Source organism: Nocardioides sp. SRI_004 (assembly GCF_057586415.1).
Map to the genome: position 1 here is coordinate 1 of NZ_JBYCZV010000011.1, position 55891 is coordinate 55891.

The following is a 55891-nucleotide window of genomic DNA, read 5'->3' on the forward strand; positions in this document are numbered from 1 at the left end:
CGCCTTGAAGCAGGATGGTCGGATGGACAGCGAGACCCGCACCTACCGCACCGGCGACCGCGAGGCCGTCCTCGACCTGACCCGCGACTGTGCGTCGTACGCCGCCGGCCGCGGGGACGGACTGCTCCACGTCTTCGTCCCGCACGCCACCGCCGGCATCGCGATCCTCGAGACCGGCGCGGGCAGCGACGACGACCTGCTCGCGGCCCTCGCCGACCTGCTGCCCGCCGACGACCGGTGGCAGCACCGCCACGGCTCCCCCGGCCACGGCCGCTCGCACGTGATGCCGGCGCTCATCCCGCCCTACGCCACCGTCCCGGTCCTCGACGGCCGGCTCGCGCTCGGCACCTGGCAGAGCATCTGCCTGGTCGACCTCAACGTCGACAACGAGGTGCGCGAGGTGCGGTTCACCTTCCTCGCGGGCTAGGAGACCAGCGCTGCGAGGGCGTCGGCCACCGCGACCTGGTGCGCCGCGTAGGGGTGGAGCGGGGCACCCGGACCGACGGGCCTGAGCCCGGCCACCCACGGCTGCGGCGCGCAGGCGTCGTGGCCCTCGCTGGCGCTCCACATGTCGACATAGGCGACGCGCGCGGTCCGCGCCCCGTCCTCCACGGCGGCGGCGACCCGGCTGTTGACCTCGTGCACGAAGGGCACCTCGTCGGGATCGAGCGGCAGAGCCTCGCACGTCCCCCGCGCCGGGACGAGCTGCGGGTACCCGATCACCACCAGCTCGGCGCGCGGCGCCCGCTTCCGGATCGCGCGGACCGAGCGCACCGTCTCCCGCGACAGCTCCGCCAGCTCGGCCCTCAGGCGGTCCTCCGCGAAGCGCTCGTCACCGACGCACGAGCGGGCCCGCTGCTCCTGCCCGAGCTGGCCGAGACCGACGCACTGGCTCGCGAGGGCCGCGAAGAGCCCGCCGTCGTTGGCGCCGATGCTCAGGGTGACCAGCTCCGTGCGGGAGGTGACGGCGGCGAGCTGGGCAGGCACGCCGACCAGGGGCTGCGGCGCGTGCAGGTCGCGGCTGGTCGCGCCGGCACAGCTGACGTCGGCGAGGTCCAGCCCGAGGCGCTCGGCGAGGAGGTGCGGGTAGTTCGCGTCGGTGCGGAAGCAAGCGCCCGGCCCGGTCGGCTCGCCCACGCCCGGTGCTGCAGTGAAGGAGTCACCGAGGGCGACATACGACAGGCCCAGCGACTGCTCCGGCGTGGTCGTCACTGACGGGCGCACGGTCGCCGGGGCCGGGGAGCCGCCGCCCTCGCCCGACGCGGAGGAGGAGCAACCCCCGAGCGTGAGGGCGCAGAGCAGTGCGCCGGCCGCCCGCAGCCGCGCGCTCACCTACGGTCCCGACACGGTGGACTCGAGCAGGTCGGCCACGGCCGCCTGCTCCTCCGCGTACGGGTGGTACGCCGTCCCGGCCTCCGCCGGGCGGAAGCCGGCCACCCACGGCTCCTGCCCGCAGATGTCGTGGCCCTCGGAGGCGGCCCACACGTCGACGTACTCGGCCCCGGCCTTCTCGGCGGCCTCGGCCTGCGCCTCGACGAACTCCTGCAGCACGCCGCGCCCGAACGCGTAGTCGCCCTCGGCGAGGGGCAGCAGGGCGCAAGTGCCCTGCGCGGGGATGATCTGGGGATAGCCGACGATCACGACGCGGGCGTGGGGTGCCCGGTCGAGGATCGCGCCGACGGTCTCGACGATGCCGGCCTCGACGCCGTCGAAGACCTGGGGCAGCACGTCGGGGTTCTTCTGAGCGAGGTCGGAGCACGGGGCGCCGGTCGGGTTCGTCGTGGCGAGGCGGGCGCAGCTGACGACGAGGTTGCCGTAGACCGAGCCGTTGTTGGCGCCGATGCTGAGGGTCACCAGGTCGGTGTCCTCGGTGACCGCGTCGACCTGCGCCGGAACGGTCTCGGAGCCGACGACCTGCGGCTTGGTCATGTCGTCGGTCTTCGCGCCTCCGCAGCTGACGTCGGTGAGCTCGAGGTCGAGGGCGCCCGCGAGCAGCGTCGGGTAGTTGCCGTCGGTGCGCAGGCAGCCCGCCGGGCCCGTCGTCGTACCCACGCCGGGCGCGGAGGTGTAGGAGTCGCCGAGGGCCACGTAGCGGTCACCGGCCTCGATCGGCTGGCGGTTGGCGCTGGCGTCCGGGGAGTCGTCGCCATCCTTCTCGGCCGTCGTGCAGCCGGCGGCCAGCAGGACCGGCACCACCGCCGCCGCCATCAGCCCCCGAGTGGCCCACGACCTCATCCGGATTCCTCCTCCACACCGAGCGCAAGGGTCAGCGCGAGGACCGTAGCGGGATCCTCCAAACGATCGCCGTAGAGCTCGCGGAGCTGGGTCATGCGGTAGCGGATCGTCTGCGGGTGCACGAACAGCGCGGCCGCCACGTCGTCACGCCGGCCCTGGTGCAGCAGCCACGCCCGCAGCGTCTCGCGCAGCTTGGCGGCGGCGGCGGGGCGCAGCTCCGCCAGAGGTGCGAGTACGACGGCCCGCAGGTCCTCGAGCGCCCGCGGGTCGGCGGTCAGCACCAGCCGCGGCAGGTGCAGCTCAGTGTCGCCGGTGAGGCCGAGGGAGCGGGCACGGACCGCCCGGTCGAAGGACTCGCGGACCTGCATCCACGGCCGCGGCGGCCCGACGAGCGCGTCGCGGCCGCGCACGGCGCGCAGCAGCACGGCCCGGGCCCGGTCGTGCGCGTCGGGGACCATCAGCAGCGCGTCGCCGTCGAGGTCGGGCAGGTCGGCGGTCAGCAGGGTCCCGCGCTTGAAGGTCTGCAGCAGGGAGCCCGCCTGCGACTCGTGGACGAGCACGGCCGTGAGCGTGGTCGGCGGCGTCCACTCGGCCCGCTCCGCCGACGCCAGCACGGTCGCCTCGGGGGCGCCGACGAGCAGGTGGCGCGCCAGCCGTTCCGCCATCCGCTGCCGGATCCGGCCCTCGGTGGCCGACTCGTCCTGGTGGCCGGCGACGCTCGCCGCCGAGAGCTCGTCGATGTAGGCGAAGACGAGCTCGGCGAAGGACGCCATCTGGGCCGGGTCGATGCCCTGCTGCACCGCCTTCGCCGACAGGTGCTGCCAGGAGACCCGCGCACCGATCCGGTACGCCGACAGGAGCGCGTCCGTCGTACGCCCGCTCCTGACCTCGCCGCGCCCCAGCTGGTAGGCGCCGTCGACGGCGGAGGCCCGCGGCGCGAGGGCGTCCGGGCCGCGCCGGTCGCTGATGAGGGAGAGGAAGCCGCCGAGCGCGACCTGCACGGCGCCGCGGATGGTCTCGCCCATGGGCCCGCTGAAGGCGTCCTCGTAGGGCGGCACCTCGCGGATGATCTGGTCGACCACGTCGTCGGCGACCGTCGCCAGGTCGGCGCGGATCGCGGCGACGGTCTCCGGCGGGAGCAGGACGCTCTCGCCGGCCCGTGGCCTGCGCAACACTCGACGCGGCATCTCGCCCTCTTTCACTCCCTGCGAACAAAAGGAGCCGGAAGATTCACCGACTGTGGTCATGAGTTTAGCGGCCCGAGTTGGGAGTCTGGTGGTGTGAGTACGACGACCGCCGGCCCCCTCGCGGCCGCCCGCACCGGGCGGCTCTCGTCCGGGCTGCGCAACCTCCTGGACGCGGCAGTGACCCCGCTGTCCGTCGACGACCTGCTCGACCACTTCGCGCCGCTCCGCCCCGGCGCCGCCTCCGGCCTGCAGGGCCGGATCGTGGCCGTCGAGTCGGAGACCGCCGACGCCGCCACCATCGTCATCAAGCCCGGCCGGGACTGGGCCGGGCACATCCCGGGCCAGTACGTCCGGGTCGGCGTGGACGTCGACGGCGTGCGCCTGTGGCGCACCTACTCGCTGACCCACGGCCCCCGCCGTGACGGCCGGATCTCGATCACCGTCAAGGCGATCCCCGGCGGCGCGGTCTCGCAGCACCTCGTGCGCACCGCCCGTCCGGGCCAGATGCTCCAGCTCGCGCAGGCCGAGGGCGACTTCGTGCTGCCGCAGCCGAAGGCCGGCCAGCGGCAGAAGCTGCTCCTCGTCACCGCCGGCTCCGGCATCACCCCGGTGATCGGCATGCTGCGCAACCTCTACTCGCGCAACGAGGGCGAGGCCCGCGCCGCCTACGACATCGTCCTGGTGCACTCCGCGATGGCGAAGGACGAGGTCATCTTCGGCGCCGAGCTGCGTGCGCACGCCGAGGCCGGGCGCCTGCGCCTCATCGAGCGGCACACCGACACCGACGGCCTGCTGACGACGGCCGACCTCGAGGCCGAGGTCCCCGACCTGACCACGCGCACGGCGTACGCCTGCGGGCCGGCCGGGCTGCTCGACACCCTCGAGGCCTTCTACGACGAGCGCCGGCTCACGCTCCACACCGAGCGCTTCCGCCCGGCCGTCATCGCGGCCGACGCCGACAGCACCGGCGGCACGGTGACCTTCACCGGCTCGTCGGGCGTGAGCGTCGAGGCCGACGGCTCGACCCCGATCCTCGACGCGGCCGAGTCGGCCGGCGTGCTGATGCCGAGCGGGTGCCGGATGGGCATCTGCATGGGCTGCGTGCTGCCGATGAAGTCCGGCGTCGTCCGCGACCTGCGCAACGGCGAGCTCACCGTCGCCGTCCCCGGTGAGACCCACCCGGACGGCGTGAAGATCCAGACCTGCATCAGCGCCGCCGCCGGCGACTGCCACATCGACCACTGACTCCCCCCACCCACGAAGGAGCCACACCCCATGACGACTGTGACCAACAAGGCCGACAACCCGATCGCCCACCTCTCCCCCGAGGACATCGAGGCGCTCGGTGCCGAGCTCGACGCCATCCGCCAGGAGGTGCTCGACGCGCGCGGCGAGGAGGACGCGGCGTACATCCGCAAGATGGTCGACGTGCAGCGCAAGCTGGAGCTGGCCTCGCGCGCCGCGCTGCTCGTGAGCATCTTCCCGCCCGCCTGGGTCGCCGGCACCGTCGGCCTCTCGGTGGCCAAGATCCTCGAGAACATGGAGATCGGCCACAACGTCATGCACGGCCAGTGGGACTGGATGCGTGACCCGAAGATCCACTCGACCACGTGGGAGTGGGACAACGCCTCGACCGCCGAGGGCTGGAAGCACTCGCACAACGAGATCCACCACACGTACACGAACATCGTCGGCAAGGACAACGACCTCGGCTACGGCATCATGCGCGTCGACGAGGAGCAGCGCTGGTACCCGCTCTACCTCGCGCAGCCGCTGTGGAACTTCATCAACGCGTGCTTCTTCGAGTACGGCATCGCGGCGTACGACCTCGAGCTGGGCCGCAACCTGCGCACGCCGAAGGAGAAGCGCAGCGAGGAGTTCAAGCGCAACCTCGGCAACACGCTGAGGAAGATCCGCAAGCAGGCGACGAAGGACTACGTCGTCAACCCGGTCCTCGCCGCGCCGACCGGCTCGTTCCTGCCGGCCCTCGCCGCGAACTTCACCGCCAACGTCGTGCGCAACCTCTGGTCGCACTCGGTCATCATGTGCGGCCACTTCCCCGAGGGCGTCGAGACCTTCGAGCTGAAGTCGATCCCGGAGAAGGAGACGCGGGGCCAGTGGTACCTGCGCCAGATGCTCGGCTCCGCCAACATCTCCGGCTCGAAGCTGATGCACATCATGACCGGCAACCTGTCGCACCAGATCGAGCACCACCTCTTCCCCGACCTGCCCAGCAGCCGGTACGCCGAGGTCGCCCCGAAGGTGAAGGCGGTCTTCGACAAGTACGGCCTGAACTACCACGAGGCGCCGCTCCCGCAGCAGGTCTACAGCGCTTGGCACCGCGTCGTGCGCCTGTCCTTCCCGAACGGCTGGCTCGCCACCACGAACACCAAGAACCTCCCCAGCCAGCTCAAGCTGCTCTACGCGATGGCGACCGCCGACAAGCGCAAGCGCCGCGTCATGCAGCGCCTCCTCGAGAGCGCCGCCGCGAAGCAGGAGCTGGCCAAGGCGGCCTGACCCTCCACGCCCCGGACGTCATGCGATCCGGTCGCCTCGGCGGCCGCTTCGCATGACGTTCGTGGTTACTGGCGGGTAGCATGGCGCCATGAGCACCGTGACCTGCACGATCACCGACGGCATCGCCCACGTCCGGCTGGACCGTCCGGACAAGCTCAACGCGCTGACCCTCGAGACGCTCGAGGAGCTCGTCGCCACCGCCCACCGGCTGCGCAAGGACAAGACCCTGCGCGCCGTCGTCATCAGCGGCGAGGGCGACGCCTTCTGCGCCGGCCTCGACTTCGCCTCGGTCATGCGCAGCCCCGCCGGCATCGCCAAGGCGTTCATCCCGCGGCCGCTGCGCGGCACCAACCTCTTCCAGGAGGCCCCGTGGGCCTTCCGCCGGATCCCCGTCCCGGTGATCGCGGCCGTGCACGGGCACTGCCTCGGCGGCGGCCTCCAGATCGCCCTCGCCGCCGACTTCCGCGTCGCCACCCCCGACTCGCGGTGGTCCGTCCTCGAGGGCAAGTGGGGCCTGATCCCCGACATGTCCGGCATCCAGGCGCTCAAGGAGCTCGTCGGCATCGACCAGGCCAAGCTGCTCACCATGACCGCCGAGGTCTTCGACGGCACCCGCGCCCACGAGCTCGGCCTGGTGACCCGCCTCGACAACGACCCGCTTACCGGGGCGCTCGCGATCGCCAACGAGATCTCCCGCAAGTCGCCCGACGCCGTCGCGGCCGCCAAGCGCCTCTTCAACGACACCTGGACCGCCTCGGCCCGTCGTACCTTCTCCCGCGAGCGGATCGAGCAGGCCTACCTGCTGGCCGCCCGCAACACCAAGGCGGCCCGCGAGGCGGCGTTCAAGAAGGCCGAGGCGGTGTACGGCCCCCGCGGCCGCTGAGAGGACGTCCGCGGAAAAGTCTCCACATCTGTCGTATCTGGCCGATCTCGTTCGTGGTCCTTATGAAGACACACCACGACGCCAGGACGAGGAGACAGGGCCATGTGGACCACCGAGCAGACCACCCAGCAGTACCTCAGCCACGACCTGCCGTGCCCGGCCTGCGGGCACGCGGTGCACACCTACCTGGCGTGCAGCGACACCTGCGACTGCGCGCCGACGGTGATGCCGGGCACCGTGCCGCTCGCGGCCTGAGTGCCCTCCCCGTCAGAACAGCAGCGCCGAGCCGACGACGGCGGCGAGCAGCACGAGGGCGAACAGGCCCGCCCAGATCCGGGCCCGGACGCGTTCCGGCAGCGCGGCCGGCGCCGGCGGCGTCGATGGCAGGGCCTGGTGGTCGAAGATGAACGACATCGCACATCCCTTTCGTCCCGAGATCTGCCCAGCGTAGGGCCTCCTCCGGACCGGCTGTCGGAGGGTCGGCCTCCCGGGCTCGGCGGCCGGCAGGAGCGGGACGGGGTCAGGGCCGGCGCACCCTCCGCGGCCGGAGCAGGACGGCGTACAACGCCGCCCAGGCCGCGAAGGAGTAGAGCAGCCAGAGCACCGGCAGGGCGAGTGCGTCGACGCCGGCGCGCCACCCGCGGCGGCGCGCGAGGAAGGCCGCCGCCACGATCGTGACCGCGCCGACCACCAGGACCACCTCCCCGATCGCGACCGAGGCGGCGTTGCCGGCGAGCGATCCGACCATCCCGCTGCTGCGCAGGGCCGCTGCCACGCCGCCACCGAGGACGACGGGGTAGCTGAGGAGCAGCAGGATGGCGCCCAGCCGTGCCGCGACCGCCGAGGCCTCCTCGGCCGGCCGCTCGGCCCCGCGGCGCAGCAGGGCGACGGTGCGGGTCGCGACGTCGAGCACGTCCTGGCTGAACGCATCGGCCTGCTGGTCCCACCACGCGAGGGCGTCCGGGGCCGAGGCACGCACCGAGCTCGAGTCGAGGGCCTCGATCCGCGGGGTGGCATCGCCGTTCCCCCGCGGCCCGCCGCGCGACAGGAGCAGGCCGAACCCACCCAGCCGGCGCAGGAGCCGCATGTTGAAGTGCACGGCGGTCACCTCCGGCGAGCGGGCGGGGCCCCGCCCGCTCGGGCCGCCGAAGCCGAGCGCCTCGTCCGCCTCGGCCATGCGGTCGAGCGCGAACGGCTGGGACCCGCTCCGCCGCGCCACCCGCAGCCCGACGAGGGGCGGCGCCGGCGAGGCGCCCGCGAGTCGGGCGGCGAGGTCGCTCTCGAAGACCTCGACGGCCCGGCGCAGCTGGTCCGGGGCCGGCCGCTCGTCCTGGTCGTAGGCGACGACGTAGCGCCCGCGGGCCAGGGCCAGCCCGTGGTCGCACGCCTGTACGACGTCGACGAAGTCCGCCATCGGCACGCGAGCCACCCGCACCCAGCCGCGCGGGCTGGTCGCCCGGAGCGCCCTGAGGGTCTCGACGTCCTCCTGCGCCACGACGATGATCGCGTCGGTCCGGTCGCGGGGGTAGTCGAGGGCGCGGAAGTTGTCGAAGAGCTCCTCCAGGCCCTCCCGGCCGCCGCAGACCCGCACGATCACCGTGTAGAGCGGCAGCTCGCTGTCGTCCACGACCGCCGCCAGCCCGGTGCCCGTGGAGGAGCCCGGCCCGTCGAGCCCCGCCAGGAGCGCGTAGCCGGTGAGCACCTGGATCACCCCACCGACCAGGAAGGCGGCGGCAGCGGCGAGCAGGAGCACGGCGAGGACGTCGAGCGGCACCAGCACCGCAGCGGCCATGGCGACCGGGGCGCCGACGGCCGCGAGGGCGATGTGGATCGGGTGGACCAGCCGGGCCGGCGGCGTACGACGGGCGCCGGCGAGCCGCTCCACCCGCGCCGCGATGGCGACGCTGTCGAGGTCGTCGCCCCGGCACGACGCGAACTCGGGCTGGCGTCCCGGGAAGTGGTCGAGCACCTCGGCCACCAGGTCCTCGGTGGGCGGGACGGACGAGGCGACCACGACGGATCCGTCGTCGCCCAGCTCGCAGGCGATCCACCCGAGCTCGACCGTGCGCTCCAGGTCGAGCTCGACCAGGAGCGCTCCGTCGGGCGGGTCCGCGACCAGGTCCCGGCGCTCCTGCCGCCACGACCGCTCCAGCGCGTCGTAGAACTCCTCCGCCGTGAGGTGGCCGGCCTCGACCAGGTGGTCGCCGAGGTAACCGCCCTGACGGCGCTGTCGATCGGTCGCCGAGGCGAGCTGGGAGGCATCCAGCAGGCCCTCGGCGACGAGCCATTGCGCGATCGACACCATCGCAAGCCCCCCAGCCACGGATTCACCGTCCGGCGCGCCGGTGATTCCGTCACCTCAGGGTAATTGCGGGCGGCGCGACGCACGGGCAGTCGCGCGATCCTTTACCTGCGGCTCATTGCCGCCCGGTCAGGGGTAGCGGAGGTCGACGGTCTCCTCGCTGATCTCCCACAGCACGCGGGCCGCCTCCTCGTCCCTCGCCAGCCGGCTCCGGCCCACCTTGCGCGGCGCGCCACCGAGCTGGCCGGGGCCGGCCGGGCCGACGAAGGTGTTGCCGGGCAGGTCGGCGGTCGCGGCCATCAGCGACGGCCAGGCACCGGCCGCGGCCGACTGGGCGACGGCCCGCACCCCGGCGTCGAGGATCGTGGCGACACCGCCCGACGAGCGGCCGTACTGCCCGTTGGCGGCGAGGTGGGTGCCGGAGAAGCCCGGGTGCGCGGCGAGCGCCCGGACCGGCAGGCCGGCCTCGCGCAGGCGCCGGTCCAGCTCCGCCGTGGCGTAGAGGTTGGCGAGCTTCGACTGGGCGTAGACCCGCCACTTGCTGTAGCGACCGATCTGGTCGCGCGGGTTCCCCAGCGGCGGCTTGAGCGCGTAGTTGTGGAACAGCGACGACACGTTGACCACGCGCCCGTCGCCGCTGTCGGCGATCTGGGGCAGCAGCAGGCCCGTCAGCAGGAAGGGACCGAAGTGGTTGGTCGCCATCTGCAGCTCGAGCCCGTCCGCCGTGCGGGAGTACGGCGTCGCCATCACGCCCGCGTTGTTGACGAGGACGTCGATCGCGCCGATCTGCTCGACGGCAGCGGCCGCGGCACGCACCGACGCGAGGCTCGCGAGGTCCAGGTGCAGCGCCTCGAGCAGGGCGTCGGGCACCTCCCCGCGGATCGCACCGGCGGTCTCCTCGACCTTGGCCGGGTTGCGGCCGGCGAGCACCACCCGGGCCCCGCGGCGGGCCAGCTCCAGCGCGGTGTGGTGGCCCAGGCCGCCCAGCGTCGGCCCGGTGACGACGACGGTCCGCCCGGTCTGGTCGGGCAGGTCGGCGACCTTCCACTTCTCGGACATCGGCCGTCCTCTCAGGGGGTCGTGGCGAAGTGGTCGACGATGCGCTGCCCGAGCTCGCTGTCGCCGGTGATCCGGACGCCTCCCGGCGCCGCGGCACGACGGCCACCGGCGAGCACGATGAAGGACTCCCGGTCCATGTCCAGGCGCACCGTGGGCTGCTCCGGTACGACGGCCAGCGTCCGGCCGCGGCCGTCCTCGCCGATCTCGACCGCGACGGGCGCGCTGCCCTCGACCGCCAGCACCGCCGTCGTACCGACGGGAGGGGCGACGCGCTTGCCGACGACGAAGCCGAAGGCCTCGACGAGGTAGTCGGCGGTGTGCTGCGCGCCGGCCGTGTCCATGCCGCCGGGGCGTCCGACCGCGCGTCGGATGTCCTGCTCGTGCATCCACACGTCCAGCGGTCGGTTGCGCAGCAGCGTGCGGGTGCTCCAGCCGATCATCCCGAAGATGCCCGGGGCCGGCGCCGCGGCGTCCGTCGGAGGCTCGGCCACCAGCGTCGCGTGGCGCGCCGCCGTGCGGTTGCGCAGCTCCTCGACGATCGCCGTGGGGTCGGCGTCGCGCCGGGTCACCACGCCGATCTCGGTGAACTGCCCCATGGGTCCGGTGACGTGCGGCAGGTCGCCGATCTCGGCCTGCTCGTCGGGCCCACCCGCGAGCAGCGACTCGAGGTGCGCCGTGTGCGAGGCGACGGCCTTCACGTCCCAGCCGGCGAGGTCGGTGGGTGTCGTCCAGTCCTCCGGGCCCAGCTCCTCCAGCAGGGCGACGAAGTCCTGCACGGAGCTCCACCACGCGTCGACGTACCCGGCCAGCAGCTCGGAATCGCTCACGGCGCCGACACTAGCGACTCGGCGTGCGCCGGGGAGGGTTCCTACGACGCGGACACGTCGAGCAGCCGGGCGAGGGACGTCAGCGTCTCTTCCCAGCCCAGCCGTACGCCGCCCGCCACCGCCGCGCCCTCAGGCCCGACCCCCGACAGCCGGATCGTCAGGTCCACCCGCGTGCCACCGGCATCCTCGGCCAGGGCGACGACCTGGACCAGCCTGAAGAGAGGCACGCCGTCGGCGCCGAGCGGCGACAGCTCGAGCTCCAGGCGTCGGACGGGATCGACGGCCAGCACCTCGCCGGCCGCACGGTGGAGCGTCCCGTCGCCCTCGCGCAGCACGATCGCGACCCGCCCGCCGACCCACGGCTCGACGATGGCCTCGGCGACCTCGAAGTGCTCAGGCGCCCACCACCGTCGTACGACGTCCGGATCGGTCCACGCCCGCCAGACGTCCGCAGGCGGGGCGGCGACGTCGACGCCGACCTCGACCGTCCGGTCGGTGACACCGGCCGCGATGCCGGCCTCCTCCGCGGCGATCGCGCGCTCGTACTGCACCAACGCATCGTCGGAGGGGCTCCCCACCGCGACCGCGCCGAGCCAATCGGCCAGACCGCGCAGCCGTCGGCGATCGAGCGCGACGACCCGACGGCGCCCGAGCTGGTGGACCGACACCACACCCGCCGCCTCCAGCGCCTGCACGTGCCGCGTCACCTGGGGCTGCTGGGCCCCGGTCCGCTCGACGAGCTCACCGATGGTCCGGGGCGAGGCGGCGAGGTGCCGCACGATCTCGAACCTCGTCGGCTCCGCCAGGGCCGCCAGCACCCGCTGCTCATCCACGACCGGATCCTCTCGCACCCTTGACATATGCGTTCCAACGCATACATTAGTGGACATGAACGCACCCCTCAACGACCAGCTCGCCCTCACCCGCGAGATCGCCGCGACCCCGGACACCGTCTGGGACCTCTGGACCACCGCCGACGGCATCAGCCGGTGGTGGGCCCCCGACGGCTTCCGGACCGGCGTGTCCACCATCGACGTCACCGAGGGCGGCGAGCTCGTCTACACGATGACCGCCGTCGACCCGGCCCAGGTGGCCTTCATGGAGCAGCACGGCCTGCCGTTGGCCACCGAGTCCCGCAAGCGGTTCACGGAGGTGGCCCGGCCGCAACGGCTCGGCTATGTCTCCCTGGTCGACTTCGTCCCGGGCACGGAGCCGTACGAACACCTCACGACCGTCGACCTGGCGCCGACCGACAGCGGAACGCTCGTGACGATGACGATCGACCCGATGCACGACGAGGAGTGGACCCAGCGCATCGTCGCCGGCCGCGCCAACGAGCTCGACAACCTCGCCCGCCTGGTCGAGCGCGGCTGAGCAAGCTGTCGGCGGCTACGACGCGGACACCTCGATGTGGTCGTAGGGCCGGTCGAGCTGGTCCGAGCCGTAGCAGGACAGCTCCTCGGAGTTGCCGTTGGCGATCGGCCCGTCGCTGGAGCAGGTGATCTGACCGACCTCGACGTCGCTGCCGTCGACGAAGGTGAAGGTCAGGTAGGCGTACTCGCTCGAGCCGTCGTCGCGCTCGTTGGTCGCCTCCAGGCCGACGATGGTCTCGCCGCTGTACTCGTCCTCCGGCGCCTGGACCCGCCAGCCATCGGCGTACTCGACGCCGTCGATCTCGAAGTCCTCGCCCACGTCGACCGTGATCGGGTTGTCGCGGCCCCCGGTGCGGGCCGGGTCCCAGTCGTCGATGGAGTCCTCGACGTTGTTCGCGATCACGGCGATCGCGGCGATGATGCCGCCGCAGAAGAGGATCACGACCAGCACGATCGCGCCGATGATGATCGCGATGGCCTTGCCGCTGCCGCCGCTCGACGGCGGGACGGGGCCGCCGTAGCCCGGGCCCGGTCCGTAGCCCGGTCCGTGGCCCGGACCGCTGCCGTACGGCGGGTAGCCGCCCCCGCTGCCGTACGGGTTCGGCGGCGGGGCGACCGGCCACTGCTGCTGCGGCTGCTGCGGACCCGGCGCGACCGGCGGCTGCGGCTGCTGCGGCTGCTGCGGACCCGGTCCGGGAGCGCCCTTCTCCAGCGAGGGGCGCTGCTGCGGGGCGTGCTGGGTCGGCTGCTGGTCCGGGGGCGGCTGCGTCACGCGCCCTTCCTACCCCGCACCAGCGCCCGGGAACCAGCGACTGGCCGCGAAAACGACGACGGCCGCCCCGGCAGAGCGGGACGGCCGTCGTACGGGTGCTTCAGCGGATCAGAAGGCAGCCTCGTCGAGCTCCATGACGTCGAGGTTGGTGCCCTTGGCGATCGTGAGCTCGGCCGACACGCGCGGCAGGTTGAGCTGCGCGAACCACTGGGCGGCAGCGACCTTGCCCTCGTAGTAGGCCTTGTCCGAGCCGGCGTCGCCGCCGAGCTTGGTGAGCGCGACCTCGGCGCCGCGGAGCAGCAGCCAGGCGCAGACCACGTCACCGAGCGCCATCAGGACGCGGGTGGTGTTGAGACCGACCTTGTAGATGTTCTTGATGTCGTCCTGCGCGGACATCAGGTCGTTGATCATCAGGCCGACCAGCGCCTCGGCGTCGGCCAGCGCGTTCGCGAGGAGCTCGCGCTCGTTCTTCAGCCGGCCGTTGCCCGCCTCGGACTCGATGAACGACTTGATCTCCGCCGCGAGGTGGCCCAGCGCCTTGCCCTGGTCCTTGACGATCTTGCGGAAGAAGAAGTCCTGGCCCTGGATCGCCGTCGTGCCCTCGTACAGGGTGTCGATCTTGGCGTCGCGGACGTACTGCTCGATCGGGTACTCCTGCAGGAAGCCCGAGCCACCGAAGGTCTGCAGCGACTCGGTGCCCAGCAGCACCCACGAGCGCTCCGAGCCGTAGCCCTTCACGATCGGGAGCAGCAGGTCGTTGACGGCCTCGGCCAGCTCGTCGCGCTCACCGGCGGCCTTGGCGAGCTGGACCTTGTCCTGCCAGGTCGAGGTGAAGATGACCAGCGAGCGCATCGCCTCGGCGAAGGACTTCTGGGTCATCAGCGAGCGACGCACGTCGGGGTGGTGCGTGATCGTCACGCGCGGCGCGGCCTTGTCGGCCGACTGCGTGAGGTCGGCGCCCTGGACGCGCTCCTTGGCGTACTCGAGCGCGTTGAGGTAGCCGGTCGAGAGGGTCGCGATGGCCTTCGTGCCGACCATCATGCGGGCGTTCTCGATGACGTCGAACATCTGGCGGATGCCGTCGTGGACCTCGCCGAGCAGCCAGCCCTTCGCGGGCTCGCCGCCGCCGACCTGCGGGTCGCCGAAGGTGAGCTCGCAGGTGTTGGACACCTTGATGCCCATCTTGTGCTCGACGTTGGTGACGTAGACGCCGTTGCGCTCGCCCGTCAGCTCACCGGTCTGGTGGTCGAAGTGGTACTTCGGGACCAGGAAGAGCGAGAGGCCCTTCGTGCCCGGGCCACCGATGCCCTCGACGCCCTTCGGGCGGGCGAGGACGAGGTGCATGATGTTCTCCTGCAGGTCCGACTCGGCGCTGGTGATGAAGCGCTTGACGCCGGAGATGTTCCAGGAGCCGTCCTCGTTGGGCGTGGCGTAGGTCTTGCCCGCGCCGACGTCGGAGCCCGCGTCGGGCTCGGTCAGCACCATGGTGGCGCCCCAGAGGCGCTCGACCATGATCTCGGCGATGCGGATGTCGCGCTCGACGCCGTTGGCGTTCTTGAACACGACCGAGCCCATCGACGGACCGGTGCAGTACATCCAGATCGGCGCCTGCGCGCCGAGCACCATCTCGCCGCTGGCCCACACCAGCGACGGCGGCGCGGTGGTGCCGCCGATCTCCTCCGGCAGGCCCAGGCCCCAGAAGCCGGACTCCATCCAGGTGTCGTACGACTTCTTGAACGACGCCGGGAGGGGCGCGGTGTTGGTCTTCGGGTCGAACACCGGCGGGTTCCGGTCCGAGTCGACGAAGGACGCCGCGAGGTCCTCGCGGGCGATGCGCTCCACCTCGGAGAGGATCTCGCGCGCGGTGTCGGCGTCCATCTCCTCGTAGAGGCCGGTGCCGAGGTAGTCCTGCACGTTGAAGAGCTCGAAGAGGTTGAACTCGATGTCGCGCAGGTTGCTCTTGTAGTGGCTCACTGTTCCCACCGTTTCCAGATCGGAATGCTTCGTTGGTTGGCGGCTACTCGCCAGTAACTTCAATGATACGGGCGGTGCTAACAGGCGGCAAGCACGGAGTACGACGAATCGCTCACACCGGCCCCGCGCACGTCCCTGCCACTGGAATCGCCACCGGGACGACTGGATCGAGTGATTCGGTCGACCAATCTGCGAGACTGGACCCATGCGCGTCTCCGCCAAGTCCGACTACGCCCTGCGCGCCCTCATCGCCATGACGGAGCGGTCCGACGGCCGCGCCGTGAGTGCCGAGGAGCTCGGCCGCCTGCAGGACATCCCCCACGGCTTCCTCCAGGCGATCCTCGCCGACCTCCGCCGCGCCGGCATCGTGATGTCGCAGCGCGGCCAGTCCGGCGGCTGGCGGATGGCCCGCGAGGCGGCCACGGTCTCGGTCGCCGACGTGATCCGCGCCGTCGACGGCCCCCTCGTCTCCGTCTACGGCCTGCGTCCCGAGGCGGTCAACTACAACGAGTCCGCCGAGGTCCTCCAGCACGTCTGGATCGCGGCCCGCCGCGCCCTGCGCGAGGTCTTCGAGGACGTCTCCATCCAGCAGCTCGCCGACGGCCAGCTCCCCGAGGCCGTCACCTCGCGGACCGCCGACGAGGACGCCTGGGCCCCCCACTAGTTGTCTTGCGCGAGCGCGTCTCCGCTCCGGCAGGGGGCAGCAAGCTGCCGTCGCTACGCTCCCGCCGCGCTGCCGCGCCGTTGGTCTTGCGCGAGCGCGGCTTCGCCGCAGGGCGGGCAGCAAGCTGCCGGTGACGGCTCTCGCCGCGCTGCCGCGCCGCAGTTGACCGCCGTAGGTCAAGACCTGGCATGGCGGCAAGCCGACAGTTCCCGAGCGGGTGCGCGAGCGCGTCTTCGCCTTGTCTTGCGCGAGCGCGTCTCCGCTCCGGCAGGGGGCAGCAAGCTGCCGTCGCTACGCTCCCGCCGCGCTGCCGCGCCGTTGGTCTTGCGCGAGCGCGGCTTCGCCGCAGGGCGGGCAGCAAGCTGCCGGTGACGGCTCTCGCCGCGCTGCCGCGCCGTTGGTCTTGCGCGAGCGCGGCTTCGCCGCAGGGCGGGCAGCAAGCTGCCGGTGACGGCTCTCGCCGCGCTGCCGCGCCGCAGTCGACCTCCGTAGGTCAAGACCTGGCATGGCGGCAAGCCGACAGCTCCCGAGCGGGTGCGCGAGCCCGGCTTCGCCGGCTTGGGACCCGGTCTCGACTTCGGGCCCGTTCGCTCAGCCCCTCTGCTGAGCCACCGATGCGGCTGGCATGCGCCGTGTCCTGCTCGCCCTCGCCCTCGGGTTCGCCCTCGTCGTACCGGCCGTCACGGGGATGTCCGGGGCGCCCACCCAGGAGGAGCGCTGCCCCACGAGTGACACGCTCGACTGGACGCTTCCCGGCGCCTGCCAGCACGTCGACGAGGCGCCGCCGGGCGTGGACCCCACCCAGCCGGTCTCGACGGCCGAGCTGAGGCAGCGTGACGGCGGCGGTGCCGAGGCGTACGCCGCGGCCGAGGAGCTCGGCGTGCCCGCGCCGGCCCAGGCGGCGGCCGCCAGCCCGGCCGTGACCTGCGAGGGCGATGGCAGCAGCGGCTACCGCACCCAGGCGATGTACGTCGTCGAGGCCGGTCGGACGAACCGGTTCGCCGCGCTGCAGGCGAGCTTCCAGCTCTGGGCGGCCGGCGTCGACGACGTGATGAACCGCTCGGCGGCCCTGACCGGCGGGGTCCGGCACGTCCGCTTCGTCACCGACGCCGCCGGCAGCACCTGTGTCGCACGGGTGCTCAACGTGACCGTGCCGGCCGGCTCGATGACCTCCTTCGGCGCGACCGTCTCGGCGGTGCAGGCGCTCGGCTCCACCGACCCCGCCCGCAAGTACCTGATGTGGACCGACGCGACCGTCCTGTGCGGGGTGGCGTCGATGTACCCGAACGACGCCGACGGGCAGGGCAACCCCAACAACGGCAGCTACGCGCAGTACGCCCGCATCGACGCGGGCTGCTGGGGCTTCGGCGACGGCGCCGCCCAGCACTCGGTCGAGGCGCACGAGCTGCTGCACACGCTCGGTGGCGTCATGAGCACCGCCCCGCACGGCACCCGCGCCGGCCACTGCTGGGACGAGTCGGACACGATGTGCTACGCCGACGGCGGCGGGTTCGCGATGCAGCAGGTGTGCCCGGCCGAGCGGGAGTACCTCCTCGACTGCAACAACGACGACTACTACTCGACGTACCCGGACCCGGGCAGCTGGCTCGACGGCCACTGGAACGCTGCCGACTCGCGGTTCCTGATCGGCGGCGGCAACGGGAGCGGCGGCGGGACGCCCGGTGCGCCGACCGTGCTCGGGGCATCGATCGCGGTCAACAACCCGGCGGTCCCCGGTCTCGGCACCCAGGCGTCGGTGACGCCGTCCCTCCCGACCGGTCGCACGGTGACGGGCGTGCAGTGGAGGTCGGCGAAGGCGGACTGCACCTTCACGGCCCCGACCGCGCTGCAGACCGAGGTGGCCTGCAACGCCACCACCAGCACCGCGACGACCGTCACCGCGACGATCACCGACTCGACCGGTGCCACGAAGTCGGTGACCAGCCCGCTGACCTTCGCGACGGGCACCGCCCGGCCGGTGACGATCGCGCTCGGCGCGGCGGGCCAGTCCCCCGCCGACGGCGGCACCGCCGCCGTGTGCACCGGCGCTGCGTTCCCGCTCACCGCCACGGTCGTCGACACCGCGAGCGGCCGGCCGGTCAAGGGCCTGGCGACCTCGCTGACCAAGCAGACCGCGACGATGACGGCGCCGGCCAGCGCGGGCGCCCCTGTCACCGCGACGACCGGCATCGCGACCCAGCCCCAGACGGCCACCGTCAGCACGACCTACCGCGGCCGCACCACCGCCGGCACCGTGTACGCCGCCGCCGGGCCGGCGACCCTCGTCGCGTCCCCGGCCCGGTGCACCACCTCGGCGACGGCGGAGCTGGCCGAGGACAGCGTCTGGTACGGCGACCCGGTCACCCTCTCCGGCACCCTCACCGCCACGGCGGGCGGCGCCACCGTGGTGCCGTCGGGCGTGAGCCTGGCGGCGCGGCTCACCACGCCGGCCGGCAAGGTGCTCTCCCTCGGCACCGCGAAGACCACCACGGACGGGACGTTCTCGCTCGCCGTGAAGCCCACCGCGACCGGCACCGTGAGCGTGTCGCTGCCCGCGGGGACGTCGTACACGGGGGCGACGGCGGACGCCGGGACGATCACCGTGGAGGTGCCGGCGACGCTGGTCACCGGCGCGGTCGACAAGACCGACGTCGGCTACGGCCAGTCGGTCGTGGTGACCGGGACGCTGCGCCGCGACGCCGGCGGCACGGAGACACCGCTGGCGAGCAAGTCGGTCAGCGTCCTCGTCACGCCTCCGGGCGGCACCGCGGTGCGGGTCGGCTCGGGGACGACGAAGGCCGACGGCACCTTCACCGCGACGGTCGCGCTCAAGGTGAGCGGCGCCCTGTCCGTGTCGTTCGCGGGCACCACCGGCCAGCCGGCGGCCAGCGCCTCCGTCGGGACGGTCACCGCCGGGACCTGGGCCACGGCGGTCACCGCCAGCGCCTCGGCCTCCTCCGTCGCGGCGGGCGGGTCGGTGACGATCTCGGGCAGCGTCGCCCGGACCTACGCCGGCGCCACGTCGCCGGCGTCCGGCGTGCGCGTGAAGGTGACCTTCAAGGCGACCGGGAGCAGCACGACCACGCTGGTGTCGTCGGTGACGACGACGGCGACCGGGACCTTCACCGCACGGGTGTTCCCCAAGGCGAGCGGGACCTGGACGGTCACGCTCTCGGACGTGCCGGGCTACGCCAACGACAGCAGCGACCCGTTGACGGTGTCGGTCAGCTGAGCGCCGGCGCCGGGCCGAGGCCGGTCAGGCGACGTCGTCGAGCTGCTTGCCGAGCTTCTTCTTGAGCTTGCGGCGCTTGCGGTCGAGCTCCTCGAGCCGGACCTCGAGCGAGGCGTTGCGGCGGGCGAGCCGCTCGAGCTCGCGCCGGGCGTCCGGCAGGGACTGCACGACCGGCGTGGCGTTGGGGACCGCGTCGAGCCGGAGCGACGTCGTACCGAAGCCGACGAGCCTGCCGAACGCCTTCCAGACGTCGGCCGGCTCCATGCCGTCGGTCTCGACCACGTGGAGGCGCTCCGGCTTCCGGACGGCGGCGGACCAGCGGCCGACGGTGGCGGCCTCGTCGTCGTTGCCGGTCGTCACCACGACGTGCACCTGGTGGCCGGCGAGCGCGTCGACGAGGAGCGCGACCTGCTCGGTCGTCGCGGAGGCCAGCAGGGCCTGGCTGAAGACGAGGTCGGCCCTCGTCCTCTGCGCGCGCCGGACGAGCCGGGTCCACTGGCCCTCGACGTCGGCGCGCTTGAGGCCCCAGGCCTTGTGGGAGCGGGTCATCTCGACGCCGGCGCGGAAGCTCTCCGCGGGCGTGCGGGCGACGGAGGCGACACCGAGCTCGACGAGCGCCTCGTGGTGGTGGGCGAGCGCGGGCTCGATCACGTCGCCGGCGCCCGGCATGCCGACGTGGATCCACGCCTTGAGCTTCTTGGCCATGCCAGCACGGTGGCACCGGTCGATGAGCGGACCGTGAACCGTCGGTGACGGGACGGCATGGGGCTCGGTGACAACCGTCACCCCGAGAGGTAGAACCTGTTCTAGATTGGGCCTACGATGGCCCGCATGATCACCTCCGACGCGATCGTCTGGAATGCCCCGAACGACCCGCACCCGGCGCGCGCGGCCTCGCAGCGCTCCTACTCCGCCGTGGCCAAGGGCGACCTCGCCGAGTGGCTGACGGTGTACGCCGAGGACGCGGTCCTCGAGGACCCGGTCGGCCCGTCGATGTTCGACCCCGAGGGCAAGGGCCACCACGGCCACGCCGGGATCTCGGCGTTCTGGGAGAAGGCGATCGCGCCGATCGCGACCTTCGAGTTCCAGATCAACGACTCGTTCGCCAACCCGGGCAGCAACACCTGCGCCAACATCGGGCGGATCCGGACGTCCTTCGCCGACGGCTCGCACACGACGACCGACCTGATCATGGTCTACGTCGTCGACGACGACGGCCGGGTGAAGTCGATGAAGGCGTTCTGGGAGCCCGACCGGACGATGGCCAGCTTCACCGCCGCGGGCTGAGGTCCGCTGCGGTCGGGGTCGGGCATGCTGGCCCGGTGACCGACCTCGTCGAGCAGCACGTCCCGACCCCGCTCGGCCGCCTGCGCGTGCAGGTCGGCGGCGAGGGCCCGGTCATGCTCTTCTGGCCGAGCCTGCTGATGACCGGCGACCTCTGGCTCGGCCAGGCAGCGCACTTCTCCGCGACCCACCGGGTGGTCCTCGTCGATCCGCCCGGCCACGGCGGCAGCGAGCCGCTCACCGCGCCCTTCACCTTCGCGGCCTGCGCCGACACCATCGCCGCCGTCCTCGACGCCCTCGGGGCGGAGTCCGCGGACGTCGTCGGGAACTCGTGGGGCGGGATGGTCGGCGCGACCTTCGCCGCCACCCACCCCGACCGCGTCCGGCACGCCGTCCTGATGAATGCGACCGCCTCGCCGGCGGGCCGGCGGCAGCGGCTGGAGTTCGGCCTGATGCTCCGGGTGGCGCGCCTCCTCGGCGGCATCCGCCCGCCGCTCACGTCCCGCGCCCTCGCCGCCTTCCTGGGACCGACCACGATGCGCGAGCGCCCCACCGTGGTCGCGGCCGTACGCCGCAGCATCGAGTCGGTCGACATCACCTCGGGCGCGTGGGCGGTGCGCAGCGTCGTACCGGACCGGCCGGACCAGCGGGCCCTGCTGGCCTCGATCACCGCGCCCACCCTGGTGGTCGCCGGACGGGACGACGCGACCTTCCCGGTCGCGGAGACCCGGGCGATGGCGCAGGCCATCCCGGGCGCACGGTTCGAGGTGCTGGACGGCGTCGCCCACCTCGCCGCACTGGAGGACCCGGCGCGGGTCAACGCGCTCGTCGACCAATTCGTCCGCGACTGAGAAGGGTTGGCACGACCAGCCGCAGGACAGGATGCGCCCATGCGCCGCACCTTCCTCCGCACCGCTCCCGCCCTCCTGCTGCTCGTGCCGCTCGCGGCCTGCGGCGACGACGACCCGGCCGCCCCCGACGCCGCTCCGCTGGGCGACGGCATCGCCTGGCGGGACGGGGCGACGGTCCACTTCCCGGGAGGCGAGGAGGTCGACAGCGGCCAGGAGGACGGCCAGGCGTGGCGGACCAGCGACGGCGTCGTCATCACCTCCTGGGACGGAGGCACGGTCTACGTCACCCCGGACGGCTCGGTCTCCGACCTCGACATCCCCGAGGAAGCCCAGGTCGCTGCGGACCCCACGCAGTCGGTGGTCGCGTGGGCGAAGGTCCAGCCCGGTGACGGTGTCGTGCACGTGCTGGACCCCGCGACAGGCAAGGAGCGGGCAGCGATCAGCACCGACTACGACGACGCCACCGAGCTCTCGATCGAGGGCGACCGGATCTGGCTCCACAGCAGCGAGCTCGCGAGCACTCTCGAGATCGACTGGCCCAGCGGCAAGGTCACCCGGTCGCCGCTGAAGTACGTCCGCAGCATCGGCAGCCGCTACGCCGTGGTCGAGGGCGGCAACGAGAACTACGTCGAGGCCGGTGCCGCGAAGCCGGGCGTCATCGACCTCGAGACCCGCAGGATGGTGCTCCGCGGCTGGGACTGGGGCCTCAGTCCCCGGAACACCTACGCCACCAGGGAGCTGAGCGACGGCGATGCGAGCACCGCCGACACCAGGATCGGCGTGCTCGACCTCGCGACCGGGAAGTACGTCGCCCGGCTCGCCGCCCGTCCCGACGACTCCAACTGGCTCAACTGGGCGTGGACGCTCGACGAGAAGACGATCTACTGGTTCGAGGGCAACGAGCTCGTGCAGTGCGCGAGCGCGACGTTCACGTGCACCAGGAGCAAGGTCGACGCGACGTTCCCGTCGGTGCTGTAGCCGGGCACCCGTCGTTCGCCGCGGGCGGCGGAAAACGGGTGGCGCCGTTCCTTAGGGTGGATCGACGTGAGCCCCCTGACCGAGCAACAGATCCGCGCCTCCTTCGTGAACTGCTCGAAGGGCGAGGCGAAGCGGCTCAACGTGCCGCGCCAGCTGACCGACCTGCCGTGGGACGACCTGGACTTCCTCGGCTGGCGCGACCCGCAGTCGCGGACGCGCGCCTACCTCGTCGCGGAGCGGGCCGGCTCGTTGACCGGCGTGGTGCTGCGGGCGTCCGACGGGAGCGGCGGCGTACCGCGGAAGAACCTGTGCACGATCTGCCTCACGCCGCACTCCGCCGGCGGCGTGGTGCTGCTGGTCGCGCCGCGGGCCGGGAAGGCCGGCCAGAACGGCGACTCCGTCGGCACCTACATCTGCGCCGACCTGCAGTGCTCGCTGTACGTGCGCGGCAAGCGGGTGACCGACCAGGGCAAGCTCCCCGAGTCGCTGACGCCGGAGCAGAAGGTCGCCCGACTCAACGAGAACCTCGACGCATTCCTGCGTCGCGTCGGGTGATCGACGGCGTCAGCTGGTCGCGGCCTCGATCCAGTTGACCAGCGGGCGCAGCCGGCGCCAGTCGTCGCGCACCCGGTCGAGCAGCTCGGCGGTGTGCACGAACGGCTCGAAGCCGTAGGAGCGCATGCCGAGCACGGTCTTCATCTTCAGCAGCTCGATGCGGGGGTGCTCCTTGTCGTAGCCCCGGGGCACGGTCTTGAGCCGCTCCCCCGCGACCTCGAAGCCGCCCTTCTCGAGGTCGCGCAGGATCCGCTGCAGCGCCTTGCCGGTCTTGTCGTCGGCCATCGCCTCGCGCAGCGCCGCCAGCCGCTCGCCGCCGGCCTCGTAGATGCCACCACCGACCCGTACGCCGGGGGCCGCGACCTCGACGTACCAACCGGTGGCCTGGGCGACGCCGACGAAGGCACCCTGGTGCGTCTTGTAGGGCGTCTTGTCCTTCGCGAAGCGCACGTCACGGTAGGGGCGGAACACCTTCGCCGGCCCGAACTCCTGGGCCAGCGCGTCGGTCAGCGCGACCATCGGCGCCTTCACCTGCTCGGTGTAGACGTCCTTGTGCGCCTCCCAGAACGACTTCGTGTTGTCGACCTCGAGGTCGTCGTAGAAGTCGAGGGCGGCGACGGGGAAACCGGTGAAGGCCATGCCCGAAGCCTAGGAGACTGCACGGATCCGATAGCCCTGGTGGGCCGGACAAGTCGGCCGGACGCGCCTAGCCTGAGGACCGGAGGGCTTGGCCCCCAAGCCCGGCACCAGAGAGGGCAAACGCGTCATGAAGAGACTGTTGGTGAGCTTCGCCGCCGCCGCTGGGCTGGCGATCGGCGTGTCGGGCACCGCGTACGCCGGCGAGGTCAACGGCAACGGCGAGGACATCCCGGCCCCAACGCACGCGGCATCCGAGTGCGTCTTCTCGGGACAGGACACCCCCGATGCCGTCGAGGGCAACCCCGAGGGCTTCGACGACGACGTCCTCGCCGTCCGCGGCAACCAGAGTCCCGGCGGCAAGGACCGCTACCACGGCGTCCAGAGCTACGGCTCCTTCGTCCGGGCGCACCTGAAGGCCTTCGTCCCGTCACCCGGCCAGGCCTGCAACCCCAGCTGAGACCCGGCCCTTCGTCGGCGCCCGTCGTCAGGAAGGGACGGCGGGCGGCCGATCCACGACGCGCGGGAACGGGACGTTCCACCGCAGCGCGTGCTGGATCGCGACGACCATCGCCTCGTCGTCCATCGGGTCGTCGGCGTCGTACCAGACCGTCGTGCGCTGGCCGTCCAGCAGGATGCCGTGTTGCGGGACGGTCATCCGCCGGTGCAGGCGGTAGGTGTGGTCGCCGATGACGAAGCCGAACGTCACCGTCGTGATGACGTTCGAGGCCTCCTCGACGTCATGGGGATCGAGGCCCGAGTCGAGCACGGTGGCCGGGACCGCCGCACCGCGGGCGATCAGGTCCAGCTCGCGGCGGTAGCGGCGACGGCGCCGTCGTGCACGCGCGGAGGCGAGGACCATCGCGACGGCACCGGCCGCGGCGAGGCCGGCCGCGCCGACGACGTACCCGCCGGCGACACCGAGCTCCCGGGCCGCGAGGAGGAGGCCGATCGCCGAGGCCGGGAGGGCGGTCCCCCACGCGTGCAGCTGCCCGACGGAGAGCGGGTGGCTGTCGGCCATGAACGACCACATCACCCAGCCGACGACAGCGACCACGAGGCCGCCGATGGTGATCATCCCGATGTCGTCGCCGGCGACATAGGCCGCGGGCGCGTCCTCGTTGGCGTCGATCACCGTGCAGCCGATCCCGTAGCCGGCGAGCACGCCACCGACCAGCAGGAGGGCCTGGGCGAGCGTCAGCCCCACCCCGTGCGAGGGGCGCGGGGTGAACGTGAACGGTGGCGGCTCCGAGATGGCCATGCGCCATGAGACCGCCTCGGCACGCCTTTCGGCAAGGGGTCTCACCAGTGACCTCCGATACTGGGGCCATGGCGAAGCGATGGAGTGACCTCGACCCCCGCGCCCGCAAGGCGATCCTCGTCGTCGGCGCGATCGACGGCGCCCTGAAGACAGTCGCGCTCATCGACCTCAAGCGCCGGACGGCCGAGGAGGTACGCGGCTCCCGCAAGGCCTGGGCCGCGGCCCTGACCTTCGTGAACTCCGCGGGCGTGCTGCCGGTCGTGTACTTCGTCCGCGGTCGTCGTACGACGGGCTGAAACGGCCAACTCGACGGGCCAAACCGCCAACTCGACGGGCCAAACCGCCAACTCGACGGGCCAAACGGCCAACTCGACGGACGAAACGGCCAACTCGACGGGCCAAACGGCCAACTCGACCGGCGGCGCGCTCGCGCCCGGTGGGCTGCAGTGTCGGCTTGCCGCCAGACCAACCCAGCCATCCGCCGGAGACAACCGCGGCGCGGCAGCGCGGCGGGAGCGAAGCTCCGGCAGCTTGCTGCCCCCGCCTTCGCGAAGACGCGCTCGCGCCATCAAACAGAGCGGATGACGAGGTTCGAACTCGCGACATTCAGCTTGGGAAGCTGACGCTCTACCAACTGAGCTACATCCGCATGCCCCGCCTTCGCGGAGCGTGGAGGATGCTACCCGATGGGTGCGAGGGAGGGACGCTTCGGCTCCACCCCGTCGCCGGAGGAGCGCCCGGTGACGCGGCGCTGGACCCACGGCGCGAGGTGCGTCCGGGCCCAGGCCAGGTCGGCGGCACGCTGCTCGCGCGCGCTGAGGACGGGTACGACGGCGGGCGCGATCGGCTGGAGGTCGTGGGCGACGCCCAGGGCGTCCAGGGCGGCGATCGCGATCTTCTGGTGGCCGACGGCGTTGAGGTGGAGGCGGTCGTCGTCCATGACCTCGGCGACGGTCCAGTCCCTCATCCGCCACATGTCGACGATGCTCGCGCCGTGCTTCTCGGCGATCTCGCGGACCCACTCGTTGAAGATGGCGGTGCGGCCGCGGATCACCTTGATGACGCCGTTGAGGCCGGGGTCGGCGATCGTGAACATCAGGACGTGGGCACCGGCGGCGCTCATCCGGCCGATCGCGTCGTCGTAGGTGGCGGCGAGGGCGTCGATGTCCACCTTGGGCCGCAGCACGTCGTTGCCGCCGCCGTGGATGGAGACCAGGTCGGGGCCGAGGGCGAGCGCGGCGTCGACCTGCTCGTCGATGATCGCGGGCAGCTTGCGGCCGCGGATGGCGAGGTTGGCGTAGCCGAAGTCCTTGCCGGCGGCGGATGCGGCGGCGGCCAGGCCCTCGGCCGTGCGGTCGGCCCAGCCGCGCAGGCCGTTCGGGCGGGCCGGGTCGGGGTCGCCGACGCCTTCGGTGAACGAGTCGCCCAGTGCGACGTACTTGCTGAAGGTCACCTCAGCATTCTGCGCCCGTGATCAGGGCCACTCGCAACCGGCACCGGCAGGTAGGGTGCGGTCCGTGCTGCTCAGCGACCGTGACATCACCGCCGAGATCGACTCCGGCCGGATCGGCCTGGAGCCCTACGACCCGGGGCTGATGCAGCCGTCGTCGGTCGACTTCCGGCTGGACCGGTTCTTCCGGGTCTTCGACAACCACAAGTACCCCTCGATCGACCCGGCGGCGGACCAGTCCGACCTGACCCGCGTTGTCGAGCCGGAGGGTGACGAGCCGTTCATCCTGCACCCGGGCGAGTTCGTCCTGGGTTCGACGTACGAGGTCGTCACGCTGCCCGACGACATCGCCGCGCGCGTCGAGGGCAAGTCGTCGCTGGGCCGGCTGGGCCTGCTGACCCACGCGACCGCGGGCTTCGTGGACCCGGGCTTCTCGGGCCACGTCACGCTCGAGCTCGCCAATGTCGCGACGCTGCCGATCAAGCTCTACCCGGGCATGAAGATCGGGCAGTTCTGCTTCTTCCGGCTGTCCTCGCCGAGCGAGCACCCGTACGGCTCGGAGAAGTACGGCTCGCGCTACCAGGGCCAGCGCGGCCCGACGCCGTCGCGCTCGTTCCAGAACTTCCACCGCACCTCGATCTGAGGCGGTCACCGAGGTTAGGTTAGCCTGACCTCATGACCGTGGAGAACACGTACGTCGCCAGCCTGCCGATGCTGCTCACCGAGCTCGAGGTGGTGCGGGCCGAGCGTGTCTCGCCGTCCTTCGTGCGGATCGAGCTCGGCGGCCCCGAGCTGGCCGAGTTCGGCACCCCGGGCCCGGTCCTCGACCAGCGGATCAAGATCGTCTTCCCGAACGCGGCCGGCACGCTGCCGTCGTTCGCCGATGCCGACGAGTCCTGGTGGACCACGTGGATGGAGATCCCCGAGGACGAGCGCGGCTCGATGCGGACCTACACGATCCGCGACGTCGTCGGCGAGGGCGCCGACACCCGGTTCGTGGTCGACATCGTGGTGCACGAGGCCAGCGGCCACGACGACCCGCTCGACGGTGCGGGCAACCGGTGGGCCCTGCAGGCCGCGGCCGGGCAGCGGCTCGTCGTCATGGCACCGCGGCGCGGCCACGAGTTCGGCGGCATCGAGTGGTCGCCGGGCGCGGCCGACCGGCTGCTGCTGGTGGGCGACGAGACCGCCGCGCCCGCGATCCGCGGCATCCTGCGCGACCTGCCGGCGGACGCGAGCGGCGCGGCCTTCCTGGAGGTGCCCGTCGACGGCGACGTGCTCGACGACCTCGTCGCGCCCCCGGGCGTCGAGGTGACCTGGCTCCCCCGCAACGGCGGCGCGCGCGGCGAGGAGCTGCACGCCGCCGTCCTCGCCCACCTGACCGGCAGTGCGCCGGCCGAGGCGATCACCGTGGGCGACGACGAGATCGACCCCGACCTCTGGGAGACCCCCGTCTACTCGTCCTCCGGCGAGCAGGTGGCCGACGCGACTGCCGTACCCACGGACGGGTCGCCGTTCGCGGGCCTCTACGCCTGGATCGCCGGCGAGTCCAAGGTCGTCACCGGCCTGCGCCGCAAGCTGGTCAACGACCTCGGCCTCGACCGCAAGCAGGTGGCGTTCATGGGCTACTGGCGCGAGGGCGTCTCGATGCGCTCGTGACCACCCGGGGCGGTCAGGGGCGCACCGGCAGCGTCACCGAGGACGGGTACGACGGACCGGTGTGCACCGTCAGCGGCACGAGCTGACCCAGCAGACTGGTCAGCGGCGAGAGCAGGTGCGGGACGTCGAACGCCTGCACGGCGACCCGGAGCCGGTGGCCGGGCTGGACGACCGCACCGGTCGGGAAGACCTCGACGTCGACCGGCGCGACCTGGCCGGAGGCGAGGTTCTTCTGGGTCGCCTTGGTGAACGGGTGCCACGGCTGGATCAGCTTGCCGTCGAGGTAGCGCGACCTGGTCGTGTCGAGCGTGCGGTGCGAGACGACCTGCCAACCGCCGGTGATCCGGCTGACCGAACCGTCGGGCGCGACGTCCTCGACCGCGACCGACAGCATCCCGTCACCGGTCGGCGTGGAGACGTAGAGGCGCGCGTTGATCGGCCCCTGGAAGCGGACCGGCGTCGACACCGGCGCGGTGTCGAAGGTGAGGCCGCCCAGGTCGTTGAACCGGTTGTTGGTGAAGCACGGGAAGTCCTTCAGCAGCAGGCTCGGCACGCCCGCGGTCCACTGGTTGGCCGAGCGCGTGCACAGCCCGGTGACCGGGACCGGCGGGACGATCGAGGTGCCGGCGGCCGGCGTACCGGTGGCGAGGCGGCCGGAGGTGCCACCGACGCTGGACGTCCCGGACAGCTTGTACTGGCGGGCCGACAGGTCGGAGGCGATCCACCTGTCGCGCTTCACCCAGCGGCCGGAGCCCTGCTCGTAGTAGGTCAGCGGGGCGATCTTGTCGAGCTGCCCGTCGCGGCCCTTGATGTAGTGGTCGAACCACCGCAGCTGCAGCTCGGCGAGCGTGCCGTAGCCGGCCTTGGGGACCTCGGCGCCGGAGGAGCCCTGCAGGTGGTCCCACGGGCCGAGGATGAGCTTCACCGGGACCCCGTTGCGCTGCAGCCGCTCGAAGTCGAGCGGGGTGCCGCGCTGGAAGAGGTCGTGCTCGCCGCCGACGAGGAAGGTCGGCACCTTCACCTTGTCGATGACCGAGATCGGCGAGCGCTCGCGGTAGAACGGCCCGTCGTACGCCGGGTCGCCGCCGAGCAGCGCCTGGACCGCGAGCGGCAGGGTGAACCCGAGGCCACCCATCAGGTGGTCGGTGGCCATCTTGAAGCCGGCCTCCGGCTCCTGCAGTCCGTACGCCGGCGGGAAGACGCCGGTCGCGGTCACGAGGCCGAGCCACAGCGGGATGAACCCGACGTCGATCTGGCCGCCCGAGGCGACGACGTCGCGGTAGACGTCGGCCGCGGGCACCTGCGGGAAGATCGCCTTGAGGCCCCGCGGCTGGCGGGCGGCGGCGAAGAGCTGCGAGATGCCCATGTACGACGCACCGGTCATCCCGACCTTGCCGTTGCTCCACGACCGGGTGGCGGCCCACTCGACGATGGCGCCGGCGTCCTTGCCCTCGCGGGCACTGAAAGCCGCCCACTGGCCCTGCGAGGAGCCGGTGCCGCGGGCGTCGACGGTGAGCTGGGCGTAGCCGCGCTTGACCAGGTAGGCCGGGTCGGCGCCGGACAGCACCGCGCCGCCGCCGGCGGAGAGCAGGGTCTTGTTGTAGGCGGTGATCGTCACGATCACCGGGAGGCGGGCGGCGACCGGCTTGCCGTCGGCCGTGGCCGGGCGGGTCAGGTCGCCGCGGAGGATGACGCCGTCGTCCATCCGGATCGCGAGGTCACGCGTGGTGACCGTCTTCGCGTACTGCTCGGGACGGGGCGTCCAGCCCGTCGCGGCGGCCTGCGTCGCCATCGGCGCCGTCGGCGTCGCGGCGGCCGGCGCCGCATCCGGTACGGCGAGCGCCGGGCTGCTCGCGGGGACGGCGACCGCGGCGGCGAGCACCGCGGTGACCAGGGCTGCGGCAGGGCGCGGCAGGCGGACGTTCATCGGGATCTCCCTCCTCCGGGCCCTTGCGGACCCGGAGGAGCAACGAGGGAGGTGCGACGGGCGTCACGTCGTGCCCGACCGGTTCCGGCAACGCCTCAGAAGGCGCTGGTGGTCCGGCGGGACCGGGCCGCCTTGGCCCGGGCGACCAGGCGCTGGCGGCTGGCGCGGCGGACCCGGTCGTCGATGTCCTGGCGGACACGCTGCTCGTGGAGCATCTCGAACATCGTTCTCTCCTCTGACGGGATCGGACTGGATCGGGCGGGTCAGGCGGGGACGAGGGCGACGTCACCGGACACGGTCGTCGCGCGGATCTCGACGTGGTCGGCGCCCGGCTCGGGCTGGCCCGCGGACGGCAGGGTCGAGCTGACCCGGCCGGTGATCGTGGTGATGTCGGTCCACACCGGCGTCCCGACCGGGACGCCGACGAGGATGTCGCCGGACGCACCCTTGGCGCTGATCCGTCCGCGGCGGGCGTTGCGCACGGTGAGGCGGCCCGATCCCGTCGTACTGGCGATGTCGTCCTCGGACTCCAGGACCTCCAGGTCGCCGGACCCGGTCTTGACGACGACCGAGCGCGAGGCGTGGCCGATCCGGACGTCACCGGACCCGGTGGAGATCGAGGCGACCCCGTCGGCGGCGTCGAGCACGATGTCGCCCGAGCCGCTGCGGATCCGGACGTCGCCGGCGACGGCCGCGATCGCGACGTCACCCGAGCCGGTGTCGATGACCGCGCTGTCGGAGATGCGGTCGAGGCGGACGCCGGCCGAGCCGGCCTTGATCCGGGTCGCCGCGACCTCGCCGGTCACGTCGATGTCGGCGCTCCCGCTCTTCACGACGAGCTGGCTGCCGGTCGGGACCTCGACCTCGATGTCGAGGGACTGGTCGCCGCGGAACAGGCCGCCGGCACGCCACTTCGGCGCCAGGACGCTGACCTTGCCGCGGTCGTGGGTGATCGTCGCCTCCTCGGCCCGGACGCCCGCGACGCGGACGTGGGTGGTGGAGGTGGCGGTGGCGACCACGACGACGCGGCCGGAGCCGTTCTCGACGTACAGGTGGACGGGGTCGGGGGTCTCGAAGGTACGGACGAGGGGTTCGCCGTTCATGTCGTGCTCCTTGGGATCTGGGGGATGGTCAGAGCCAGCCGGTCATCCGGCGGTTGCCCGGCTTGCTGGAGAAGGGGAAGTCGCCGCCGAACGGCACGCTCGACAGGTCGACGTCGACGTGGATCGCCCGCTCGCTGGTGGCGCCGCGGATCAGGTTGACCAGCCAGGTGTTGAGCGACTGGCCGGCCTGGGCGGCGAAGTCGTCGGCGCGGTTCTTGAGCGACTCGGGAAGCCGCAGGCTGACCCGGGCCAGGCCCTCGTCCTCGCCCGCGGGCGGCACCGGCGGCACGGGCGCCGCCGGCGGGGCCGGCGTCGGAGGCGTGGCCGGCAGACCGGCGTCGACGACGAAGTCGAGGTCGCGCCCGTCGAGGCGGACGTCGACGCTGCCGTCGGCCATCGCCGCGGTGATCTCGGCGGCAGCGTGGCTGATCGCCTCCATCACCGCGAGCCGGACCGCGGGGTCGAGCGCGTAGCCGAGCCGCTCGGCGATCTCCCGCGCCTCGGGGCCGGCGCTCTCGGCGGCGGCCTGGAGGTCGCGGCGGAGGCTGTCGACGTACGGCGTGATGTCCATGTGCATCACTATGACGTCACAATGACGTCAAGTCAAGGGCATTGTGGCGTCACATGACGCCATAGATGGCGCCACCCTCGTCGATCCAGAGCAGGACGTACCAGCCGTCGCAGGCCGTGCCGGGCCCGGAGACGCGCACCACGTCGCTCGTCGCCGCGCGGTACGCCGGGGGCAGGGTGTCGTCGTGCCCGCAGCCCGGGAGGCCGGCCTCCACCTGGAGCTCGCCCTTCGTGTGGAAGATGCGCGCGACCGGATCGATGCCGCAGTCGGGGAAGCCGAGCCCCGAGCACCCGGACCACCGGGCGCGGTCCGTCGGCTCGTCGACCCACGGCGGGGAGAAGCCGCCCGTCATCCGGCGGACGCGGTCGGCGAACCTCGGTGGGCTCTGACCGTTGCGCGCCCACCGGATGAACCGGTCCGTCGCCGCGGAGCGGGCAGGCGACGGCTCCCGTCGCACCGCCGGGTCCTCGCTCCGTCGCTCTCCGATGCTCGGCCGCTGCGCCGGCTCCGGCGGCACCTGCCTCCCGTCACCCAGCTGCCGCGCCACGACCCACGCGGCGCCGGCGACCAGCACGACGCAGGCCGCCACCGCGACCAGCGCCGACCAGCGTCGGTGGCGGCGCGCCTCGGGCAGCCCGGTCAGGGTCAACGGCGCCGGGCCGTCGACCTCGATGGTCGCGGCCGCGGCGCCGAGCAGCCGGCGGGCCTCGCTCTCGGTCACGGCGTCCTCGCTCATGGCGTCTCCTCGGTGGCGACGAGCGGGGCGAGCGCCCGGAGCGCGCGGGCGGTCCGTGACTTCACGGTTCCGGGGGCGACGCCCAGCGCGCGGGCGGTGTCCCGCTCGGACAGGTCGGCGAAGTAGCGGAGCACGAGCACCTCGCGGTGCTCGGGACTCATCGCGGCGAGCGCCCGCCGCACGGCCACGCCCTCGGCCCAGGCCGGGTCGGCGCCGGGCCGGTCGGGCAGGTCGGCGCTCGGCAGCTCACCGTTCCAGCGGCGCTGCCGGGCGTCGTACAGGGTGGTGACGAGGACCCGGTGGACGTAGGCGTCGGGGTGGTCGGCGGCCGCGACCCGCGGCCACGACCGGTAGCACTTCAGCAGCGCGGCCTGGACCACGTCCTCCGCGTCGGCCGGTGGGCAGCCGAGGAGCACGACGGTCCGCACCAGTCGCGGGCGTCGCTGTGCGACGTACGCACTGAAGTCCATGCCGGGCGCCTCCTCGGGTCACCCAGTGTGACCGGCGAGGGGGGCCGGTTGGTTCCGAACGAGGGAGTTCTCCACACCCCCAAGTGCGCAGGCGTGGCGCCGCTCCGCGCCGGGCAGGGCCACGGCATGCGCCCCATCGAGAGGATCCTGGCCGATCAGGACGGCGTCGTCAGCAGGCGGCAGGCGCTCGCCGCCGGGCTCAGCGCGAACGACGTACGCCGGCGGCTCCGGCGGCGGGAATGGGCGGTGATCCATGACGGCGTGTACGTCGACCACACCGGCCCGCTCACGTGGCGCCAGCGGGCGTGGGCGGCCGTGCTCGCCTGCTGGCCGGCCGCTCTCGCCGATGCGTCCGCCCGCCGAGCCCACGAGGGGCCGGGTCGACACGGCGTCGACGGCCGCGCCGAGATCCAGATCGTGGTCGACCACCGACGCAAGGTCAGGCAGCCACCGGGTGTGGACGTCCGCCGGATCCGCAGGTTCGAGCAGGTCGTGCAGTGGAACCTCGGACCGCCCCGCATGCGGTACGACGACGCGATCCTCTCGATCGCCGACAACGCGGCCACCGACCTCGCCGCGATCGCGGTCCTCGCGGACGCGTGCGGCGGCCGCCGCACGACGGCGGATCGCCTGATCGTCGCGCTCAGGGGGACGGCACGCCTGCACCGTCGCGAGTGGCTGGCGCAGGTGCTGAACGACGTCGCGGAGGGAACCTGCTCGGTGCTCGAGCACGGCTACCTGACGCGGGTCGAGCGGCCGCACGGCCTACCGCGCGGGCTGCGCCAGGTCGAGGCGCGCGACAGCGCGGGGCGACGGCTGTTCCGCGACGTGCGCTACGGCGGCGAGCGACCGCGGTGGCGCCAGATCGTCGAGCTCGACGGGCGCCTCGACCACTCCTCGGTGGCCGACCGGGACCGTGATCTCGATCGCGACCTCGATGCCGCCGTCGACAGGGAGCACACGGTGCGGCTCGGATACGGGCAGGTGTTCGAGCGGGCTTGCCGCACGGCGTCGCGGCTCGATCTTCTCCTTCACCGCCATGGGTGGCGTGGCTGCGCCCACGCCTGCCCGGATTGCCCTGCGGAGATTGCCTGGCGTGGCCAGCCTCGCCCGAACGACGAAGTGGGGAACTTCTGAGTCACACCGTGACTCAGAACTTCCCCACTCCAGCCAGTGCTCAGCCCAGGCCGAGGATCTCCGCCGACCGCTCGCGCATCTCGACCTTGCGGACCTTGCCGGTCACGGTCATCGGGAACTCCTCGACGACCATGACGTAGCGCGGGATCTTGTAGTGCGCGAGCCTCCCGGTGGCGAACTCCTTCACCGCAGCCGCGTCGAGCGGCTCGGCGCCGGCTCGCATCCGCACCCACGCGCACAGCTCCTCGCCGTACTTCTCGTCGGGGACGCCCACGACCTGCACGTCCTCGACGTCGGGGTGGGTGTAGAGGAACTCCTCGATCTCGCGGGGGTAGATGTTCTCACCGCCGCGGATGACCATGTCCTTGATCCGGCCGACGATGTTGCAGTAGCCGTCCTCGCGCATCACGGCCAGGTCGCCGGTGTGCATCCAGCCGTCGGCGTCGATGGCCTCGGCGGTCTTGGCGTCGTCGTTCCAGTAGCCGAGCATCACGGAGTAGCCGCGGGTGCAGAACTCGCCCGGCTCGCCGCGCGGCACCGTCTCCCCCGTCGCCGGGTCGACGATCTTGATCTCGACGTGGGGGGCGGCCCGACCGATGGTGGCGGTACGACGGTCGAGGTCGTCGTCGACGCGGGTCTGGCAGCTCACCGGGCTGGTCTCGGTCATGCCGTAGGCGATCGAGACCTCGGCCATGTGCATGTCGTTGACGCAACGCTTCATCACCTCGACCGGGCAGATCGAGCCGGCCATGATCCCGGTACGGAGGGTGCTGAGGTCGAACTCGGCGAAGTCGGGGGCGTTCTGCATGGCGATGAACATCGTCGGGACGCCGTACACGGCGGTGCACCGCTCGTCCTGGACGGCGCGCAGCGTGACCGACGGGTCGAAGCCGGGCGCGGGGATCACCATGGTGGCGCCGTGGGTGACGCAGCCGAGGTTGGCCATCACCATGCCGAAGCAGTGGTAGAAGGGCACCGGGATGCAGAGCCGGTCCTGCTCGGCGAAGCCCAGCAGCTCGGTCACGAAGAAGCCGTTGTTGAGGATGTTGCGGTGGCTGAGGGTGGCGCCCTTCGGGAAGCCCGTCGTGCCGCTCGTGTACTGGATGTTGATCGGGTCCGTCGGCCGCAGGCCCCGCTGGCGCTCGGTGAGCGCGTCGGCCGGGAGTCCCTCGCCGCCGGCCACCAGCTCCTGCCAGTCGTCGGTGTCGACGTACACGGTGCGCTCGAGGCCGGGCACCTCCCCCTTCGCGGTGACCTCCTCGACCATGCCCCGGTAGTCGGACGTCTTGAAGCCGGTGACCGTCAGCAGCAGGCGCAGACCCGACTGGTTGACGGCGTACGCGAACTCGTGGGTGCGGTAGGACGGGTTCACGTTGACCAGCACCGCACCGGCCTTGGCGGCGGCGAACTGCACGATGGTCCACTCGGCGCAGTTCGGCGCCCACATGCCGATCCGGTCGCCCGCGGCGATGCCGGCCGCCATCAGGCCCCGGGCCAGCTGGTCCACGGCGTGGTCGAACTCGCGCCACGTCCAGCGCCGGCCGGTGGCGACCTCGACGAGCGCCTCACGGTCCGGCCACTGCCCGACGGTGCGCTCGAGGTTGGCGCCGATGGTCTCGTCCAGCAGGGGCGTGGTGGTCTCGCCGGCGGCGTACGACAGCTCCGTCATGGGTCCATGGTGCCGTGTGGGTGAGCGCGGTCACACCCCTCGAAGGTGGGTGGGGCGGTCCGCTGCATGAATCCCCGGTCGACCGGGGATTCATGCACTTGTCGGGGGTTGCAACGCCCGACAAGTGCAGGAAAGCCCCACCCGGTGTGACGGGTGGGGCTCCTGCGATCGCTCGCGACTCAGAGGTCGAAGAGGGACTCCGCGGCGTTGATGTCGACGTCGGTGCGGGGCTGGTGCGCCTCGCCCGAGTACGACGCCGGGGCGGCCGACTGGGCCGGGGCCTCCGGCGCGGGGGCGGCCGGGGCGGGCTCCTCCTCCGCAGCGGGCTCCTCCGCAGCGGGCTCCTCGACAGCGGGCTCCTCCGCGGCCGGCTCGGCCACCTCGGCCTCGGGCTCCGCAGCCACTGCCTCGGGCTCCGCAGCCGCAGCCTCGGGCTCCGCAGCCGCAGCCTCGGGCTCCGCGGCCGCAGCCTCGGGCTCCGCCGCCGCACCCTCGGGCTCCGCAGCAGGCGCCTCCGGCTCAGCCGCCGGAGCAGGGGCCGCGGCGGCAGGACGCTCGACAGCAGCGGCCTCGGGGGCCTCGATGTCGAAGAGCGAGCCCATCGCGTTGATGTCGACGTCGGTCTTCGGCGCGCTCGCGGCACCGCCGGACGCAGCCGGGGCAGCGGCAGCAGGGGCACTGGCAGCAGGGGCAGCAGGCGCGGCCGGCTCGGCAGCGGGCGCCTCGGCGACGGCCTCGGCCTCCTCGTCGCGGGCCTCGGCCTCGACCGGCTCGGCCTCGGGGGTCGGCGCCGGAGCAGGAGCAGCCGCCGCCGGGGCAGCGGGAGCGGCCGGGGCCTCGATGTCGAACAACGAGCCACCGGCGTTGAGGTCGACCGACGGGGTCGGCGGAGCGGCGGCGACGCCGCCCTCGACCTCGGCCTGGACGACCTTCTCCTCGGTCGGCACGGGCGCCGACTCCATCTCGGCGGCGGGCGTCGCCTCCGCCTTCGGAGCCTCCGCCTTCGGAGCCTCCGCCTTCGGAGCCTCCGCCTTCGGAGCCTCCGTCTTCGGTGCCTCCGCCTTCGGAGCCTCCTCGGCCGGCGCGATGTCGAACAGCGAGCCGCCGGCACCCAGGTCGGCGGCCGGCGTGGCCTCGGCCGCGGGCGCGGGCTTCTCCTCGGCGGCCGGGGCCGCCTTCTGCTCGGCCGGCGGGGCGGCGTCGAAGAGCGAGCCGCCCTCGTCGAACAGCGAGCCACCGCCGGCCGGAGCCGCCTTCTCCTCGGCCTTCTCCGCCGGCGCTGCCGGTGCAGCAGACGCAGCCGGTGCCGCCTCGGCGGGAGCGGAGTCGAACAGCGAGCTCGAGTCGTCGAACAGCGATCCGCCACCGGCCGGGGCCGCGGGCTTCTCCTCCGCCGGCGCCGCCGGAGCAGCGGCCGGGGTGTCGAACATCGAGCCCGGGTCGTCGAACATCGACGAGCCGCCGGACGCCTTGGCCGCGGGGCCGACGTCCTCGGTCGCGGCGACCGTGTCGTCCGTGAGCGTGACGTCGCCGGCCTCCGGCTCGGCCTTGGTCTCGACCGACTGCTTCGCCTCGGCCGGAGCGGCTGCGGCGGCCGCGGCCTTCGGCTGCAGCGGCGCACCCTCGCCCGGCTTGAGCTTGGTGGCCTGCTCCCCCTTGACCGACGCGAGCAGCATCTGCGCGACGTCGAGGACCTCGACCTCCTCGCGCGCCTCGCCGTCGGCCTGCAGCTTGGTCAGGCCGTCGGAGATCATCACGCGGCAGAAGGGACAGCCCACGGCGACCTGGTCGGCGCCCGTACCGACGGCCTCCGCCGTGCGGTTGAGGTTGATCCGCTCGCCGATGTTCTCCTCCATCCACATGCGGGCGCCACCGGCGCCGCAGCAGAAGGACCGCTCGGAGTTGCGCTCCATCTCGGCGAACTCGGCGCCGGGGAGGATCTGGAGCAGGTCGCGCGGGGGCGTGTAGACCTGGTTGTGGCGACCCAGGAAGCAGGGGTCGTGGTAGGTGATCTTGCGGTTGTGCGCGCCGGCGCCCGTGGCGACCGGCGTCAGCTTGCCCTCCCGCACGAGCCGGTTGAGCAGCTGCGTGTGGTGGATGACCTCGAGCTCGATGCCGAGCTCGCGGTACTCGTTCTTGAGGGTGTTCATGCAGTGCGGGCAGGTGGAGACGACCTTCTTGGCCTTCGCCTCGGTCAGCACCTCGATGTTCTGCTGGGCCAGGCCCTGGAACACGAACTCGTTGCCGGCGCGGCGGGCGGAGTCACCGGTGCACGTCTCACCGTTGCCGAGTACGCCGAACGAGACGCCCGCCAGGTCGAGGAGTTCCGCGACGGCGCGGGTCGTCTTCTTGGCCCGGTCCTCGTAGGCGCCGGCGCAGCCGACCCAGAACAGCCAGTCGACGGACTCGAGGTCCTCGATCTGGTCACCGACGACCTTCACCTCGAAGGGCAGGTCCTTCGCCCAGTCGAGGCGGGCCGTGGCGGACATGTTCCACGGGTTGCCCTTGTTCTCGAGGCCCTTGAAGAGGCCGTTGAGCTCGGAGGGGAAGTTCGACTCGACGAGCACCTGGTAGCGGCGCATGTCGACGAAGTGGTCGACGTGCTCGATGTCGACCGGGCACTGCTGCACGCAGGCACCACAGTTGGTGCAGGCCCACAGGGCGTCCTCGTCGACGACGAAGTCGCCGCCCTCGGGGTTGTAGAACCAGTCGTCGACGCCGTCGGACTGCTCGTGCTCGGTCTTGCCGACGAGCGCACGCGGCTCGGCGCCGCCGGCGACGGCGTACGCCTCCTCGCGCATCGCCATCATCATCAGCTTCGGCGAGAGCGGCTTCTCGGTGTTCCACGCGGGGCACTGCGACTGGCAGCGACCGCACTCGGTGCAGGTGGTGAAGTCGAGGATGTCCTTCCAGGAGAAGTCCCAGATGGAGCCGACGCCGAGGGTGGCGTCCTCGTCGAGGTCGTCGACGTCGTCGAGCGTGATCGGCTTGCCGCCGGAGGTCAGCGGCTTGACCGCGCCGAGGGCCGTGCGGCCGCTCTCCTCACGCTTGAACCAGATGTTGAACCAGGCGGTGAAGCGGTGCCAGGCCACACCCATCGTCAGGTTGCTGGAGATGACGATCAGCCAGATCATCGCGGAGGTGATCTTGACCATCGCGATGAAGTAGATGATGTTCTCGAGCGTCCCGATCGACTCGTGGCCGGTCGGGTAGAGGTTGCCGAAGAACTGCGAGATCGGGAAGTGGAAGCCGTCGGCGTGCTCGGCGGCCTCGCCGCCGTGGGCCTTGGCGAGGTTGTACTCGGCGCCGCGGATGAAGAGGATCGCGGAGCTCTCCAGGAGCACCATCGCCTCGACGAAGTAGGCCTGCCACATGGTGGAGCCGAAGAAGCGGCTCTGGCGCCCGATCTGCGAGGGGCGGTGGGTGAGCCGGTAGATGATCAGCGGGATGATCGCCAGCGAGCCGAGCAGGCCGAGGATCTCGGCGACCCACTCGTAGAGGAAGAACTTGCCGAGGACGGGGATCGTCCACTCGGGGTCGAACAGCTGCGGGAACGCGGCGGCGACGGCGGTGGAGAGCGCGATGAACGCCGCGAAGGCGAACCAGTGCAGGATGCCGACCCACGTCCACTGCAGCATGCGCGTGTGGAGGACCGTCTCCTTGAGCATGGTCACGGTCCGGCCGACCGGGTTGCCGGTGCGGCCCGGCGCCGGCTGGCCCTTGCGGATCACGCCGAGCATCGCGGAGACGGCCCGGGCCGTCAGGGCGATGGCGACCACCGAGATGGCCAGCGAAATCACGATCGCAACGGTCTGCATGGGCGAATCTCCACTCGTCTGCAGGTTCAGGACACGCACGGGTGCGCGGGCCGAGCCTATTGCCACCATCGGAGATCGCGAACCGAAGGCAAGCCTTACCAATGGGTGGGGCGACAGGGCCGACGACCGGATCCTACCGGCAGGTAACTTCCGGTGGGGCGTGACGAATGCCTCAGGTATGCCTCAGGAGAAGCTGAGCCCGGTCACCCGGCCCGCCTTCGAGAAGGTCACCTTCACGGGCACCTTCGCCCGGGTCGAGGTCTTCGCACAGAAGGAGTACGACGTCCCGAGCCGCTGGTAGGGCTGGCCCACCGCGCGCAGCACGGCCTCGGTGGTCATGCCGATCGTCACCCGGCTCCGGACGGTGGAGACGCCCAGGCGCTGGTCGGCGTTGCGGCACGAGTCGGGCTTCACGCCGTACGCGCGCTCCCACATCTGCAGATAGGCCTCGGCCCCGCGGGCCATGTCGTCGACGATCTTCTCGCCGTCGCCGGCGTGCTGCGCCTCCGCGACCTGGCGTAGGTCCTCCACCCAGTCGGGGTAGAGGCCGTACTGCGCCACGCCGTCGACGTTGATGTCCCAGGTCCGCTCGCCGGCCTGCTGCCGGTCGACCTGGACGCCGCCGAGTCCGGTGAAGGGGTAGCTGACCGGGTTGGGGACGTCAGCACCGCGGGGGTTGCCCTGCGCGCCGAGGCCGTTGATGTCGGCACCGAAGCCGAACCCGAAGTAGTAGCGCGGGTCGGCCCAGCCGAGGTGGCGGCGCCACTTCGCGACGAAGCCGGTGGAGTCGCCTGCGTACGGGGTGATGAAGCCGCCCGCCTTGTAGATCCGGGGGTAGGTGTCGGGCGTCGACCACGAGTGGCTGGAGATCACGCCCGGGTAGGCGAGGTCGTCGATGACGTCCATCGAGGAGGAGCGGGCCTTGACCGAGAGGTGGTCGGGGTCGAAGACCATGCCGCGCTTCGCGAGGCCCTCGATCGTGTGCACGCCGAGCTCGGTGAGGCCGCGCTTGTTGCAATGGGCCGGCGGTCCGTAGAGCGGGGTCGCCGGGAGCAGTCCCAGGACCTTCCCGATCGCACCGAAGAGCGCGTCCTGCTGCCCGGCACTGAGGTCCGGCAGGACGCCGATCTGCGGGTTGTCCGCGGACTCGCCGTCCGCCGGCTCGCAGTGCTCCATCGCCCAGAACGAGCCGGTCTCGAGGAAGTTGGCGGTGTTGACGAGCGGCCCGATGGCACCCGCGTCGCCGGCGACCCCGGCGAGCGCGTTGTCGAACTTGTTGACGAGCTCCATCTGTCGTACGCCGAGGGCGTGCATCTCGTCGAGGTTGGCGTCGATCTCGGCCTTGGTGCAGGCCGGGAAGTCCTTGCCCAGGACCTTCTTGTACGTGCAGCCGAACGGGATGGACGTCTCGATGCCCATCACCACGGCCATCTTGCCGCTGTTGATGACCCGCCGCGCCTCGAAGGGGTCCTTCACGATCCGGTAGAAGCCCTTGCCCGGGCCGCCGAACTGGGCGTCGATGTAGTCCTGCATCTTCAGCATGTCGCTGGCCTGCAGGCGGATCGAGTCCATGTCGTCGCAGGAGTTCTTCTTCATCGGGTAGAGCTGGCAGAGCTTGTTGTTCTCGACCAGCAGGTTGACGAAGAGCCGCTGCCCGCCGCGCCACGCGCGCTCGAGCCACCGGTAGTAGGTGCCCTCGTGGGTGAGCGACTCGGGCGCCGGCCAGTCCTTGAAGGTCGGCCAGCCGACGGGATCGTGCGACGGTTCGCCGGAGAGCACCGACTCGAGCAGCGCACCCTTGCCCTGGGTGAGCGTGTGGTCCTGGCAGTCGACAAGGGCGTACGGCGCGCCGTAGGTGTGCCACGGACGGCCGCAGTGCACCTTGCCGCCGAGGAACTCGAACGCCATGCCGTGGGTGTGCGCGTCGACGAAGCCGCGCACCTCCTGGTAGGTGGTCTCGCCCGCGAAGGGGTCGCCGGTGACGTTGATCGCCGCCTCCGGGTACGACGGGCAGCCGCTCGCCGTGCGCAGCGCGAAGGTCGTGCCGGCGCCCGGCACGAGCTTGCCGCCGGCGACGGTGAGCGCCTTCCCGGCGCCGACGTCGAACCGGTAGCCGGTCCCGGCCTTCGTCGCCGTCCAGTCGGCCGCCGGGCTCGCCTTGGCAGCGACCTTCACCGCCCCGTTGACCACCGCGAGCTCGCCACCCGTCGTGTGCAGCAGGTAGCCGCCGAGGCGGGTGGCCTTGAAGTAGTAGGGGCCGAACCTCGCCAGACCGGCGGTCAGGGTGTAGCAGCCGCCGGCCATCGCGTAGCGGTCGGCCGGCACGGCCGTGCGGGCGGGGTAGGCGGCGACGCCGACGAGCTCGGGGTCCGGCAGTGCGCGCTCGGCCTCGACGTACTCCTCCGCGGCGGCGCGCTCCTCGGCGGTCGTCGGGTCGACCGCCTCGGCCTCCTCACCGACGGCGAGGCCGCGGGAGACGTCGTTCTTGGTCGCCGGGTCGTTGTGGTCGTGCGGGGCCAGCATCGCGTCGTCGTGCGGGATCCCGCGGTCCGACTTCTGCTGCTCGGCCGCGGCCGCGAGGCTCGTCGTGCTCCCGGGGCCGGCGCCGGCCACGGGGACGACGGCCGCCACGCCGATGACCCCCAGGGCCGCCGTGACGGCCAGTCCGACCCGTCGCGACGCTGCCGAATCGCGCAATCCGTCCATGCCGACCTCCCTGACCGTCCCCATGTCCGAGTGACACCGATCACTCAACGACCGAGCACGGGGAGGGTAACACCAAAACGTGACACTTGTTCAGGTTCGTCTCGCGTGAGGGGCCGCCGGGCATGATGTGCGCACCGACGGGAGAAGGAACACCCATGACCCGCATGCGCGCCGCCTCGCTGGCCCTCGCCCTCACCGCCGCCCTGGCGCTCGCCGCGTGCGGCTCCGACGACGAGCCGGAGTCCGACGGCGACCCGACGACCAGCGCGACGCCCACGAGCAGCGCTCCCACGACGAGCACGACGACGCCCTCCGCCGGCGGGAAGTACGCCGCCGCGGTCAGCGAGACCCGCGAGGACTCCGTCTACCCCGACATCGGCGACCCGCTCGTCGACGCGCTCCACTACGACCTCGGGCTGGCCTGGGACCCGGCGAAGGACCGGCTCACCGCGCACCAGACGCTCACCTTCCGGGCCACCGGCGACTCCCCCACCATCCCGCTCGACTTCAACGAGCAGCTCGGGATCTCCGAGCTGACCGTCGACGGCGAGCCGGCCGACCACGAGGTCGACGGCACCCACCTCACGATCGACCACCCGATCGAGGCCGACCAGCGCTACGAGCTCGCCCTCACCTACGCCGGCACCCCGGAGCCGGCCCCGGCCCCGAGCACCCGCCAGGACTTCACCCAGGGCGTCGGCTGGAGCATCACCGACGAGCACGAGACGTGGACGCTGCAGGAGCCCTACGGGGCGTTCACCTGGTACGCCGTCAACGACCAGCCCGCCGACAAGGCCTTCTACGACTTCACCCTCACCAGCCCGGCGCCGATGTCGGGCGTGGCCAACGGGCAGCTGACGAAGTCCACCGAGGAGGGCGGGACGTCGACGAACACCTGGCACCTCGCGGAGCCCGCGTCGTCGTACCTCGTCACGGTGGCGTTCGGCGACTTCCAGCACACGGACCTGACGTCGTCGAGCGGCGTCCCGATCCAGGTCTGGACCGACGCCGACGGCGACCCGTTGCCCGGCGGCACCGACACCGCGCCGGCGGCCGTCGACTGGCTCGAGAAGATCCTGGGCCCCTATCCCTTCGACTCGCTGGGCATCCTCGTCGTCGACAACGACAGCGGCATGGAGACCCAGACCATGATCACGCTCGGCGACAGCGACTACAGCCTGTCCCCCGCCGTGGTCGTCCACGAGGCCGCGCACCACTGGTACGGCGACACGGTCACCCCCGCGGACTGGTCCGACGTGTGGATGAACGAGGGGATGGCGATGTACCTGCAGGGCATGTGGGAGGCCGAGCAGGAGGGCGTCACCATCGCCCAGAAGATGGACGAGTGGGCCGGCTTCGAGGTCCAGCTCCGCGAGGGCGCCGGACCGCCCGCCGCCTTCGACCCGAAGCAGTTCGGCGACGGCAACATCTACTACGGACCGGCGCTGATGTGGCAGGAGCTGCGGGAGAGGATCGGGGACGACAAGTTCTTCGCGATGCTCCGCGAGTGGCCGGCCTCGCAGGAGAACGGCAACGCCGACCGCCAGGAGTACTGGGACTGGATCGAGAGGACGACCGGCGAGGAGCTGTCCGACTTCTTCGACGACTGGCTGCTGGGCGAGGAGACGCCTCCGCGCTGACCGCGCCCTTCCCACGAGACTGGAACACGTTCTACTCTCCCGGGATGCGCCTCCGCTCCCTGGCCGCGACCGCTGCTGCCGGCGTCCTCGCCCTGACCCTCGCGTCCGCCCCGTCCGCCACCGGGTCGGTCCGCACCGACGGCACCCTCGACGCCGACGGCTTCGCCCTGCCCGGGCTGCCCGCGCTGCCGACCATCCCCGGCCTGCCGATCCCGCCGCTGCCGACCGACCTGCTGGTCCCCCGCTTCACCGGCGCCGCCGTCACCGCACAGCCGCTCGACGCGCCGCCGGTGCCGCAGAACCCCTGGCTGGCCCCGAACGGTCGCAGCAGCATGCACAACGACGCCTACAGCACCGACGCGTACGCCGTGTCGGGGCCGACCGGCCGGGCGCTGACGATGCGGACGGCGTCGTACGGGATCCGGGAGTGCGCGACGATGGCCTTCGACTCGCACGACCGCATCGTCGGTCTCTGCGGCGGGCTCGAGGGCTTCACCATGATGGTGATCGACCCGGTCACGCTGCGCCCGGTCTCCCAGCTGCAGCTCTCGGCGCGCGACCTCGGCAAGGCCGCCAACCCGTTCACCGACCTGTGCGGCGGCACCTACTTCTTCCTCGACGGCCAGGACCGCGCCTACGCGACGACGACCCGGTCCGCCATCGCCGAGGTGCAGGTCGGCGCCGACGGCGGGCTCAGCAAGGGGCGCACGTGGCCGCTGACGTCGTACCTCGGCGCCGACGACTGCCTCGTGGCCACGGGCGTCGACTGGTCCGGTCGGGTCTGGTGGTTCAGCCAGCAGGGCACGGTCGGGACCCTCGACCGCGCGACCGGCGCGGTGAAGGCGCTCGAGCTGCCGGACGGCGAGGGCATCTACAACTCGGTCTCCAGCGACGAGACCGGCGGCGTCTACTTCGTCTCGACGCACCGGTCCTACCGACTCGACGCGGCCGCCGACGGCACGCCGGAGATCACCTGGGCGATCCCCTACGACCGCGGCTCGGCGAAGAAGCCGGGCATGCTCTCCCAGGGCTCGGGCACCTCGCCCACCCTCATCGGCGAGCGGTGGATCGCGATCGCCGACAACGCCGACCCGCAGAGCCACGTCATCGTCTACGACCGCCGACGCGGCGTACCGGACGGCGAGCGGGAGCACTGCTCCGTGCCGGTCCTGCAGGGTGGGGCGAGCACGACCGAGAACAGCCTCGTGGCAGCGGGCAATTCGCTGATCATCGAGAACAACTACGGGTACGCCGGTGTGCAGTCCACGCTGCTCGGGAAGTCCACGACGCCCGGCGTCTCGCGGGTGATGATCGACGACGAGGGCTGCCACGTCGCGTGGACCAACCCGACCGTCGCCCCCACGTCGGTGCCGAAGGCGTCGCTGGGCAACGGGCTCGTCTACGTGTACTCGAAGCCGCCCCGCAAGGACCTCCTCGACGCCTGGTACGTCACCGCGATCGACATCCGGACCGGTGAGACCCGCTGGAGCCGGCTCACCGGCACCGGCATCCAGTGGAACAACCACTACGCGGCGATCTACCTCGGCCCGGACGGGGCGTTGTACGTCGCCACGATCGTCGGCCTGATCCGCCTGGCGGACGGCTGAGTCCCCTTCGACCGTTCAGGCCGGCGCGCGACCTGCCGATCTGGCGGGCATGTCCGAGGCCGTGGAGGGTGCCCTGTCGGCGGAGCCCGTGCTCCCCGCGACGGGGGCGGACGCCTTCGCGGCGTCGGCACGCAGCGTGGTCGAGTACCTGAGCCGTCGTACGCCGCTCGCCGACTGGTCGGTCTCCCGCGTCGCCGGCGGCGAGCAGGTGCACGTGCACGTCCACCACGACGCACTCATCGCCACGGGCGACCGAGTGCCGTGGGACGACACCTTCTGCCGCCAGATGACCGACGGCGCCGCCCACGTCGTGCACGACGCGGTCCGCGACCCCGACTACGCCTGGCTCCCCGACGCCGGTCCCATCCGGGCCTATGTCGGCTTCCCGATCACCGACGACGGCGACCTGTTCGGGATCCTCTGCGGGGTCGGCAGCTCACCGCTCGCCGACCTCCCGCCGTTCGACGCCGACCTCGTCGAGCTGCTCAGCTCGTTGCTCTCCTCGCAGGTGGGCATCGCGCGGGCGGCCGACCGCGAGCGCCGCCGGGCGACGATCGCGGTCGCGCTCGCCGCGACCGACGAGCTCACCGGACTCGTCAACCGGCGCGGCTGGGACACCCTGGTCGCCGACGCCCAGCAGCGGATCGAAGCGTTCGGCGACCCGGTCGCCGTGGCGGTGGTCGACGTCGACGGGCTCAAGACGACCAACGACACCTTCGGCCACGCCGCGGGCGACGACCTGCTCCGGCGGACCGCCGCGGCCCTGCTGGCCGCCGGGACCGACCAGGACCGGGTCGCCCGCTACGGCGGCGACGAGTTCACGGTCCTCACCAACAACGTGGCGGTCGCCGACCTGGCCGACCACTACGCCCGCTTCGAGCGGTCCCTCGCCGAGCACGACGTGCAGGCCTCGCTCGGCCACGCCTGGACCGGGCCGGGCGACCGCACGGTCCTCGAGGCGTTCCGCCTCGCCGATGCCTCGATGTACGACGCCAAGCGGTCCCGGCGTCGCTGACGCCGCGGGCGTCGGGTCACCACAGGCAGCCGGAGGCGGCCTCGAGGGCGTCGTCGACGACGGCCGGGTCGGGCCGCGCCCCCCGCTCGACCGCGGCCAGGGCCGTGGCGCCGTGCTCGTCGACCAGCGCGCGGGCCGCGCACGCGGCGCTCCGCGCATCCAGACCCGCCTCGTCCTCCAGCACGTGCGCGATCCGCGCGACTGCGTCGCGGCCTTGCTCCTCGGGCCGGTCCCGGGCAGCCACTGCTGCCACCACTGCCACCGTCGCCACCGTCGCGCCGGTGGCGAGGGCGAGCGCCGCGGCCGCCACCGGCCACCCGCGCCGCCGGTCGCGGGCCGGCCGCCGCAGCAGGTCGCGGACCTCGGCCGCGGAGCGGGCGTCCCGCAGCGCTCGTGCGACCGGTCCCGCGGCAGCCTCGCCCAGGCAGGCCTCGAGCAGGCGGCGGAGCCCGGCGAGGTCGCCGCGGACCCCCGCTCCTCCCGCGGGTGCCGCGATCCCGAAGTCCGCCAGGTAGGCGACGGTGTCGGTGCCCCGGTGGCGCAGCAGCACGTTCGACGGCTTGATGTCGCGGTGCACGAGGCCGACGCGGTGCGCCTCGGCGAGGCCGTCGGCGACCTGCGCGACGATCGCCGCGGCCTGGCCCGGCGGCAGCGGGCCGTGCCGGAGCAGGTACCGGCCGAGGTCGCCGTCGGGCACCAGCTGGGTCGCGATGAAGAGCTGCCCGTCGAGCTCGCCGTGCGCGAAGACCTGCACGACGTGCGGCGAGTCCAGCGACGCCTGGGCCCGGGCCTCGCGGACGAAGCGGGTGCGGAACTCCGGGTCGCCGGCGAGTCCGGGCACGATCACCTTGAGCGCGACGTGGCGGTCGAGGGCGGTGTCGAGGGCGTCGTACACGGTGCCCATGCCGCCCTGCCCGAGCCGCCGCACGATCCGGTACGGGCCGAGCTGGTCAGGTGGTCCGAGTCGCGCGGGCGGCACCGGTCCGTTCTACCCGCTCCCGACATCTGGTGCGTCCGCCCATCCCCAGCCCCTCCGCCGACTTGTCACATCGAGCCGCCGACTTGCCACTTTGGCGGGTCGAGCTGCCACTTCCGTCCGGCGCCGACGAGGAAAGTGGCAACTCACTCGGTGAATGTGGCAAGTCGGCGCGACAAAGTGGCAAGTCGGCGGTCGGAACGCCCAGGCCGGGTCAGAAGAGGAGGGCGGTGCCGGGGTCGCTGATGATGCCGGCGACGTCGGCGAGGAACTGGGTGCCGGTGGCGCCGTCGACGTGGCGGTGGTCGAAGGACAGCGACAGCGTCATCACCTGGCGGGGGACGACCTGGTCGCCGACCACCCACGGCTGCGGCTTGATCGCGCCGAGGCAGAGGATGGCGGACTCGCCGGGGTTGATGATCGGCGTACCGCCGTCGACGCCGAAGACGCCGATGTTGCTGATCGTGAAGGACCCGCCGGCGAGGTCGGCCGGCTGGGTGCGTCCCTCGCGGGCCGTCGACGTGAGGTCCTCGAGGGCCCGGGCCAGCTCGACGAGCGAGAGGGCGTCGGCGTCCTTGACGTTCGGGACGACCAGGCCGCGCGGCGTGGCGGCGGCGATGCCGAGGTTGACGTAGCGCTTGACCACGACCTCCTGCGCGGCCTCGTCCCAGGTCGAGTTCACCAGCGGTGTACGACGAAGGGCGAGCAGGCACGCGCGGGCGGCCACGAGCAGCGGGCTGACCTTCACCTCCGCGAACTCGCGGCGCTCCCGCAGCCGGTCGACCAGCTCCACGGTGGCCGTGGCGTCGATGGTGACCCAGGTCGTCGCGTGGGGCGCGGAGAAGGCGGAGGAGACCATCGCCGCGGCCATCTGCTTGCGCACGCCCTTGACCGGCTCGCGGGTCTCGCGCGCACCGGCCGCTGCGGTGCTGGTCGCGGATCGGCCGGCGGCAGCGAGCACGTCGTCCTTGCTGACGGTTCCCCCGGGGCCGGTCGCGGGGACAGCGGTCAGGTCGACGCCGAGGTCGCGGGCGAGCCGGCGGACCAGGGGCTTGGCGAGGGCGCGGACGGCACCGGGGTCTCGTGACGGTCGCTGCGCGACCTCCTCGACCACCGGGGCGTCGACCACCGGGGCGGCGACCACCGGGGGCTCCACGACCGGGGCCGCAGGCACCGCGTCGCCCTTGCGCGCCCGGCGCCGGAGCGTGCGCTGCTTCGGCCCGTAGCCGACGAGCGTGGCCTGGCCGGCGGGCGGGACGTTGGTGTCGATGACCTCCGGACCGCGGGCGGGAGCGGGCGCGGGGGCGGCGGCGCCCTCCTCGCCGATCCGGATGATCGGCGTACCGACCTGGACGGTCTCGCCCTCGGCCGCCAGCAGCGCGAGCACGGTGCCGGCGAAGGGCGAGGGCAACTCGACGACGGACTTGGCGGTCTCGATCTCGACGATGACGTCGTTGACGGCGACGACGTCGCCCTCCTTGACCCGCCACGCCACGATCTCGGCCTCGGTGAGGCCCTCACCGACGTCGGGGAGCTTGTACTCGCCGGCAGTCTGGGTGCTCATCGCGGTCCTCCTCAGTAGCCGAACGTGCGGTCGACGGCGTCGAGCACCCGGTCGAGGTCGGGCAGGAACATGTCCTCGATCCTCGCGGCGGGGTACGGCGTGTCGTAGCCACCCACGCGCAGCACGGGCGCCTCGAGCGAGTGGAAGCACTCCTCGGTGACCCGGGCGGCGACCTCGGCGCCCAGGCCGAGGGTCACGTGCGCCTCGTGGACGACGACGAGCCGGCCGGTGCGGCGTACGGACTCGTACACCGGCGCGAGGTCGAGCGGCGAGAGCGTGCGCAGGTCGATGACCTCGACCGAGCGGCCCTCCTCGCCCGCGACGGTCGCGACGTCGAGGCAGGTCGACACGGTCGGGCCGTAGCCGACGAGCGTGACGTCGGTGCCAGGACGGACCACGCGCGACTCCCACAGCGGTGCGGCGGGCGCGCTCTCGTCGACGTCGGCCTTCGCCGAGTGGTAGAGCCGCTTGGGCTCCAGGAAGATCACCGGGTCGTCGCACGCGATGGCCTGCTGGATCATCGTGTAGGCGTCGGCGGGGTTGGAGCAGGTCACGACCTTGAGGCCCGGCGTGTGGACGAACTGGGCCTCCGGCGACTCGCTGTGGTGCTCGACCGCGCCGATGCCGCCGCCGTAGGGCACCCGGATCACCATCGGCACCTTCACCCGGCCCTGGCTGCGGAAGTGGAAGCGCGCCACCTGGCACACGATCTGGTCGTAGGCGGGGTAGACGAAGCCGTCGAACTGGATCTCCACCACCGGCCGGTAGCCGCGCAGCGCGAGTCCGACGGCCGTGCCGACGATGCCCGACTCGGCGAGCGGGGTGTCGATGACCCGGTCGTCGCCGAAGTCCTTCTGCAGCCCGTCGGTGATCCGGAAGACGCCGCCGAGGGTGCCGACGTCCTCGCCCATCACGAGCACCTTGTCGTCGCCCTCGAGGGCCTTGCGCAGGCCGGCGTTGAGCGCCTTGGCCACGGTCATCGTCACCATCTCAGAGCACCTCCGCGAAGGACGCGACGTGGGCGTCGTACGCCGCCTGCTGCGCCGCGAGGTCGGGGGTCGTCTCGACGTGGACCAGGTCGAAGATGTCGCGAGCCACCGGCTCCGGCAGCTCGTGGCAGACGCGGCGCATCCGTACGCCGAGCTCGTCGGCCTCGTCCGCGATCCCCGCGACGTAGGCGTCGTCGGCCAGGCCCTCGGCCCGCAGGTACGCCTCGAGGCGCGCGATCGGGTCCTTGGCCTTCCACTGGTCGACGTCGGCGCTGCGCCGGTAGCGGGTGGGGTCGTCGGTGGTCGTGTGCGCGCCCATCCGGTAGGTGTACGCCTCGACGAAGGTCGGTCCCTGGCCGTCGCGGGCCCGCTGCAGCGCCGCCTGCACGACGGCGTGGGTGGCGAGGACGTCGTTGCCGTCGACGCGGACCCCGGGGAAGCCGAAGCCGTGCGCCCGCCGGTAGAGCGGGATCCGGGACTGCCGCTCCAACGGCTCCGAGATCGCCCACTGGTTGTTCTGGCAGAAGAACACCACCGGCGCGTTGTACGACGCCGCGAACACCAGCGACTCGTTGACGTCGCCCTGCGAGGTCGCCCCGTCGCCGAAGCAGGCCATCACGGCGGTGTCGCGCTCGGGGTCGCCGGTGCCGACGGCGCCGTCGCGCTGGACACCCATCGCGTAGCCGGTCGCGTGCAGCGAGTGCGCCCCGACCACGATCGAGTAGAGCGCGAAGTTGTGGTCCTTCGGGTCCCAGCCACCCTGGTCGGTGCCGCGGAACAGGCCGAGCAGGCGGACCGGGTCGATGCCGCGGCACCAGGCGACGCCGTGCTCGCGGTAGGTCGGGAAGGCGAAGTCCTGCGGGCGCATCGCACGCCCCGCACCGATCTGGGCGGCCTCCTGGCCGAGGAGCTGCGGCCACAGGCCGAGCTCGCCGTGGCGCTGCAGGGCGGTGGCCTCGATGTCGAGGCGGCGGACCAGCACCATGTCGCGGTAGAAGCCGCGCAGCTGGTCGGCGGAGAAGTCGAGGTCGAAGACCGGATGGTGGACCCGCTCGCCCTCCGGCGTCAGCAGCTGGACCAGCTCGGGCTCGTCTTCATCGGGAGCAGGTCCGAAGACGGGGTCGGTCATTGCACCACTCCTGGGGGCCGTCGCCGTCGGGGTCACCGGGGCGGGGTGGGGGTACTTCGGCGGCCCGACTCTAGCCACAAGGGTGGGTGGCTGTGGGCCGGACCACAGATTCACCTTCCACGATACTCGCGGCCCCGCCCGAGCGGTCGTCATCTACTGGCGGGTAGCCCCGTCAGACGTACTCGCGCGACGGCTCGTGGCCGCCGTCGTACCCCTCGTGGCCGTCGTACCCGTCGTAGCGGTCGTCGCGGCGACGGCGCGGCCACAGCGAGCCGGCGACCAGCACGAGGCCGACCGGGGCGGCGAGCAGGAAGGTCCTCGCGTAGGGCGTCAGGGAGCCCAGCACCGCGTCGAGCATGATCCGCACCATCGCCTGGCTGCCGACGTCGGCGCGGTCGACGGCGAGGTCGGTCAGGGGCTCCACCGCCAGCATCACGAGCCCGGCGCCGAGCGCGCCGCCGAGCAGCGCGAAGCCGGCCGTCCGGGCGCGCCCCCGCCACCCGGTGGCGACGAGCACCGCGAGGCCGACGAGGGCCGCCCACGCGAAGGGCAGCCAGCCGGCGGCGCTGTGCGTGGTCCGGTAGGCCGGTCCGCCCTCCGCCACCTTCGCCCGCTCGACGACGGGCACCTGCAACGGGACCGTGGGCAGCAACCCGACCGGGATGCCCCGGTCCTCGAGCACCAGCAGCACCTGCGCGACCACCGGGCCGGCGTCGACGGTCAGCGAGCCGCTCGTGTCGGCATCCGGGTCCTCCAGCAGGTCGATCACCTGGCCGTGGAGGTCGCGGTTGGCGTCGCGCCAGATCTTCGGGAACTCCCTGCTCTCGACGACCTCGTTCGCCGCCGCCTGCGCCCAGGTGTCGACGGCGCCGGGCAGCCCCACCGGCACGTGCTGCTGCAGGGCGGCGACGGCCGCCGCCGCGGCGGCGTCGGCCATCACCCGGCGCACGGCAGGGTCGTCGGCGAGCGGGGCCACCGTGTCGAGGTACTCCTGGCGGTCGTCGACGCGTTCGGTGACCCAGGTGGTGGCGATCGCCAGCGGCGCGACGAGCGTCGCGAGGACGACGAGGAGGAAGGCGGCGAAGGACCTCACGGCGCCGGGTGCGTCAGCACTCGTCCTCGTCGTCGGCGTGGTCGTCCTTGACCTTCCAGTCACCGTCCTCCTTGCAGAGGAGAGCGGTGCCCTCGTCGTCGTCGGTCTTCTCGCCACCGAAGGCCTCGACGGCCTTGTCGTTGTCGCCCTTGTACTCGCCCTTGGACGTCCAGTCGACACGTGCGGTGTCGCCGTCCTCCTCGGCGTCCTTGATGTCGTAGGTGTACTCCCAGTCGTCGAGGATGTCCTCGAAGGACTCGCCCGCGGCGTCCTCGAACTCCTTGAAGGACTTGTCCAGGTCCTCCTGGGCGGCGTCGACGTAGTCGTCGCAGTTGTCGACGTCGTACTCCTCGAACTCGTCGTCCTGCGCGTCCTTCGTCGACAGCTCGCACAGCGTCTTCACGTCGGCCTCGGACTGGGCCTTGAGGTAGTCCTCGGTGACGCTCTTGGGGTCGCTGCCGCCCACCACCTTCACCAGGAAGAAGACCGCCACGATCGCGAGGACGAGCAGCGCCACGAGCCCGCCGATGATCGCGAACAGCTTGCCCTTGCCCTTGCCGCCACCGCCGCCGGTGGGCTGGCCGTAGCCCGGGCCGCCGTAGCCCTGCTGGCCGTACGGCTGCTGCTGGCCGGGCTGGCCCCAGCCCGGCTGCCCGCCCGGCTGGCCGCCAGGCTGGCCCGGCTGGCCGTACGCCGGCTGGCCCGGCTGCTGCCCGTAGGGCTGCTGCTGCGCGGGCTGGCCGTAGCCCGGCTGCGCGCCACCCTGGTTGAAGTCGGCAGCGCGGTTGGGGGCGACCACGGTCGCCTGGTCGGTGGGACCGGGCGTCGGAGGGGTCGCAGGGGCGCCGGACGCGCCGCCCTCGGGAGGCTGGGTGTGCTCGGTCCACTGGGTGCCGTCCCACCAGCGCTGGCCGCCCTGGCCGTCGGGGTACCACCCCGGAGGGGTCGAGGGCTGGTTCGGGTCAGACATCGGCAACTCCTTGTGGAGGCGGGCGGGACCGGCCGCGCGGGCCGTGGAACGGTCGGGCGGTCATCATGTCATTGCTGCCCGCTCGCGCGGGGCTCAACCGGCCTCAACCCGCGTCGACGCCGGCCACCCGCCAGTCGCCGTCGACCTCGACCAGCTCGACGGTCCCGCGGTCGTAGGCGCCGCCGCCCTGCCACAGCTCGTCGAAACCGGACTGGTCCTCGCCGTGGTAGCGGAGCTCGACGACGTACTGGACGCGCGCCCGGCCGTCCTCGTCGTTGAGCGCCTGCACCGTGACCTCGACGTCGGTGTCGTCGGCGTACGGCAGGAACGGGTTGTCGGTGCTGGCCTCCTTCGCCGCGTCGGCGTAGGCGGCGCAGTCGGCGAAGGGGTGGCCGCCGTAGAGCTCGGCGTCGCGCCACTCGAGCGTCGCGAGATCGCACTCGGCGCGCCAGTCGCCGCTCCACTGCGCCCGCAGGTAGTCCTCGGCCACCGACTCGGGACCGGAGCCGCGCAGCGCCAGGACGAGCGCCACGACTCCGCCGGCGAGGGCGAGCACGACGAGCGCCGCGACCCCGAGGACGGTACGACGCCCGGGTCGCCTCATCGCGCCAGACCGGCCACGAAGTCGAGCTTGTCCAGCACCGGGTCGGGGATCACGAACGGGTAGACGTCGTCCTTGCCCATCGAGCGGTTGATCTGGTTGAGGGCGACCGACAGCGGGATCCACACGGCCCGCACCAGGTCGTGGAAGACGCTGAACGCGGTCACGTCGACGGTCGCCAGCCCGTGCGCCGCGGCGGTCTCGCAGGTGTCGCTGATGTGCAGGTAGTGCGCGAAGGTCTCGGCGAAGTCCTCGAACGGGTGCATCGTCGCGTAGGTCGTGATGTACGACGACTCCCACCCCGCCGGCGGGCCGTCGGCGTAGTGGCGGTCGATCGCCGCCTGGTAGTCGGTGGTCTCGTCGCCGAAGAGCTCGCGGCAGCGGGCCAGCCGCTCGGGGTCCGCATCGGTGACCAGCCGCGACTGGACGAAGTGCCCGACCTCGTGGCGCAGGTGGCCGAGCAGCGTGCGGTAGGGCTCGTCGAGCTCCTGCCGGATCCGCTCGCGGCGGGCGTCGTCGGACTCGGCGAGGTCGATGGTGATCACGCCGTCGGCATGCCCGATCACGACGTTCTCGTCGACGCTGGACAGCATGTCGAAGACCAGCCCCGTGGTGTCGAAGCCGAGGTGGTCGAGCTCGACGAGGAGGTGCCGCTTCGCGGCCTCCGCCGCCGGGAACTGGGCCATGCCCTCGGCGTCGGTCTCCGCGGGTCGGGTCCGGGTCAGGTCGCAGGCGGAGCACTGGCCGCCCTCGAGCGGCGCGAGCCAGGTGCAGCCGGAGAGGTTGAGGTTGGCGCACACGTGCCAGACCAGGCCGGTCGGGTCGACGTACCGGCCCTCGGCGTCGAGCGGCACGATGTCGCGCTCCTCACGGGAGAAGCCGAGCGGGGTGCCGCAGGAGACGCAGACGGAGTTCTCGAAGAAGAGCGGGTTGCCGCACGTGCGGCAGCTGAAGGAACGCACGAACTGGTGCGCCCGCCCTCAGTTGTTGGCCGTGATCAGCCAGACGACCACCACGCACGCGATCAGCGCGAGGGCCGTGATCAGGCCCATCACGAAGCCGATCGTGCGCTTCGCGCTGGCGGGCGGCGGCGGCAGGCCGGGGCCGCCGTAGCCGGCGGGCGGGCCACCGTAGGCCGGCGGCTGGCCCGGCACCGGGCCGGGCGCTCCCCCGCCGAGATAGGCGGGCGGCGGCGGGGCTCCCGGCGCTCCCTGCGGGGGACCGGGCTGAGGCGGGACACCGTACGGCGGCTGGCTCATGGCACCACCCTAGTGCCGCGTCCGGGTAGTTGTGGAACGTTTGGCGTGCGCACGGTGCGTGCATCGCGAGGCGCCGGCGCGCAGCCATACCGGGTCGTCTCGCAAGCGTCGGCAACGCCGCGAGGTGCGTGCTGTGGGTGCGCGAAGCGCTTCAGAACTTTCCGGACGCGGCACCAGGAGGGCCGGGCGCCTGACTCCACCTCTTCCGGGCGATTCGGCCGGGCGGGGCAGGTAACACGCTGTTCGCTCGACTACCCGGCGGTTGTCGGCACGTTTCCGCGCGTTTCACCGCGTGTCGGTGCCGAGAAGTGCCGGGTAGTGCGGCGAACAGCGTGTTACAGCACGGCCGGGCCGAGCGGCGCGACGTCCACCGACACCGTCAGCCGCGACGTCTTCGCCTCGGTGAAGATCACGCCCTTCAACGGGGGTACGTCGCCGTAGTCGCGCCCCCACGCGAGCGTGACGTAGCGGTCGTTCTGCCACTGGTCGTTGGTCGGGTCGAGGGCGAGCCACTCGTCGCCGCCGAGCCAGACCGCGACCCACGCGTGCGAGGCGTCGGCGCCGACGACCCGCTCCTTGCCGGGCGGCGGCTCGGTGGCGAGGTAGCCGCTGACGTAGCGGGCGGCCAGGCCGTGGGCGCGCAGGGCGGAGAGCGTGAAGTGGGCGAAGTCCTGGCAGACGCCCGCGCGCTTGGCGAGGATCTCGGACACGGTCGAGGTGACGGTGGTGGCGGCCGGGTCGTAGTCGAAGTCCGCATGGATGCGGTGCATCAGGTCGGTGACGGCCTCGCCCACCGCACGCCCGGGCAGCAGGGAGTCGGCGGCGTAGTCGCGGGCACCCGCGTGGACCGGCACCGCCGCGCTGGGCAGCGCGAAGTCGGTCGCCTGCCAGGCGCCCGGCGCGGACGGCGCGACCAGCGGCCGCACCGACTCCCACGGCCGGGCGGCGGCGTCCTCGTCGATGGCCGGCGGGACCACCTCGACCTCGCCGCTGCCGACGACGACCAGCTCGTCGTGCGGCGTGGTGACCTGGAAGTAGGTCACGGTGTTGCCGTAGTAGTCCGCGTCGCGGCTGAGGTCGCCGGGCTCCGGGGTCACCACGACGTCGTACCCGCGCACCTGCTGCCACGGCAGCTCCCGCGGGACGAGGTGACCGATGCCGAGGCTGTCGGTGACGTCGTCGTCATAGGTGTACGTCGTGCGGTGCTCCACC

The 55891-nt window shown here is 72.4% G+C and carries 53 protein-coding genes and 1 tRNA gene (1 of these 54 cut by a window edge); 20 read left to right on the forward strand and 34 right to left on the reverse strand.

Annotated features, from left to right (window positions below; genetic code table 11):
- The first annotated feature begins 22 nt into the window (after nucleotides 1-22).
- Nucleotides 23-427 carry a YjbQ family protein gene (locus AC2YHB_RS15885; protein WP_179648160.1) on the forward strand — a complete coding sequence of 135 codons (405 nt, stop codon included), beginning with the start codon at nucleotides 23-25 and terminating at the stop codon, nucleotides 425-427.
- On the opposite strand, the gene AC2YHB_RS15890 is transcribed toward AC2YHB_RS15885, so the two are convergent.
- From AC2YHB_RS15890 to AC2YHB_RS15900, 3 genes are read right to left on the reverse strand one after another with little or no spacing between them, the layout of a single operon-like run.
- Entirely contained in the window at nucleotides 424-1332 is a 909-nt protein-coding gene (locus tag AC2YHB_RS15890; RefSeq protein ID WP_179648161.1) for an SGNH/GDSL hydrolase family protein, read from the reverse strand. The genes AC2YHB_RS15885 and AC2YHB_RS15890 overlap by 4 nt on opposite strands.
- Nucleotides 1333-2235 (reverse strand): SGNH/GDSL hydrolase family protein, encoded by a 903-nt coding sequence (locus AC2YHB_RS15895; protein WP_179648162.1) that lies wholly within the window; start codon nucleotides 2233-2235, stop codon nucleotides 1333-1335.
- Nucleotides 2232-3422 carry a PucR family transcriptional regulator gene (locus tag AC2YHB_RS15900; RefSeq protein WP_179648163.1) on the reverse strand — a complete coding sequence of 397 codons (1191 nt, stop codon included), beginning with the start codon at nucleotides 3420-3422 and terminating at the stop codon, nucleotides 2232-2234. Before AC2YHB_RS15900 ends, AC2YHB_RS15895 begins: the two co-directional genes overlap by 4 nt.
- 93 nt (nucleotides 3423-3515) lie before the next feature.
- On the opposite strand from AC2YHB_RS15900, the gene AC2YHB_RS15905 reads away from it, so the two are divergent.
- The 4 genes from AC2YHB_RS15905 (at nucleotide 3516) to AC2YHB_RS15920 (ending at nucleotide 7077) form a co-directional block, all read left to right on the forward strand.
- Nucleotides 3516-4667 carry a ferredoxin reductase gene (locus AC2YHB_RS15905; protein WP_308645503.1) on the forward strand — a complete coding sequence of 384 codons (1152 nt, stop codon included), beginning with the start codon at nucleotides 3516-3518 and terminating at the stop codon, nucleotides 4665-4667.
- A gap of 30 nt (nucleotides 4668-4697) precedes the next feature.
- Nucleotides 4698-5939, forward strand: a complete 1242-nt coding sequence (locus tag AC2YHB_RS15910; protein ID WP_179648164.1) for a fatty acid desaturase family protein — start codon at nucleotides 4698-4700, stop codon at nucleotides 5937-5939.
- An 88-nt stretch (nucleotides 5940-6027) separates the two neighbouring features.
- Nucleotides 6028-6822, forward strand: a complete 795-nt coding sequence (locus tag AC2YHB_RS15915) for a crotonase/enoyl-CoA hydratase family protein (RefSeq protein ID WP_179648165.1) — start codon at nucleotides 6028-6030, stop codon at nucleotides 6820-6822.
- Between the two features lie 102 nt (nucleotides 6823-6924).
- Nucleotides 6925-7077, forward strand: a complete 153-nt coding sequence (locus AC2YHB_RS15920) for a hypothetical protein (RefSeq protein ID WP_179648166.1) — start codon at nucleotides 6925-6927, stop codon at nucleotides 7075-7077.
- Nucleotides 7078-7089: 12 nt separating this feature from the next.
- Here the strand turns inward: AC2YHB_RS15920 and AC2YHB_RS15925 are convergent, their stop codons facing one another.
- From AC2YHB_RS15925 to AC2YHB_RS15945, 5 genes are all read right to left on the reverse strand, one after another.
- Nucleotides 7090-7236, reverse strand: a complete 147-nt coding sequence (locus AC2YHB_RS15925) for a hypothetical protein (RefSeq protein WP_179648167.1) — start codon at nucleotides 7234-7236, stop codon at nucleotides 7090-7092.
- Nucleotides 7237-7342: 106 nt separating this feature from the next.
- Nucleotides 7343-9145, reverse strand: coding sequence for a cyclic di-GMP-binding domain-containing protein, MshE-related (locus AC2YHB_RS15930; protein ID WP_179648168.1), 1803 nt, complete (start codon nucleotides 9143-9145; stop codon nucleotides 7343-7345).
- A gap of 108 nt (nucleotides 9146-9253) precedes the next feature.
- Nucleotides 9254-10183 carry an oxidoreductase gene (locus AC2YHB_RS15935; RefSeq protein WP_179648169.1) on the reverse strand — a complete coding sequence of 310 codons (930 nt, stop codon included), beginning with the start codon at nucleotides 10181-10183 and terminating at the stop codon, nucleotides 9254-9256.
- A gap of 11 nt (nucleotides 10184-10194) precedes the next feature.
- Nucleotides 10195-11010 carry a maleylpyruvate isomerase family mycothiol-dependent enzyme gene (locus tag AC2YHB_RS15940; protein ID WP_487354273.1) on the reverse strand — a complete coding sequence of 272 codons (816 nt, stop codon included), beginning with the start codon at nucleotides 11008-11010 and terminating at the stop codon, nucleotides 10195-10197.
- A gap of 41 nt (nucleotides 11011-11051) precedes the next feature.
- Nucleotides 11052-11843: a metalloregulator ArsR/SmtB family transcription factor gene (locus tag AC2YHB_RS15945; RefSeq protein ID WP_487354274.1), complete on the reverse strand. Its 792-nt coding sequence runs from the start codon at nucleotides 11841-11843 to the stop codon at nucleotides 11052-11054.
- Between the two features lie 55 nt (nucleotides 11844-11898).
- Here AC2YHB_RS15945 and AC2YHB_RS15950 point away from each other — a divergent pair, with 55 nt between their 5' ends.
- A complete protein-coding gene (locus tag AC2YHB_RS15950) occupies nucleotides 11899-12384 on the forward strand; it encodes an SRPBCC family protein (protein WP_487354275.1) in 486 nt (161 codons plus the stop codon).
- Between the two features lie 15 nt (nucleotides 12385-12399).
- Here AC2YHB_RS15950 and AC2YHB_RS15955 read toward each other — a convergent pair whose 3' ends face one another.
- Nucleotides 12400-13155 (reverse strand): hypothetical protein, encoded by a 756-nt coding sequence (locus AC2YHB_RS15955; RefSeq protein ID WP_487354276.1) that lies wholly within the window; start codon nucleotides 13153-13155, stop codon nucleotides 12400-12402.
- Between the two features lie 108 nt (nucleotides 13156-13263).
- A complete protein-coding gene (locus AC2YHB_RS15960) occupies nucleotides 13264-15129 on the reverse strand; it encodes an acyl-CoA dehydrogenase (RefSeq protein WP_036548851.1) in 1866 nt (621 codons plus the stop codon).
- Nucleotides 15130-15334: 205 nt separating this feature from the next.
- Between AC2YHB_RS15960 and AC2YHB_RS15965 the strand changes: the two genes are divergently transcribed.
- A complete protein-coding gene (locus AC2YHB_RS15965) occupies nucleotides 15335-15793 on the forward strand; it encodes an RrF2 family transcriptional regulator (RefSeq protein WP_036548853.1) in 459 nt (152 codons plus the stop codon).
- Nucleotides 15794-16418: 625 nt separating this feature from the next.
- Nucleotides 16419-19025, forward strand: a complete 2607-nt coding sequence (locus AC2YHB_RS15970; protein ID WP_487354277.1) for a hypothetical protein — start codon at nucleotides 16419-16421, stop codon at nucleotides 19023-19025.
- 24 nt (nucleotides 19026-19049) lie between these two features.
- On the opposite strand, the gene AC2YHB_RS15975 is transcribed toward AC2YHB_RS15970, so the two are convergent.
- Entirely contained in the window at nucleotides 19050-19730 is a 681-nt protein-coding gene (locus AC2YHB_RS15975) for a hypothetical protein (RefSeq protein WP_036548856.1), read from the reverse strand.
- A 126-nt stretch (nucleotides 19731-19856) separates the two neighbouring features.
- Between AC2YHB_RS15975 and AC2YHB_RS15980 the strand changes: the two genes are divergently transcribed.
- From AC2YHB_RS15980 to AC2YHB_RS15995, 4 genes are all read left to right on the forward strand, one after another.
- On the forward strand, nucleotides 19857-20312 hold the full coding sequence (locus AC2YHB_RS15980) for a nuclear transport factor 2 family protein (protein ID WP_179648176.1): 456 nt from the start codon (nucleotides 19857-19859) through the stop codon (nucleotides 20310-20312).
- A 35-nt stretch (nucleotides 20313-20347) separates the two neighbouring features.
- On the forward strand, nucleotides 20348-21160 hold the full coding sequence (locus tag AC2YHB_RS15985; protein WP_218864626.1) for an alpha/beta fold hydrolase: 813 nt from the start codon (nucleotides 20348-20350) through the stop codon (nucleotides 21158-21160).
- Nucleotides 21161-21199: 39 nt separating this feature from the next.
- Nucleotides 21200-22138, forward strand: a complete 939-nt coding sequence (locus AC2YHB_RS15990) for a YncE family protein (protein WP_179648177.1) — start codon at nucleotides 21200-21202, stop codon at nucleotides 22136-22138.
- Between the two features lie 66 nt (nucleotides 22139-22204).
- The gene (locus tag AC2YHB_RS15995) at nucleotides 22205-22693 is read left to right on the forward strand and encodes an FBP domain-containing protein (protein ID WP_036548865.1); all 489 of its coding nucleotides are present in this window, start codon (nucleotides 22205-22207) and stop codon (nucleotides 22691-22693) included.
- Between the two features lie 9 nt (nucleotides 22694-22702).
- On the opposite strand, the gene AC2YHB_RS16000 is transcribed toward AC2YHB_RS15995, so the two are convergent.
- Nucleotides 22703-23332 (reverse strand): DUF2461 domain-containing protein, encoded by a 630-nt coding sequence (locus tag AC2YHB_RS16000; RefSeq protein ID WP_179648178.1) that lies wholly within the window; start codon nucleotides 23330-23332, stop codon nucleotides 22703-22705.
- Nucleotides 23333-23459: 127 nt separating this feature from the next.
- Here AC2YHB_RS16000 and AC2YHB_RS16005 point away from each other — a divergent pair, with 127 nt between their 5' ends.
- Nucleotides 23460-23789 (forward strand): hypothetical protein, encoded by a 330-nt coding sequence (locus AC2YHB_RS16005; RefSeq protein ID WP_179648179.1) that lies wholly within the window; start codon nucleotides 23460-23462, stop codon nucleotides 23787-23789.
- Nucleotides 23790-23816: 27 nt separating this feature from the next.
- On the opposite strand, the gene AC2YHB_RS16010 is transcribed toward AC2YHB_RS16005, so the two are convergent.
- Complete coding sequence (locus AC2YHB_RS16010; protein WP_179648180.1) at nucleotides 23817-24590, reverse strand: hypothetical protein; 774 nt, start codon at nucleotides 24588-24590, stop codon at nucleotides 23817-23819.
- Nucleotides 24591-24658: 68 nt separating this feature from the next.
- Between AC2YHB_RS16010 and AC2YHB_RS16015 the strand changes: the two genes are divergently transcribed.
- Nucleotides 24659-24886: a DUF5652 family protein gene (locus AC2YHB_RS16015; RefSeq protein WP_179648181.1), complete on the forward strand. Its 228-nt coding sequence runs from the start codon at nucleotides 24659-24661 to the stop codon at nucleotides 24884-24886.
- A 280-nt stretch (nucleotides 24887-25166) separates the two neighbouring features.
- Here the strand turns inward: AC2YHB_RS16015 and AC2YHB_RS16020 are convergent.
- Nucleotides 25167-25239 (reverse strand) — tRNA-Gly (locus tag AC2YHB_RS16020).
- 30 nt (nucleotides 25240-25269) lie between these two features.
- Nucleotides 25270-26043, reverse strand: coding sequence for an SGNH/GDSL hydrolase family protein (locus tag AC2YHB_RS16025; RefSeq protein ID WP_036548878.1), 774 nt, complete (start codon nucleotides 26041-26043; stop codon nucleotides 25270-25272).
- Nucleotides 26044-26107: 64 nt separating this feature from the next.
- Between AC2YHB_RS16025 and dcd the strand changes: the two genes are divergently transcribed.
- Together dcd and AC2YHB_RS16035 are read left to right on the forward strand one after the other, a co-directional pair.
- Nucleotides 26108-26683, forward strand: coding sequence for a dCTP deaminase (gene dcd / locus AC2YHB_RS16030; RefSeq protein ID WP_036549574.1), 576 nt, complete (start codon nucleotides 26108-26110; stop codon nucleotides 26681-26683).
- A 32-nt stretch (nucleotides 26684-26715) separates the two neighbouring features.
- Nucleotides 26716-27699, forward strand: coding sequence for a siderophore-interacting protein (locus tag AC2YHB_RS16035; RefSeq protein ID WP_487354278.1), 984 nt, complete (start codon nucleotides 26716-26718; stop codon nucleotides 27697-27699).
- 13 nt (nucleotides 27700-27712) lie between these two features.
- Here AC2YHB_RS16035 and AC2YHB_RS16040 read toward each other — a convergent pair whose 3' ends face one another.
- The 6 genes from AC2YHB_RS16040 to AC2YHB_RS16065 all read right to left on the reverse strand — a co-directional run bounded on the left by AC2YHB_RS16040 (nucleotide 27713) and on the right by AC2YHB_RS16065 (nucleotide 32506).
- Nucleotides 27713-29626 carry a CocE/NonD family hydrolase gene (locus AC2YHB_RS16040; protein ID WP_179648182.1) on the reverse strand — a complete coding sequence of 638 codons (1914 nt, stop codon included), beginning with the start codon at nucleotides 29624-29626 and terminating at the stop codon, nucleotides 27713-27715.
- Between the two features lie 95 nt (nucleotides 29627-29721).
- The gene (locus AC2YHB_RS16045; protein ID WP_257026830.1) at nucleotides 29722-29850 is read right to left on the reverse strand and encodes a hypothetical protein; all 129 of its coding nucleotides are present in this window, start codon (nucleotides 29848-29850) and stop codon (nucleotides 29722-29724) included.
- Between the two features lie 39 nt (nucleotides 29851-29889).
- Nucleotides 29890-30729, reverse strand: coding sequence for a DUF4097 family beta strand repeat-containing protein (locus tag AC2YHB_RS16050; protein WP_179648183.1), 840 nt, complete (start codon nucleotides 30727-30729; stop codon nucleotides 29890-29892).
- Nucleotides 30730-30757: 28 nt separating this feature from the next.
- Complete coding sequence (locus AC2YHB_RS16055) at nucleotides 30758-31300, reverse strand: hypothetical protein (protein WP_036549579.1); 543 nt, start codon at nucleotides 31298-31300, stop codon at nucleotides 30758-30760.
- Between the two features lie 49 nt (nucleotides 31301-31349).
- Nucleotides 31350-32036: a hypothetical protein gene (locus AC2YHB_RS16060; protein ID WP_179648184.1), complete on the reverse strand. Its 687-nt coding sequence runs from the start codon at nucleotides 32034-32036 to the stop codon at nucleotides 31350-31352.
- Entirely contained in the window at nucleotides 32033-32506 is a 474-nt protein-coding gene (locus AC2YHB_RS16065) for a SigE family RNA polymerase sigma factor (protein ID WP_179648185.1), read from the reverse strand. The genes AC2YHB_RS16060 and AC2YHB_RS16065 overlap by 4 nt, the downstream gene beginning before the upstream one ends.
- A 126-nt stretch (nucleotides 32507-32632) precedes the next feature.
- Here AC2YHB_RS16065 and AC2YHB_RS16070 point away from each other — a divergent pair, with 126 nt between their 5' ends.
- Nucleotides 32633-33643, forward strand: a complete 1011-nt coding sequence (locus tag AC2YHB_RS16070) for a hypothetical protein (protein ID WP_487354279.1) — start codon at nucleotides 32633-32635, stop codon at nucleotides 33641-33643.
- Between the two features lie 40 nt (nucleotides 33644-33683).
- Here the strand turns inward: AC2YHB_RS16070 and AC2YHB_RS16075 are convergent, their stop codons facing one another.
- The 3 genes from AC2YHB_RS16075 to AC2YHB_RS16085 all read right to left on the reverse strand — a co-directional run bounded on the left by AC2YHB_RS16075 (nucleotide 33684) and on the right by AC2YHB_RS16085 (nucleotide 41836).
- Complete coding sequence (locus tag AC2YHB_RS16075) at nucleotides 33684-35312, reverse strand: AMP-binding protein (protein WP_179648187.1); 1629 nt, start codon at nucleotides 35310-35312, stop codon at nucleotides 33684-33686.
- Nucleotides 35313-35491: 179 nt separating this feature from the next.
- Nucleotides 35492-39112, reverse strand: coding sequence for a (Fe-S)-binding protein (locus AC2YHB_RS16080; RefSeq protein WP_487354280.1), 3621 nt, complete (start codon nucleotides 39110-39112; stop codon nucleotides 35492-35494).
- 201 nt (nucleotides 39113-39313) lie between these two features.
- The gene (locus AC2YHB_RS16085; RefSeq protein WP_179648189.1) at nucleotides 39314-41836 is read right to left on the reverse strand and encodes an amidohydrolase family protein; all 2523 of its coding nucleotides are present in this window, start codon (nucleotides 41834-41836) and stop codon (nucleotides 39314-39316) included.
- A 155-nt stretch (nucleotides 41837-41991) separates the two neighbouring features.
- On the opposite strand from AC2YHB_RS16085, the gene AC2YHB_RS16090 reads away from it, so the two are divergent.
- Genes AC2YHB_RS16090 through AC2YHB_RS16100 form a run of 3 tightly spaced genes read left to right on the forward strand, consistent with a single transcriptional unit; the run spans nucleotide 41992 to nucleotide 46098 of the window.
- Nucleotides 41992-43476, forward strand: coding sequence for a M1 family metallopeptidase (locus AC2YHB_RS16090; RefSeq protein ID WP_179648190.1), 1485 nt, complete (start codon nucleotides 41992-41994; stop codon nucleotides 43474-43476).
- A 44-nt stretch (nucleotides 43477-43520) separates the two neighbouring features.
- Nucleotides 43521-45083 (forward strand): hypothetical protein, encoded by a 1563-nt coding sequence (locus tag AC2YHB_RS16095; protein WP_179648191.1) that lies wholly within the window; start codon nucleotides 43521-43523, stop codon nucleotides 45081-45083.
- A 49-nt stretch (nucleotides 45084-45132) separates the two neighbouring features.
- On the forward strand, nucleotides 45133-46098 hold the full coding sequence (locus tag AC2YHB_RS16100) for a sensor domain-containing diguanylate cyclase (protein ID WP_179648192.1): 966 nt from the start codon (nucleotides 45133-45135) through the stop codon (nucleotides 46096-46098).
- A 16-nt stretch (nucleotides 46099-46114) separates the two neighbouring features.
- Here AC2YHB_RS16100 and AC2YHB_RS16105 read toward each other — a convergent pair whose 3' ends face one another.
- The 10 genes from AC2YHB_RS16105 to AC2YHB_RS16150 all read right to left on the reverse strand — a co-directional run.
- Nucleotides 46115-47077 (reverse strand): serine/threonine-protein kinase, encoded by a 963-nt coding sequence (locus tag AC2YHB_RS16105; protein ID WP_179648193.1) that lies wholly within the window; start codon nucleotides 47075-47077, stop codon nucleotides 46115-46117.
- A 211-nt stretch (nucleotides 47078-47288) separates the two neighbouring features.
- The gene (locus AC2YHB_RS16110) at nucleotides 47289-48638 is read right to left on the reverse strand and encodes a dihydrolipoamide acetyltransferase family protein (protein ID WP_179648194.1); all 1350 of its coding nucleotides are present in this window, start codon (nucleotides 48636-48638) and stop codon (nucleotides 47289-47291) included.
- An 11-nt stretch (nucleotides 48639-48649) separates the two neighbouring features.
- Entirely contained in the window at nucleotides 48650-49627 is a 978-nt protein-coding gene (locus AC2YHB_RS16115; protein ID WP_179648195.1) for an alpha-ketoacid dehydrogenase subunit beta, read from the reverse strand.
- Between the two features lies 1 nt (nucleotide 49628).
- On the reverse strand, nucleotides 49629-50756 hold the full coding sequence (gene pdhA / locus AC2YHB_RS16120) for a pyruvate dehydrogenase (acetyl-transferring) E1 component subunit alpha (RefSeq protein WP_179648196.1): 1128 nt from the start codon (nucleotides 50754-50756) through the stop codon (nucleotides 49629-49631).
- Nucleotides 50757-50928: 172 nt separating this feature from the next.
- Nucleotides 50929-51849 (reverse strand): hypothetical protein, encoded by a 921-nt coding sequence (locus AC2YHB_RS16125; protein ID WP_487354281.1) that lies wholly within the window; start codon nucleotides 51847-51849, stop codon nucleotides 50929-50931.
- Nucleotides 51850-51862: 13 nt separating this feature from the next.
- Nucleotides 51863-52819 carry a DUF2510 domain-containing protein gene (locus AC2YHB_RS16130; RefSeq protein ID WP_487354282.1) on the reverse strand — a complete coding sequence of 319 codons (957 nt, stop codon included), beginning with the start codon at nucleotides 52817-52819 and terminating at the stop codon, nucleotides 51863-51865.
- 103 nt (nucleotides 52820-52922) lie between these two features.
- A complete protein-coding gene (locus AC2YHB_RS16135; protein WP_487354283.1) occupies nucleotides 52923-53423 on the reverse strand; it encodes a hypothetical protein in 501 nt (166 codons plus the stop codon).
- A complete protein-coding gene (locus AC2YHB_RS16140; RefSeq protein ID WP_487354284.1) occupies nucleotides 53420-54382 on the reverse strand; it encodes a zinc-binding metallopeptidase family protein in 963 nt (320 codons plus the stop codon). The genes AC2YHB_RS16135 and AC2YHB_RS16140 overlap by 4 nt, the downstream gene beginning before the upstream one ends.
- Before the next feature lie 18 nt (nucleotides 54383-54400).
- Nucleotides 54401-54679 carry a hypothetical protein gene (locus AC2YHB_RS16145; protein ID WP_036548911.1) on the reverse strand — a complete coding sequence of 93 codons (279 nt, stop codon included), beginning with the start codon at nucleotides 54677-54679 and terminating at the stop codon, nucleotides 54401-54403.
- A gap of 335 nt (nucleotides 54680-55014) precedes the next feature.
- Nucleotides 55015-55891, reverse strand: the 3' portion of a protein-coding gene (locus AC2YHB_RS16150; protein WP_487354285.1) for a transglutaminase family protein. Its footprint extends 14 nt past the window's final position; the window shows 877 of its 891 coding nt (coding positions 15-891); its start codon lies beyond the right edge, outside the window; its stop codon occupies nucleotides 55015-55017.

Coding starts and splice junctions, on each gene's coding strand:
- AC2YHB_RS15885 (WP_179648160.1), top strand. CDS start 23: ATGGACAGCGAGACCCGCACCTACCGCACCGGCGACCGCGAGGCCGTC.
- AC2YHB_RS15895 (WP_179648162.1), bottom strand. CDS start 2,235: ATGAGGTCGTGGGCCACTCGGGGGCTGATGGCGGCGGCGGTGGTGCCG.
- AC2YHB_RS15900 (WP_179648163.1), bottom strand. CDS start 3,422: ATGCCGCGTCGAGTGTTGCGCAGGCCACGGGCCGGCGAGAGCGTCCTG.
- AC2YHB_RS15910 (WP_179648164.1), top strand. CDS start 4,698: ATGACGACTGTGACCAACAAGGCCGACAACCCGATCGCCCACCTCTCC.
- AC2YHB_RS15915 (WP_179648165.1), top strand. CDS start 6,028: ATGAGCACCGTGACCTGCACGATCACCGACGGCATCGCCCACGTCCGG.
- AC2YHB_RS15920 (WP_179648166.1), top strand. CDS start 6,925: ATGTGGACCACCGAGCAGACCACCCAGCAGTACCTCAGCCACGACCTG.
- AC2YHB_RS15925 (WP_179648167.1), bottom strand. CDS start 7,236: ATGTCGTTCATCTTCGACCACCAGGCCCTGCCATCGACGCCGCCGGCG.
- AC2YHB_RS15935 (WP_179648169.1), bottom strand. CDS start 10,183: ATGTCCGAGAAGTGGAAGGTCGCCGACCTGCCCGACCAGACCGGGCGG.
- AC2YHB_RS15950 (WP_487354275.1), top strand. CDS start 11,899: ATGAACGCACCCCTCAACGACCAGCTCGCCCTCACCCGCGAGATCGCC.
- AC2YHB_RS15965 (WP_036548853.1), top strand. CDS start 15,335: ATGCGCGTCTCCGCCAAGTCCGACTACGCCCTGCGCGCCCTCATCGCC.
- AC2YHB_RS15970 (WP_487354277.1), top strand. CDS start 16,419: ATGCGCCGTGTCCTGCTCGCCCTCGCCCTCGGGTTCGCCCTCGTCGTA.
- AC2YHB_RS15975 (WP_036548856.1), bottom strand. CDS start 19,730: ATGGCCAAGAAGCTCAAGGCGTGGATCCACGTCGGCATGCCGGGCGCC.
- AC2YHB_RS15980 (WP_179648176.1), top strand. CDS start 19,857: ATGATCACCTCCGACGCGATCGTCTGGAATGCCCCGAACGACCCGCAC.
- AC2YHB_RS15990 (WP_179648177.1), top strand. CDS start 21,200: ATGCGCCGCACCTTCCTCCGCACCGCTCCCGCCCTCCTGCTGCTCGTG.
- AC2YHB_RS16000 (WP_179648178.1), bottom strand. CDS start 23,332: ATGGCCTTCACCGGTTTCCCCGTCGCCGCCCTCGACTTCTACGACGAC.
- AC2YHB_RS16005 (WP_179648179.1), top strand. CDS start 23,460: ATGAAGAGACTGTTGGTGAGCTTCGCCGCCGCCGCTGGGCTGGCGATC.
- AC2YHB_RS16010 (WP_179648180.1), bottom strand. CDS start 24,590: ATGGCCATCTCGGAGCCGCCACCGTTCACGTTCACCCCGCGCCCCTCG.
- AC2YHB_RS16015 (WP_179648181.1), top strand. CDS start 24,659: ATGGCGAAGCGATGGAGTGACCTCGACCCCCGCGCCCGCAAGGCGATC.
- AC2YHB_RS16035 (WP_487354278.1), top strand. CDS start 26,716: ATGACCGTGGAGAACACGTACGTCGCCAGCCTGCCGATGCTGCTCACC.
- AC2YHB_RS16040 (WP_179648182.1), bottom strand. CDS start 29,626: ATGAACGTCCGCCTGCCGCGCCCTGCCGCAGCCCTGGTCACCGCGGTG.
- AC2YHB_RS16045 (WP_257026830.1), bottom strand. CDS start 29,850: ATGTTCGAGATGCTCCACGAGCAGCGTGTCCGCCAGGACATCGACGAC.
- AC2YHB_RS16050 (WP_179648183.1), bottom strand. CDS start 30,729: ATGAACGGCGAACCCCTCGTCCGTACCTTCGAGACCCCCGACCCCGTC.
- AC2YHB_RS16055 (WP_036549579.1), bottom strand. CDS start 31,300: ATGGACATCACGCCGTACGTCGACAGCCTCCGCCGCGACCTCCAGGCC.
- AC2YHB_RS16060 (WP_179648184.1), bottom strand. CDS start 32,036: ATGAGCGAGGACGCCGTGACCGAGAGCGAGGCCCGCCGGCTGCTCGGC.
- AC2YHB_RS16065 (WP_179648185.1), bottom strand. CDS start 32,506: ATGGACTTCAGTGCGTACGTCGCACAGCGACGCCCGCGACTGGTGCGG.
- AC2YHB_RS16070 (WP_487354279.1), top strand. CDS start 32,633: ATGCGCCCCATCGAGAGGATCCTGGCCGATCAGGACGGCGTCGTCAGC.
- AC2YHB_RS16075 (WP_179648187.1), bottom strand. CDS start 35,312: ATGACGGAGCTGTCGTACGCCGCCGGCGAGACCACCACGCCCCTGCTG.
- AC2YHB_RS16085 (WP_179648189.1), bottom strand. CDS start 41,836: ATGGACGGATTGCGCGATTCGGCAGCGTCGCGACGGGTCGGACTGGCC.
- AC2YHB_RS16090 (WP_179648190.1), top strand. CDS start 41,992: ATGACCCGCATGCGCGCCGCCTCGCTGGCCCTCGCCCTCACCGCCGCC.
- AC2YHB_RS16095 (WP_179648191.1), top strand. CDS start 43,521: ATGCGCCTCCGCTCCCTGGCCGCGACCGCTGCTGCCGGCGTCCTCGCC.
- AC2YHB_RS16100 (WP_179648192.1), top strand. CDS start 45,133: ATGTCCGAGGCCGTGGAGGGTGCCCTGTCGGCGGAGCCCGTGCTCCCC.
- AC2YHB_RS16110 (WP_179648194.1), bottom strand. CDS start 48,638: ATGAGCACCCAGACTGCCGGCGAGTACAAGCTCCCCGACGTCGGTGAG.
- AC2YHB_RS16115 (WP_179648195.1), bottom strand. CDS start 49,627: ATGGTGACGATGACCGTGGCCAAGGCGCTCAACGCCGGCCTGCGCAAG.
- pdhA (WP_179648196.1), bottom strand. CDS start 50,756: ATGACCGACCCCGTCTTCGGACCTGCTCCCGATGAAGACGAGCCCGAG.
- AC2YHB_RS16130 (WP_487354282.1), bottom strand. CDS start 52,819: ATGTCTGACCCGAACCAGCCCTCGACCCCTCCGGGGTGGTACCCCGAC.
- AC2YHB_RS16135 (WP_487354283.1), bottom strand. CDS start 53,423: ATGAGGCGACCCGGGCGTCGTACCGTCCTCGGGGTCGCGGCGCTCGTC.
- AC2YHB_RS16145 (WP_036548911.1), bottom strand. CDS start 54,679: ATGAGCCAGCCGCCGTACGGTGTCCCGCCTCAGCCCGGTCCCCCGCAG.